This is a genomic window from Lentzea sp. NPDC092896 (genome assembly GCF_044754905.1).
Classification (GTDB): Bacteria; Actinomycetota; Actinomycetes; order Mycobacteriales; family Pseudonocardiaceae; genus Lentzea.
This window is the reverse complement of the sequence record NZ_JBIVPX010000013.1, coordinates 1-55,735: the sequence shown is the minus strand read 5'-3', so window position 1 is coordinate 55,735 and position 55,735 is coordinate 1. Positions and strand designations below refer to the sequence as shown.

Here is a 55,735-nt window from a genome sequence, read left to right as displayed (position 1 = left end):
TGGTGGCGACGTCGTCACTGGAGCTCGGCATCGACATGGGCGCGGTCGACCTGGTGGTGCAGGTGGAGGCGCCGCCGTCGGTCGCATCCGGGCTGCAGCGCGTCGGCCGGGCCGGGCACCAGGTCGGCGCGGTGTCGCGGGGCGTGATGTTCCCGAAGTTCCGCGGCGACCTGGTGTCGTGCGCGGTGGTGGCGGAACGGATGCGGGACGGTGCGATCGAGGCCGTGCGGTTCCCGCGCAACCCGCTCGACGTGCTGGCGCAGCACGTCGTCGCGATGGTGGCGATGGAGACGTGGGCGCTCGAGGAACTGACGGCGCTGGTGCGGCGGGCGGCACCGTTCGCAGGGCTGCCGGACTCGGCGCTGAACGCGGTGCTCGACATGCTGTCGGGCCGGTATCCGTCCGAGGAGTTCGGCGAATTGCGGCCCCGGATCACCTGGGACCGGGTGAACTCCGAGCTGCGAGGCCGGCCGGGCTCGCAACGGCTGGCGGTCACGTCCGGCGGCACGATCCCCGACCGGGGGATGTACACGGTCATGACCCCTGCCTCGGAGAACGGCGCCGGCTCGCGCGTCGGTGAGCTCGACGAGGAGATGGTCTACGAGTCGCGGGTGGGCGACACGTTCCTGCTGGGCACGTCGTCGTGGCGGGTCCAGGACATCACGCACGACCGGGTGATCGTGGTGCCCGCGCCGGGGCAGCCCGCGCGCATGCCGTTCTGGAAGGGCGACGCTCCGGGCCGCCCGCTGGAACTCGGCCGTGCGATGGGCAGGTTCCTGCGCGAAGTGTCCACGATGGAGGATTCGGCGGCGCGGCAACGGGCCGGCTCCGCCGGTCTGGACGAGTGGGCGACGGACAACCTGCTCGCGTACCTGGGCGAGCAGCGGGAGGCCACGCGGCACGTCCCGAACGACAGGATCGTTCTGGTGGAACGGTTCCGCGACGAGCTGGGCGACTGGCGGCTCGTCGTGCACTCCCCGTTCGGCGCCCAGGTCAACGCGCCGTGGGCGCTCGCGATCGCGGCGCGCCTGCGGGAGAAGCGCGGGGTCGAGGTGCAGGCCGCGCACTCCGACGACGGCATCGTGCTGCGGCTGCCGGACGCCCTGGACTACGAGGGCGTGGAGGTGACGGCGGGCGCGGAGGACGTGCTGCTCGATCCCGACGAGGTCGAGCAGATCGTGGTCGCGGAGGTGGGCGGCTCGGCGTTGTTCGCGGCCCGGTTCCGCGAGTGCGCCGCCCGGTCACTGCTGCTGCCCCGCCGCGATCCACGCCGCCGCACCCCGTTGTGGCAGCAGCGGCAACGGTCGGCGCAGCTGCTGTCGGTCGCCGCGAAGTACGAGAGCTTCCCGGTGGTCTTGGAGGCCATGCGCGAGTGCCTGCAGGACGTCTACGACGTGCCCGGCCTGAAGGAGCTGATGTCGGACGTCCGCGCGCGCAAGGTGCGCGTGGTCGAGGTCGAGACCCAGTCGCCGTCGCCGTTCGCCCGCAGCCTGCTCTTCGGCTATGTCGGCATGTTCCTCTACGAGCTGGACGCTCCTCTCGCGGAACGGCGCGCGGCGGCGTTGTCGCTCGACTCGACGCTGCTCGCGGAACTGCTCGGCTCGGAGGCGATCCGCGAGCTGCTCGACCCGGAGGTCGTGGCCGAGGTCGAGCGCAGCCTGCAGCGCCTCTCCGAGGACCGCCGGCCGCGGCACGCCGAGGACACCGCGGACCTGTTGCGGTTCCTGGGAGATCTCTCCGACGCGGAGGCGCTCGAACGCGGCGTGTCCCGAGCGTGGCTCGACGAACTGGTGGCCGAGCGCCGGGTGATCCGGGTCCGGATCGCCGGCGAGGAACGCAGCATCTCGATCGAGGACGCGGGCAAGGTCCGTGACGCGCTCGGGGTCGCTCTCCCGGTCGGCGTGCCGGAGGCGTTCACCGAACCGGTGGCGGATCCGCTGGGCGACCTGCTGAGCCGCTACGCCCGCACCCACGGGCCGTTCCCCGCCTCCGAACCCGCTGCCCGCTTCGGTCTGGGCGTGGCCGTGGTGACGGGTGTGCTGGAACGCATGGCGGCCACGGGCCGGCTGGTGCGCGGTGAGCTGCGGCCCGGCGGCACGCACACCGAGTACTGCGACGCGGACGTGTTGCGTCGTCTGCGCCGTGCGTCGCTGGCCCTGCTGCGGTCCGAGGTGGAGCCGGTCGAACCCGCCGCGCTCGGCCGCTTTCTCCCGCAGTGGCACGGCCTGGGCCGCCGGTTGCGTGCGGCGCCGACGGTCGACGACGTGTTCTCGGTGGTGGAACAGCTCGCCGGGGCGCCACTTCCGGCGAGCGCCCTGGAGTCGCTGCTGTTCCCGTCCCGGTTGCCCGGCTACTACCCGGCGCTGCTGGACGAGCTGACGGCGTCCGGCGAGGTGACGTGGACGGGGTGTGGCGCACTGGCCGGTGGCGACGGCTGGATCGCGCTCGCGCCGACCGACGTGGCCGATCTGCTGCTGCCCGACCTGGTGCCGGAGTCCGTTCCGGAGTCGCCGCTGCACACGGCGGTGCTGGAGGCGTTGTCCGGCGGGGCGTTGTTCTTCCGTCAGGTGGTCGACCGGGCTTCGCTATCCACGGCGTGCACGGACGCGGAAGTCGTCGGCACGCTGTGGGATCTGGTGTGGGCTGGGCTGATCACCAACGACACGTTGTCGCCGCTGCGCGCGCTGGTGTCCGGTGGCGGGGCGGCGCACAAGCCTCGCCGCACTGCCCCGCGCGGCCGTTACGCACGGCTGCGCGCCGCACGTCCCGACATGCCCTCGCGCACGGGACCGCCGACCGCCGCCGGGCGCTGGTCCCTGGCGGTCACCCCCGCAGAGGATCCGACTCGCCGGGCGCACGCTCGTGCCGAGGCTTTCCTGGAACGCCACGGCGTGCTGACGCGGGGCGCTCTGGACACCGAGCGCGTGACGGGTGGGTTCAGCGGCGTCTACAAGGTGTTGCGGGCCATGGAGGAGTCGGGGCAGGTCATACGCGGTTATGTCGTCGAGGGGCTGGGTGCCGCCCAGTTCGCGGCGCGAGGCGCGGTGGACCGCCTGCGGGCCCTGTCCCGTCCTCCTGGTCAGCCGTCCCAGGCCGACCAGGCCGCGGTGGTGCTCGCCGCCGCCGATCCCGCCCAGCCCTACGGAGCCGCGCTGGCGTGGCCGGATCCGTTGGGAGAGGGCAAACACCGGCCGGCTCGCAAAGCCGGCGCGCTGGCGGTGCTGGTCGACGGCACCCCGGCGCTCTACGTGGAGAGAGGAGGTAAATCGCTGCTGTCGTTCACCGACGACGAGCCGACCCTGCGCACCGCCGCGAACGCCCTGAGCCGGGCTGTCCGCGACGGCTGGCTGGGCCAGCTGGCGGTCCAGCGAGCCGACGGCGAGGTCGCGCTGACCTCGCACCTGGCGACGGTCCTGCAGGAAGCCGGTTTCCGCGCCACCCCGAAGGGTCTGCGCCTGCGCGCGTGAGACCTATGCCGGGAACAGCGAGCTGTAGGCGTTGAGGGCCGGCTGCCCGCCGAGGTGGGCGTAGAGGACCGTGCTGTCGCGGCCGATCTCGCCCGACGACACGAGGTGGATGAGCCCTGCCAGGGACTTTCCCTCGTAGACAGGGTCGGTGATCATGCCTTCGAGGCTCGCGCCCAGCCGCATGGCGTCCACGGTGGACTCGTCGGCGATGCCGTAGGTGCCGGCGTGGAAGCGGTCGTCGAGCAGGACGTCCTCTTCGGACACCGTGACCTCGCGGAGCTTCGCGGTGTTGTGCGCGATGCGGGTGATCTGGGCGAGGGTCTCGGCCGGCTTGGCGGAGGCGTCGATGCCCAGCACGCGGCGGCCGGTGTCGTTCGCGAAACCGGCGACCATGCCCGCCTGGGTGCTGCCGGTCACCGAGCAGACGACGACGGTGTCGAAGAAGACGCCGAGCTGGGCTTCCTGCTGGCGGACCTCGTCCGCCCAGTTCGCGAAGCCCATGCCGCCCAGCGGGTGGTCGGAGGCGCCGGCGGGGATCGGGTAGGGCTTGCCGCCGCCCGCGCGGACCTCTTCGATCGCCTGTTCCCAGGCGGGTTTGACGCCGATGCCGAACTCGGCGCTCACCAGCCGGACGTCGGCTCCCATCATGCGGCTGAGCAGGATGTTGCCCACCCGGTCGCTGCCGACGTCGGCCCAGTCGACCCAGCTCTCCTGCACCAGCACGGCTTTCAGGCCGGCCCTGGCCGCGGCGGCCGCGACCTGGCGGGTGTGGTTGGACTGGATGCCGCCGATCGACACGAGGGTGTCGCAGCCGGTGGCCAGCGCGTCGGCGACGAGGTACTCGAGCTTGCGGGTCTTGTTGCCGCCGTAGGCGAGGCCGGAGTTGCAGTCCTCGCGCTTGGCCCAGACCGCGGCGCCGCCGAGGTGGGCGGTGAGGCGGTCCAGGCGGTGGACGGGCGAGGGGCCGAACAGGAGCGGGAATCTGTTCACAGTTCGTCCTCCAGGGTGCTCCAGTTCTCGTCGACCAGGGTGGCGGCCAGCGCGGGGTCGCCCTTCTCGCACGCCTCGATGATCTGCTGGTGCTGGGTGACGGAGTGGCGGGCGTCCGGCGAGGAGAACCGGTTGTGCTCGGCCCGGCGCACCAGCGGGGTGAAGCGGTCGATGGTCGCGGCGATCGCGAAGTTGTCGCAGCGGTGGACGGCCACGGCGTGGAACTCGTCGTCTGCGGCCAGCGCGGCGACGGCGTCGTTGGCGTCGAGCGCCTTCTTGAAGGACTTGTTCGCGGCCCGCATGGCGGCGATGTCCTCGGCCTGCATCTTCGGCACCGCGATGCCGACGGCGAGGGCGTGCATGGACTGGACGACGACGAGGGCGTCGCGCACCGGCTCCGCTTCCAGCGCGGTGACACGGGTGTACGCGTGCGGCTTGGTCTCGACCAGGCCCTCGTCGGTCAGCGTGGCGAGGGCCTCGCGCACCGGGGTGCGGGACAGGCCGAGCTTCTCCGCCAGTTCGACGTCCTTGATGGGCGTGCCCGGCTCCAGGTCGCCGCGCACGATCGCCGCCCGGATCTCGGCCGCCGCCCGCTCCTTCAGTGACCCATATCCAATATATTGCATATCAGTGAGCGTAGGGCGCGGGCCGGGTGATCGCAACAACAAGCCCCCGAGCCGCGGTGCGACTCGGGGGCTTGGCTGGTTCCGGGCTAGCTGACGGGAAGGACGCGGCCAAGGACCGCGAACGGCCGCGGGTCGCCGGTGAACTGGTAGTGCCGCAACACGTCCACGAAGCCGACGCGGCGGTAGAGCTTCCACGCCTTGCTCGGGCCTTCAGGCGTGGACAGCAGCACGCGGGAGGACGGCACGCCCTCCAGCAGGCGGCGCAACAGGTCCTCGCCGAGACCGCGCCCCTGGGCGCGCGGCAACACGTGCAGTTCGGTCAGCTCGAAGTAGTCGGTGAGCCAGTCCTCGACGACGGTGGGCGGCGAGACCTGCATCAGTCCGCGCCGCACCTGCTCGTGCCACCACTGGCCGGCCGCGCCGCGGTAGCCGTACCCGATGCCGACGAGTTCGTCCTGCTCCCCCAGCGCGACGACGCAGCGCCAGTCCTCGCGCATCATGTGCGCGAGCCACATCGGGGCGCGCTGCTCGACGGTGCCGGGCGGGTAGTTCATGGCCGTCACGTACAGCGCGAGGGCTTCGCCCAGCCGCACGTTCAGCTCCGAGGCGGTCATCTCGACGATGCGCTCCAGGCGCGGCGAGGCCGTCATGCCGTCACCACCGCCACACGTCCGCCCGTCAGCGCCACCAGGTCCGTGAAGGTCGTGGGGTAGACGGCGTGCGGATGGCCCGCGGCCGCCCAGATCTCCTCGTAGCCGGACAACGCCCTGTCCACGATGGTCTCGATCGGCGCCGGGTGCCCGACCGGCGACACCCCGCCGATCACCTGGCCCGTGTGCTCGCGGACGAACTCCGGGTCGGCGCGCTTGACCGCCTCCGCTCCCACCAGTTCGGCCACCATCGACGTGTCCGCGCGGTGCGCGCCCGAGGTGAGGACGAGCAGCGGGGCCGCGACGCCGTCGCGCACCGCGGCGAACAGCAGGCTGTTCGCGATCGCGCCGACCTGGACGCCCACCGCTTCCGCGGCGGCCGCGGCGGTCCGCACGGCGTCCGGCAGCACGACGATGCGTCCGGCGGTGGCGGGTGGCAGGGCTTCCGCGACCTTGCGGATTCCGGGGTGTTCGAGCGCACTCACATCTCCATCAGACCACGACTCGCGCCCACGTGGTGGGGCGGGTTGAGGAATCCATCGGCTGGGAGCTACGCTGATGAGGACTCGAACAGGTGTTCGAGTCGCACTATGCCTCGGAGGTGGGGTGGGGGAAGCACCCCACCTCCGAGAGCCGCCGGCTTCCCCTCGGCGGTGACGTCGTCCACCGACGCCACGAGGAGGCCGAGATGACAGCCGATCTTTCGAATCCGGCAGCCTTCCCCATCCCGTTGCCACCCGCGTCCGCGCTCGCCCTGCTGCGGCAGGCCCACGACTCGCTCGCCGAGTCGGAGCGCACGCCCGAGCCCCCGCAGCGGTTCGCGACCGCTTATCTCGCCGCACTGCGCGCTGCCGCCGCGGTGCTCGCCTTACGTGGACGACCCCATCGCGGGCGGTCGAGGCCGACCAGCGCGTGGGTGCTGCTCGGCGCGCTCGCGCCGGAGATGAGTGAGTGGGCCGCTTTCTTCGCGTCGTGGTCGTCCACGCGGGCTGCCGTTCTCGCGGGGATCACACGGCACGTCGACGCGCGCACGGCCGACGACCTGGTGCGCCAGACCCATCAGTTCGTGCTGCTCGTCGACCGCGTGATGAGCGAGGCGAAGCGGTGAACTCTCTCGACATCCTGCGTCGTGAGGCGGAACTGCTCGCCATGTCCGCGATCGGCCAGCCACCGCACAAGGGCGTGCCGGCCTGTCCCGGGCTGAACCTCGGGGAGACCGTGCGGCACGTCGGCGGCGGCTATCGCTGTGTGCTGGCGTGGATCAGGCTCGGCCGTGAGCCCCGCGCCGGGGAGTGGCAGGACCACCCAGCGCCCGGCGAGGACACGCTCGACTTCATGAGATCGGGCGCGGAGGCCGTGATCGCGGAACTCGAAGCTCACGACGAGGACGAGCCGTGCGCGACGTGGTGGCCCGACCGGCAGAACTACGGGTTCTGGCGGCGACGGCTCGCGCACGAGACGACGGTGCACCGCATGGACGTCCAGGGCGCCTCCGGCGTGGAACCCGGTGCCGTCGCCGACGAGGTCGCGATCGACGGCGTCGACGAGGTGCTCACGTTGTGGCTGGGGCACAAGCTGGACGTGCTCGGGGTGCGGGGGTCGCGGGAGAGCCTCGTGGCCATCCAGGTCGAGGACCACCTGTGGCTCACGCGCTGCGGTCCGCACGGCTCGTCGGCGTGGCGTGTGGTCGACCCGGAGGACGCGCACGCCGCCGACGCGCAGGTGTCGGCGGGCCCGATGACGATGTACCGCTGGCTGTGGGGCCGGTTGCCCGACCGCCTGGTCACGACGATCGGCGACGACGACGCCATCGCGCAGCTGTGGGCGCTACTGCGACTCGCGACCAAGTAGGACGGACGCGGTCTCCTCGCCCGTTGCCGACAACAGCCGGTAGCGGGCGCGGCGGCCGTCGAAGTCCAGCAGTGCCACGGAGTTCCCGAAGTGCGGGCCGCTGGTCTTGCGCCAGTGCACCAGGTCCTCCGGCACGCCTGCCAGCGTCGCGAGGCGGCGGAACAGCCACGAGGCCGGGCGGGACCAGGAGAACCGGAACCCCGGCCGCAGGAACTTCGGCGCCTCGTTGTGGATGGGCGAGCACACGAGCTGCGCGACGAAGGCCTTGGTGGGCCTGGGGAACTCGGCCTCGGCGACGTAGCTGTGGTGCACGTCGCCGGACAGCACGCAGACCGTCGCTGCGCCGTTGCCCGCGGCCTTCTCGATCATCCGCGTGAGCCGGTCGAACGACTCGCGGAACGCCGGCCAGTGCTCCAGGTCCACCGCCTGCCGGATCCCCTCGGCGGCTTTGCCCTGCCAGCCCGGTTTGCGCGCGCCGATCTCGTTGAGGGACTGGAAGTGGCTGAGCGCGTGTGGCATCAGCCACGGCAGCGACGAGCCGATCAGCAGGTGGTCGATGTCCTCGCCGTCGGTGTTCTGCTCGATCCACTCGAACTCGGCGTCGCTGACCATCTGCCGCTTGCCCTCGTCGAGGATGCGGCCCGAGCGCGTGTCGACCATGAGCAGCCGGATGCGGCCGAACTCGCGGCGGAAGCTCCACCACGTCGACTTGCGGCCCTCCACCTCCTTGTCCGCCTCCTCGGCGAACTCCTCCAGCAACGGCAGCACGTCCGTGTCCTGGGCCTTCACCTTGGCGTACAAGGGATCCCGCGCGAGCTCGTTCGGGCCGAGGTTGCCCAGGTGCTGGTAGACCCAGTACGAGGAGAGGGCGCCGCGGATCCTGTCGCGCCACCACGGCTTCTCGGCCATCTCCGCGCGCCACGTCGCGGAGGTGTTCCAGTCGTCGCGCACGTCGTGGTCGTCGAAGATCATCGCGGTCGGCACGACCGACAGCAGCCAGCGGATCTCCGGGTCGCCCCAGGTCTCGTGGTAGAGGCGGGCGTACTCGCCGAAGTGGACGACCTCGCCGTCCGGTTCCTCCGTGCCCTGCCTGCGATCGCGCAGCCACTGCTTGGTGGCCTCGGTGGGTTCGTCGGCGTAGACCTGGTCTCCCAGCAGGACGAGCGCCTGCGGCCACTCCTCCTCCGGCACCTCCATGAGCCGCTGCGCGAACGCGTCGAGGGCGTCGGGACCGAGCGGCTGGGTCGGCGCGGCACGGCACGACCCGAAGGCGATCCGGCGGACCTCACCGGTGCGGATGACCGGTTTCGGGAACCCGCTGCCGGATTCCGGCCACACCAGCTCGTCGTCGAGCCTGACGTCGTACTCCGTGCGCGGCCCCAGGTTCTCCAGCCTGACGAGCGCGAAGTGCTGTCTTCCCGCCTGAAACGTGCGCGCCGTGTGCCCGGCGATCACGACTTCGCAGGAAGCATCGGTCTCGACCCACACCGTCGCGGATGTGTCGTCGACATGCCTGAGGAGGGGTCCGAGCACCAGCTTCGCCACGCGCGAGACAGTACCCTCGTACGCGTGGAAATCACGTTCGAGGCGGCGGATCCCCCGGCCCTGGCCGCGTTCTGGTCCGAGTTCGCCGGTGACGAGATCGAGCTGACGTTCGTGTGGAGCGACGCCCCGAAGATCGAGAAGAACCGGGTGCACGTCGACCTGGCCTCGTCGTCGCCCGAACATCAGGCGGACATCGTGGCGCGCGCTCTGAAGCTCGGCGCCGAACTCGCCGACGTCGGTCAGACCGACGTGCCGTGGGTGGTGCTGCGCGATCCGCAGGGCAACGAGTTCTGCGTACTCGAACCCCGCCCCGAATATCCCGGCGTGATCGCGGCCGTCGTCGTCGACTCGCGTGATCCGCTGGCGTCGGCCCGGGCGACCGGGCATCCGGTGGTGCGCAGCGGGGACGGCTTCGCCTCGGTCCGGCCGGAGCCGGGCCCGTGGCTCGAGTTCGTGCGGACCGACGACCCGGAGCCGATCACGAACCGGGTGCGCGTCCGGTGGGCCGATCCGGCGTAGCGACCGCTCGCGTCGCACTGATATCCGATATATGGGATATCAGCTGCTCTCCCCTGTCCACGAGAAACGCCTCCAGCAGATCGAGCATCCTGTCGGTGAGCGCGTTTCCCAGTTCTACGGGCAGCTGACCGATGCCGCCGCCCTCGCCGAGGATGTCCGGCACCACCACTTCGGCGATCAGGTACGACCACACGACCGGCGACCCGGTCTGGCCGGTCCTCCCCGCCACGTACTCCTGGAAGCCCGCCAGCGGTGCTCCGCCGAGCGCCGAGTTGTAGCCCTCCACGAAGGCGACCGCCGTGCCGTACCTGTCGTCCGGCAGGTACATCCGGCGCCGATGCCGGAGGTGGAAACACAGCTCAGGCAAGTTCATCGTTCAACCATCTCCACCCCCTTATGCAAAGAACGTTTGCGGACGTCCGCAAACGTTCTTTGCATAAGGGGTCATAAGCGCTGTTCAGCGCCTTGCGATGAGAGGTGGGGCTAGAGTGCGGCCAACCGTTCACGGAGGGTGTCGAGGCCCATCGCGCCCATCTCCAGCGCCTCCTTGTGGAAGAGCTTGAGGTCGAAGTCGGCGCCCTTGCGGGTCCGCGCGTCCTCGCGGGCGGCGAGCCACAGGCGCTCGCCGATCTTGTAGGCCGGAGCCTGGCCCGGCCAGCCGAGGTAGCGGTCGATCTCGTCGCGGATGTGGGCGGGCTCCGAGAGCGTGCGGGTCATCATGAACTCGAGGCCGAGTTCGGGCGTCCAGCGCTCGCCGGGGTGGAAGCCGGTGCCGGCCGGGATCTCCAGCTCCAGGTGCATGCCGATGTCGATGATCACGCGGGCCGCGCGGAACAGGTGCGCGTCGAGCATGCCGAGCAGGTCGCCGTCGTCGTCGAGGTAGCCCAGTTCGCGCATGAGGCGTTCCGCGTAGAGCGCCCAGCCCTCGCCGTGGCCCGACACCCAGCACATCAGGCGCTGGAAGTCGTTCAGCGTCTCCGACTGGTACACGGCCGTCGCGCACTGGAGGTGATGGCCCGGCACGCCCTCGTGGTAGACCGTCGAGGTCTCGCGCCACGTCGGGAACACCGACTTGCCCTCGGCGATCGACCACCACATGCGGCCGGGGCGGGAGAAGTCGGCGGTCGGCGGCGTGTAGTAGGCGCCGACCGCACCGCCGGGCGGGGCGATCTTGCATTCGAGGTTCATCAGCGCGTCGGGCAGGTCGAAATGCACGTCGCGCAGGTCGAGCAGGGCCTTGTCGGACAGTTCCTGCATCCACGTCTGCAGGCCGTCCTGGCCGTGCACCTGGTAGCGCGGGTGCTCGTCGAGGAACGCCGCGGTCTCCGCCAGGGAAGCGCCCGGCTTGAGCCGCGCCGCGACCTTCTTCATCTCGGCCTCGATGCCGAGGAACTCCTCCCAGCCCCACGCGTAGGCCTCGGCCAGGTCGAGCCGGGACCCGGTGAAGTAGCGCGAACCGAGGCGGTAGCGCTCCTCGCCGACCGCGTCCTTGGCGGGCGCCTGAGGTGCCAGCGTCGTGCGCAGGAACGAGGCGAAGTCCGCGTAGGCGGCGGCAGCGGCGGTGGCGCCGGCGTCGAGAGAGGAACGCACCGAGCCGTCCACGTTGGCCGAAGCGGCGAACGGGCCGAAGAAGGTCGTCGCGAAGGTGTCGCACTGCTTGGCGACCTGGGTGACCTGACGGATCGCGGAGACGTGTCCGCGGGAAGCGGCGTGCGAGAGAGAGGCGCGCAGACCGTCGAGAGCGGCGGGCACGGCGGAGAGACGACGGCCGATCGTGGCCCATTGCTCCGGCGTGTCGGTCGGCATCTGGTCGAAGATGTCGCGCACGGACTGGATCGGGCTCGCGATGACGTTCAGCGAGGACTCGGTCTCCCCGGCCTCGTACAGCTCGTGCTCCAGGCCCGTCCGTTCGAGGAAGACGGCGCGTGCCGCCTCCTCCGAGGCATCCGCGGGCTGTGCGGCGGTGATGGCGGAGAGAGCGCGGACGGCGAGTTCGTCGCGCGCCGCGTGCCCTTCCGGGGAGAGGTCCGTCAGCTGGTCATCGGCTCCCGCGAAGCCCAGACTGGTGGCCGTGATGGGGTCCAGCGCCACGTAGTCGCTGACGAATTTGTTGCTGATCTCGTGCACGGATGCCATGTTTCGAGACGCTACCTCGCGCCCCTCCACACCAAAAGGTAGTTAGTCAAGCTCACGACCTTCGGAGGGGACCTGCGTCGTTTGGGCCGTGCTGGCAGGATGTCCGCGTGCGTCGTTCCCGGGCACTTCTGCTGCCGGTCTTCTTGCTGCTCACCCTGTTTTCGTTGAGCGGCTGCGTTCGCGTGTACGCCGCCATGGCCGTGTCGGACGACGACCGCATCTCCGGCGAGATCGTCGCGGCCACGCCTCCGACGCAGGACAACGACCCCGGGCCCCAGCTCAAGGTGCCGCCGGAGCTCGCGAGCCGCGTCACCACCAAGCCGTACCGGGTGGAGTCGTACGCGGGCACGCAGCTGTTCTTCAACGGCCTGTCGTTCGACGAGATGCGGACGCTGTCGACGTCCACCAGCTCGTCGAACAGCCGCTACAGCCTCAGCTTCCGCCGGTCGGGTGATCTTGTCACGCTGTCGGGGTCGGTCGACCTGACCCAGGTCCCGGTGGAACGCGCGGACATCCAGGTGAAGGTCAGCTTCCCCGGCAAGATCGTGAACACCAACGGCCGCGAGGAGGAGAACAACACGATCGCGTGGTCTCCGAAACCCGGTCAGGCGTCGATGCTGCAGGCCACCGTGCAGTACGCGGGCGAGAACTCCAGCTCGTTCTTCGGCTGGGCGCTGCTGGTCGCCGGGCTCACCGGCGGTGCCGCGCTGATCGTCGTCGTGCTCGCCCTCATCGCGCACAAGCGCAACGTCACGCTCTAGGCGCGGGTCACCAGACCCAGGCGCCCCAGCACTTCCTTCGTCGCCTTGGACCTGTTCATCGTGTAGAAGTGCAGCGCGGGAACGCCCTCGTCGAGCAACCGCTGGCACATCTCGGTCGCGATGTCGATGCCGGTCGCCCGGAACCCCGCGACATCGTCCGCGTACGGCTCCAACCGGCGCGAGACGTCGAGCGGCAGGTCGGCGCCGGACAGCTCCACGATCTTGGCCAGGCCGCGCGGCGAGAGCATCGGCATGATTCCCGGCAGGATCGCCGCGGAGCAGCCCGCCTCCGCCACCCGGTCACGCATCCGCAGGAACGGCTCCGGCGCGTGGAACAGCTGCGCCACCGCGTAGTCCGCGCCCGCGTCGAGCTTGCGCAGCAGGAACTTCAGGTCGGTGTCGAGGTCGCCGGAGCGCGGGTGCCCGTACGGGAACGCCGCCACGCCCACGCAGAAGTCGCCGAGCTCGCGGACCAGCCGCACCAGCTCGTCGGCGTAGTTCAGGCCCTCGGGGTGCGCGACCCACTCGCCCATCGGGTCGCCGGGAGGGTCGCCGCGCAGCGCCAGGATGTTGCGCACGCCGATCGCCGCGTACCAGCCGATCACGTTGCGCAGCTCGGCCACCGAGTGCTCGACGGCGGTGAGGTGCGCGACGGGCAGCAGCGTCGTCTCCTGCGCGATGCGGCCGGTGGCGCGGATCGTGCGGTCCCGGCGCGACCCGCCGGCGCCGTAGGTGATCGACACGAACGCCGGGTCGAGGCCTTCCAGCTCGCGGACGGCCTTCCAGAGGACCTTCTCGTCCTCCGCGTCCCGAGGCGGCAGGAACTCCACCGAGAACTTGGGTGACTCTCCCCGGAGCCGCTCCACCACCGACGTCATGGGACCAACCCTAGTGGGTCTTCCGCTAGGTGAGACTCCAGCTCATCATGTGGTACGCGGGCCCCGCCATGCGGGTGGTCTCGGACACAGCGGACCATGGACGTGTGTCCCACCACCCCATCGACGTCGCTCTGCCCCAGCACGTCGAAGCAGCACTGACCACCTATCTGGCCTCCCGGCGCGCGTCCGGTGAGGCGATGGACCCGAGCTTCGCGAGCGCGGTGGACGCGCTCTCCGATTTCGTGCTGGGCGGTGGCAAGCGCATCCGCCCGACCTACGCGTGGTGGGGCTGGCGAGCGGCCGGCGGCGATCCCGACGGCGAACTCGCGGACGAGGTGCTCACGGCGGTCAGCTCGCTGGAGCTGATCCAGGCGTGCGCGCTGATCCACGACGACCTGATGGACGCCTCCTCGGTGCGCCGGGGCAAGCCGACCGTGCACATCGCGTTCGGCGCGCGGCACCGCGAGCAGGGCTGGCTCGGTTCGTCGGAGCGCTTCGGCATGTCGGCGGCCGTGCTGATCGGTGACGTCGCGCTGGCGTGGGCGGACGACATGCTCTTCGCCGCCGGGCTGCCGTCGGAGGTGCTGCGCCGGATGAGCGAGCCGTGGCGGGACATGCGCACCGAGATGCTCGCGGGCCAGTACCTGGACGTGCTGACGCAGGCGCGGGGCGACTCGTCCGCGGACGCCGCGCTGCGCATCGACCGGCTCAAGACCGCCGCCTACACGGTCGAACGGCCGCTGCACATGGGTGCGGCGATGGCGGGCGGCTCGCCGGAGCTGATCGACGGGCTGCGCGCGTTCGGCGCCGACATCGGCGTCGCGTTCCAGCTGCGCGACGACCTGCTCGGAGTGTTCGGCGACCCCGAGGTCACCGGCAAGCCCGCGGGGGACGACCTCGCCGAGGGCAAGCGCACGCTGCTCGTCGCGCTCGGCATGCAGTTCGGCGCCGATATATTGGATATCGCACTGGGCAAGCCCGACCTCGACCTGGACACCGTCGAGGAGGTCAGGCGCACGCTCGTGAAGGTCGGCGCCGTCGACGCCGTCGAGGAACGCATCGAGGAGCTGACGAAGAGCGCGCTGGCCGCTCTCGACGCCGCTCCCGTGGCCGAACCGGCCGCCGCCAAGCTCGCCGGCCTCGCGATCAGCTCCACCAAGCGCGCGTTCTGAAGTTGATCACGTTTCCCGGGCGGACGGCTTGATTAAGTCCACGTGACCAGTGTGGCCCGTTGCTTGCCGACGCTTCAGCGCCTTGTGCAACGATGTTCGGGCGATGGCAGCAACTCCGTCCCTCCCCCGCACGAGCTCCGAGACACTTCCACAGGAGCTTGATCCAGTCGTGCGCACGAACACCTACGCCATCCCCATCCGCACGACCATGCTCGGCCTGCTGGGCGTGGCTCTGATCGCGCTCGGGGGCATGGGTGCCGGCGCGATCCTCGAGCGCGACCCGCTGCTCGCCCAGGTCGGGCTGAGCTGGCTGCGCTACGGCCACGGCCGCGACCTCGCGAGCATGGTCCTGTACCTCGGGCTCGGCCTCGTCATCTGGGCGTGGATCCGGCTCGGCCGCCTCGTGCGGTGGGGTGAGATCGGCGACTTCGCGGTGCTGGTCGCGGTGACGGTCTGGACGTTGCCGCTGCTGTTCGCTCCGCCGCTGTTCAGCAAGGACATCTACAGCTACCTGGCACAGGGCCAGCTCGCGCTGAGCGGCTACGACCCGTACACGGTCGGGCCCGCCGTCCTGCAGAGCACGCTGTCCGAGAACGTCAGCTGGGTGTGGCAGCACACGCCGGCGCCGTACGGGCCGTTGTTCATCCTGGTCGCCAAGGCGATCGTGTGGATCACGGACGCGAGCGTCATCCTCGGCGTCGTCGCCATGCGCCTGTCCCTCGCGGGCGGGCTGGTGCTGCTGTGCTGGGCGCTGCCGGGCCTGAGCAGGCACCTGGGCGGCAAGTCGGCGATCGCGCTGTGGCTGGTCGCGGCGAACCCGCTGGTGCTGGTCCACCTGATCGGCGGCGCCCACAACGACCTGCTGATGATCGGGCTGATGGCGGCCGGTGTGCTGCTGGTGCTCGACCGCAGGCACGTGCTCGGCTTCGTGCTGCTGTCCCTCGCGTTCTCGGTGAAGGCGACGGCGGTCGTGATCGTGCCGTTCCTCGTCTGGATCTGGGCGGCGCGCCTGGAGGGCGACAAGCGCGCCCAGTTCCGCAAGGCGCTGCTGCCGGGCCTGGCCGCGTTCCTCGGGACGTTCCTCGTGTGCACGCTGGTCGCCGGGGTGAGCCTCGGCTGGATCCCGGCGCTGCGCAGCTCGTCGATGATCATCAACTGGTTGTCGCTGCCGAGCGCGGTGGGCGACTTCGTGCGCATGGTCGTGAACTGGTTCGTCTACGTGGACGGCGGCATCTTCATCGGCGTGGCGCGGGCGCTGGGCTCCGTGGTGCTGATCTGGATCGCGTACACGCAGTGGTGGGCGTCGCGCGACGGCGAGGTGCGTGACGCCGTCCGGCGTGGCGCGCTGACGTTGCTGGCCGTGGCGCTGCTGTCCCCCGCGACGCTGCCCTGGTACTTCACCTGGGCGCTGGCGCTGGCCGCCGGGTTCGCGTGGAGCACGGGCGCGCTGGTCACGGTGACGACGGCGTCGCTGTTCCTGCTGCTGGTGACGTTCCCGAACGGCGACACGGCGCTGTACTCGTGGGCCTACCTGTTCTTCGCGCTGGTGGTGTCGGGGCTCGCGGCGCGCTCACTGGTGAAGCCGGACCCGTTCGGCCTGTCCTCTCGTTACGAATGAGCCCCAGGACAGTGGACCTGGGCTCCGCCTATGCCGCCTGCCGCCGCGTGAACGCGCGGTACGGCAAGACGTTCTTCCTGGCCACGACGCTGCTGCGGCCTGACCAGCGGCCCGCGGTGCACGCGCTGTACGCGTTCGCCCGGTGGGCCGACGAGATCGTCGACGCGGCCGGGGTGACCGACCGCGCGGGTGAGCTCGACCGGCTGGAGCGGCTCCTGGAGAAGGCGCCGTCGAACCCGGTCCTGCACGCGCTGGCCGACACGATGCGCCGCTACGACATCGACAGGTCGCTGTTCACCGACTTCCTCGCGTCGATGCGGATGGACCTCGACGTGACGGAGTACGCGGACCTCGACGCGCTCGGTGTCTACGTGCACGGCTCGGCGGAGGTCATCGGGCTGCAGATGCTGCCGGTGCTCGGCACCGTCGTGCCCCGTGAGGAGGCCGAACCGTACGCGGCCCGGCTCGGGGTGGCGTTCCAGCTCACGAACTTCCTGCGCGACGTCGGCGAGGACCTCGACCGCGGCCGGGTGTACCTGCCGCAGGACGTCCTCGGAGCGCACGGCGTCGACCGCGACCTTTTGCAATGGTGTCGTCGTCATCGGCGCGCAAACGACCGGGTGCAACGGGCTCTCGACGATCTCGTCGCACACTCGTATGCGATATATCAGTCTGCGGAGCCCGGCATCGGGATGCTGTCCGCGACGTCGCGGCCCTGTGTGCGGACCGCGTACACGCTGTATCGCGACATCCTCGGGCTCGTCGGCTGCGAGGTGTTGTGGCGGCGTGTGGCCGTGCCGAACTCACGGCGGCTCGCCGTGGCGGCGCCCGGCGTCGGCCGAGCACTCCTCGCCCGTGTGACGACCCACGGGATTCCGGGGTGAGCCCCGCTCTTTTAGCCTCGCGCAGGGGTTCCAGACGTCTCTCACCTGCGGAGACGTCTGGAACCGCTGTGATCGGCGACTTAGAAGCCCATGGCTTGCGCGCGGCGCTTTACCTCACGCCCACGGTCTCCGCGCAATGCTTCGATCGGAGTGCCAGGGAGGCTTTCGTCCTCCGTGAAGAGCCAGCGCAGAATCTCGTCCGTGGAGTAGTTCTGGTCGCGCAGCACCGTGATGGTGCCGGGCAGACCCTTCACCACCACTCCGGCAGCGAGAAACGCCTCGGGGACGACGAGAACGCCGTCCCGCCGCTCGGCGAGCAGTTGCCCGTCGCGCAACATTTGGTGGACCCGGGTGACCGGAAGTCCCATTCGGTCGGCCACCTCGGGGAGAGGAAGAACCTCCAGGTCGGCAGCCAATACATCCGCAGCGGCAGGAATCGCACTCACGGGGGTCACGATGCCATAACCGAACTGGGAACGCCCTTCCGCCAACCGGGTCATCCTGAGCTTTACCATCTCGCACTGTGGAGAGGTCGGTTTCGAACGTGATGGGTGGACTGCTGGAGCAGCGCTACCGGGTGGACTCCGTGCTCGCGCGCGGTGGCATGTCCACCGTCTATCGAGGTCGCGACACTCGCCTCGATCGCGATGTGGCCATCAAGGTGATGGATCCGCACCTGACGGCGGACCCGGCGTTCGTCGCGCGCTTCGAGCGCGAGGCACGCGCGGCGGCCCAGTTGCATCACCCGGCAGTGGTGTCCGTGCACGACCAGGGCGTCGACGGTGACCAGGTGTACCTGGTGATGGAGCTGATCGACGGCGGCAACCTCCGTGACCTGCTCAATCAGCGCGGCAAGCTCGCTCCCGCCGTGGCGCTGAGCATCCTCGGGCCGGTGCTGTCGGCGTTGGGCGCCGCACACCGCGCCGGGCTCGTGCACCGGGACGTGAAGCCGGAGAACGTGCTGATCGGGCCTGGCGGCCAGGTGAAGGTGGCGGACTTCGGGCTGGCCCGAGCGATCGCCGAGAACGGCGTCACGAGCGACAGCGAGATCCTGGGCACAGTCGCCTATCTTTCACCTGAACAGGTGGAATCGGGCGCCGCGGACGCGCGCAGTGACGTCTACGCGGCCGGGATCGTGCTCTACGAGATGCTGGCGGGTCAGGCGCCCTATCGCGGTGAGACGGCCATCTCGGTGGCCTATCAGCACGTGAACTCGGACGTCCCGTCGGTTCCGGAGATCCCGCTGGCGCTCGACACGCTGGTGCGCAAGGCGACGCGGCGCGACCCGGTGCTGCGGCCCGCGAACGCCGACGCGTTCCTGGCCGAACTGGAGCGCGTGGGCACGGACCTGGGCCTCACGCCGCAGCCGGTGCCCGTGCCCGGTTCGGCGCCCGAGAACGACAGGACGGTCATCATGCGGCCGGTTCCGGTCGCGGTCGGCGCCACTCCTCCCTCGGCGGCCGAGCTGACCAGGCCGGTGGTGCCGAAGCCGTCCCTGAGCTCGGCGGCGATGACGACGGTCAACACCGGGCCGCCGACGCCGCCTCCCGGCGCTTCCGCCACGCGCACGATGCAGCGGCCGGAGCCGCCGCGCCGTCGTCCTCCGCAGAAGAGGAAGCCGAAGGTCGACCCGGTCGAGGAGGAGCGCAAGCGGCGCAAGAAGCTCTTCACGATCTGGGGGTCCGTGGTCGTCGTGGTGGCGATCATCGTCGGCCTGTTCTCCTGGTACGTCGGCGCCGGTCGCTACACGGAGATGCCGTCGGTGGCCGGGCAGTCCGAGCAGAACGCGATGCTGCTGCTCTCGAAGGCCGACCTCACCGGGCTGGTCGAGAAGGTGCCGTCCAACGACGTGCCCAACGGCACGGTCATCAGCTCCGATCCCGGTCCCGGCGCCGAGCTGCGCAAGAACCAGCAGGTGAAGCTCGTCGTGTCACGCGGCAAGCCCGTGGTGCCGTTCATCAACACCGGCGCCGAGGTGGACGCCGCGACCAAGGACATCGAGGCGGCGGGCCTGAAGGCGGCCAAGGACCCGACGAAGGACGCGTTCCACGACACCGTGCCGATCGGCAAGGTCGTCGGTGTCGATCCGCGCCCCGGTACGGCGCTCGCGCTCGACGCCCCGGTGACCCTCATCCTGAGCAAGGGACCGCCGCCGCGCCTGCCCGTGCCGAACGTGACGGGCAAGACGAAGGACGAGGCGGTCGCCGAACTGCAGCGCGCCGGCCTGGAAGCGGTCGACGCGGGTGGCGACGACGCGCCGGAGAACAACGGGTCGCGCGTGGTGCGGACGGATCCGCCCGCGGGCACGGTGCTGGACCCGACGCAGAACAAGCGGGTCACGCTCTTCTACCAGAACAACCGGGAGATCGAGGTTCCCGACGTCACCCGGCAGAAGGTGCGGGAGGCCAAGGAGCAGCTCGAACGGGCCGGTCTGAAGGTGAAGGTCGAGTTCAACAAGAGCAACAACGCGACCGTGGTGAACCAGTCGATCCCGCCGCGGACGCGGGTGAAGCGAGGAACCGAGATCACGATCGTCGGCCTCTGATCACGGCAAAGGCGAAGGGCCCCGCGTTCTCGACGCGGGGCCCTTCGTTCTTCAGCTCGTCTTCAGGAAACCTGTCAGGACCGCAGCATCTCGGCGACGAGGAACGCGAGCTCGAGCGACTGCTGCGTGTTCAGGCGCGGGTCGCACGCCGTCTCGTAGCGGCCGGCGAGGTCGTCGTCGGAGATCTCCTGGGCGCCGCCGAGGCACTCGGTGACGTCCTCACCCGTGAGCTCGATGTGGATGCCACCGGGGTGCGTGCCGAGGCGGCGGTGCACCTCGAAGAAGCCCTGGACCTCGTCGACGATGCGGTCGAAGTGCCGGGTCTTGTAGCCGGTCGACGACTCGTGCGTGTTGCCGTGCATCGGGTCGCACTGCCAGATGACCTTGTGGCCGCTGGCCTCGACCTTCTCGATGATGGCGGGGAGCACGTCGCGCACCTTCTGGTTGCCCATGCGCGAGATGAGCGTCAGGCGACCAGGCTCGTTGCGCGGGTCAAGGCGCTCGACGTACTCGACGGCCATCTCCGGCGTCGTCGTCGGGCCGATCTTGAGGCCGATCGGGTTCGACAGCATCTCGGCGAACGCGATGTGCGCGCCGTCGAGCTGCCGGGTGCGCTCGCCGATCCACACGAAGTGCGACGACAGGTCGTAGAGCCTGGGCTCGTCGCGCGTCGTGTCGAGGCGGAGCAGCGCGCGCTCGTAGTCGAGGAGCAGCGCCTCGTGCGAGGCGAAGATCTCGGTGCCGTGCAGCGACTGGTCGTTCACGCCGCACGCCGACATGAACTTGAGGCCGCGGTCGATCTCGCCGGCCAGGGCCTCGTAGCGCTCGCCCGCGGGCGAGGTGCGCACGAAGTCGCGGTTCCAGTCGTGCACGCGGTGCAGGTCGGCGAGACCCGCGCCGGTGAGCGCCCGCAGCAGGTTCATGGCCGCGCCGGCGTTCGCGTAGGCGCGGATCATGCGGCCGGGGTCGGCGACGCGGGCTTCGGGCGTCGCGACCAGGGAGTTGATGATGTCGCCGCGGTAGGACGGCAGGCCGAGAGCGTCGATGCCCGACGAACGCGGCTTGGCGTACTGGCCGGCGATGCGGCCGACCTTCACCACCGGAAGACTCGCGCCGTAGGTCAGCACCACGGCCATCTGCAGCAGGGTCCGGATGTTCGCGCGGATGTGCGGCTCGGTGTTGTCAGCGAACGTCTCCGCGCAGTCACCGCCCTGCAGGAGAAATGCCTCACCGTTCGCGACCTGCGCCAGTTGCGTGTGCAGCCGGTCGATCTCGGCGGGCACGGTGATCGGCGGCACGCTCTCGAGCACGGTCCGCACGCGACGCACCTGTTCGGCGTCGGGCCAGTCGGGCTGCTGGGCGGCCGGGCGCGACAGTGCGTCGTCCAGGCGCTTGCGCATCTCGGGAGGCAGCGGCGGAAGCTCGGGAAGCGTGTCGATGGGCACGTCCACGGTCCAGTTCACGCTGCTCATCCTAGTTGTCCCACACTGAGAGACCCTGCCGGGCCTGTCAGCTGTTCAGCACGTGTTTTCCACGTCACCCGGCCGGTGTGCCGATCCCGCCGGCCGGGTGAGGTCTGTTACTTGTCAACTATCTACCCCTGCCCTATTGAGATGTCGCACTGCATGATGTGGGCCATGAACGCCACCCGATTGGATGACAGCACCGCGACACGGCTGCTGGGCATCGCGATCGAAAACATCCAGCGCGACCACCCGGTGCACTGGTCGCACGTGATCGACGGAGACGACCGGCTGGTGCCCCAGCGGGTGCTGCATCCGGTGTTCGCCGGGTCGTTCGACTGGCACTCGTGCGTGCACCAGACGTGGCTGGCCGTGCGCCTGCTGCGACTGCGCCCCTCTCTCGCGGGAGCGGACACGGCCCGCAACGCCCTGGACAAACTCATCACGCCCGAGAACTGCGCCGTCGAAGCCTCGTTCTTCGCTTCCCCGGCCGGCCGGCACTGGGAGCGCCCGTACGGGTGGGCGTGGCTGCTGCTGCTCGACGCCGAACTGCGCACCTCCGGCCTGCCGTGGTCGGTGGCGCCGATCGCGAACGTGCTGCGCGACCGATGGCTGGAGTGGATCTCGGTGGCACGCCTGCCGATCCGCACCGGCACGCACAGCAACACCGCGTTCGCGACCGGCCTCGTCCACGACGCCGCCCAGGTGAACGGCGACTCCGAACTGGTCACCGCCTGTGTCGACGCGGCGCTGCGGTGGCACCGGGACGAGACCGCGTACGGCGGCTTCGAACCGGACGCCGCCGACTTCCTGTCCCCCGCGCTGACGACGGCCGACCTGATGCGCCGCGCCCTGGACACCGCCGAGTTCGCCGGCTGGCTCGACGCCTACCTGCCGGACCTCGAGTCGGAACGGTGGCGGGTGCTGCGCGAGCCCTACCCGGTCGACGACCCCAGCGACCCCTACGGCTCGCACCTGGCCGGGCTCGCGTTGTCGCGCGCATGGAACTGGGAGGCGATCGCGGAGGCACTGCCGGCCGACCACCGCTACACCTCGCTGGCCCGAACGGCCTCCGCCGCGCATCGCGAGGCCGGGTGGACCTACGTGTTCGGCGGGCACGGCTACATGGCCGACCACTGGCTCGGCACGTTCGGCGCCTACCTCGACGCAAAGGCCTTCTGACCTGCGCTTACCCACCCATTGCAAAAGACGTTTGCGGACGTCCGCAAACGTCTTTTGCATAAGGTCGGACAAAACGGGCACCGATATATTGGATTTCAGGTGCCGGACGACAGCGTCGCGCGCCGGATCAGGGTCAGGGCGATGCCCGTCGCCGCCGCGTGCACCGAGGCCGCGTGCACCCGAGGATCGAACCGGATGGTCGGGCCGGCGACGCTGACCGCCGCCACCACGGCGCCGTCGTGGCCGAGCACCGGCGACGCCACGCACGCCAGGCCGACCCTGGACTCCTCGAACTCGTAGGCCACGCCGGTCTGCCGGATCGTGGTGAGCTGGCGGCGGAGCATGCCGGGCGTGACGACGGTGCGGGGCGTCCGGCGGGCCAGCGGCGAACCGAGCACCTCGGTGCGCAACGACGGCGACGCGTGGGCGAGAAGGGCCTTGCCGATCGCCGTCGCGTGCAGGGGCATGCGGCCGCCCAGACGCGACGGCGAGGACGCCTGGCGGTGGCCGCCGATCTTGGCGGCGTAGACGACCTCGTGGCCCTCGAGGAGTCCGAGGTGGACGGTCTCGTGGGTGCGTTCGTAGAGGTCTTCCAGATAGGGCGTGGACACCTCGACCAGGCGGCGTTCGACCGACGCGCGGATGCCCAGCTGGAACAGGTGGCCGCCCAGGCGGTAGCCGCGCGTGCCCTGGTCGAGCAGGCGGACCTCGGCCAGGTCGCCCAGCAGGCGGTGCAACGTCGCCTTCGACAGGCCGGTGCGTCGGCCCAGTTCCGCGAAGCCGAGCTCGTCGTCGTCGGCGCCGAAGGCGTTCAGCACCGACATCACCTTGCCGAGCAGGGTGTTCGGTACCTCGGTCATCACCTGATCGTGCCACTGAGTTCCGGTCAGCGGAACTCAGAAGTCCCCACAGGACGAAGAACACCGCCACGATGAGCGGCATGAACGAAGTCCTCATTGCAGCGGAGCGCCTGGCCACGGCGGCGCGCGAGAAGGTTCCGTGTGCGCCCGTGCGGGACCTCATCGGTGACGCCGAGGCTTACGCGGTGCAGCAGCACAACATCGCCGCACGGATCGCGGACGGCGCCACGGCGGTCGGCCGCAAGATCGGTCTGACCTCTCCGGCGGTCCAGCAGCAGCTCGGCGTGGACCAACCGGACTTCGGGGTGCTGCTCGACGACATGGCCTACGAGGACGGTGACGAGCTGCCGGTGTCCGGGCTGCTGCAGCCGAAGGTCGAGGCGGAGCTGGCGTTCGTGCTGAAAGCGGACCTCACCGAAGGGCCGTTCGACGAGCAGCGAGCCGCGAGCGCCGTAGGGCACGTCAAAGCCTCGCTGGAGATCGTGGACAGCCGGATCAGCGGCTGGGACATCACCTTCGCCGACACGGTCGCGGACAACGCCTCGTCGGGGCTGTTCGTCCTGGGTGCCGAGCAGGCGGACCTGGGCGAGGTCGTGCCGAAGAACGTGGAGATGGTGCTCAGCGTCAACGGCGTGGAGCGCTCGGCGGGGGCCGGTACCGCGTGCCTGGGCGACCCGCTGACCGCGCTCGCGTGGCTCGCCACGACCGCCGCGAACCTCGGCGCCCCGTTGAAGGCGGGCGACGTCGTGCTCAGCGGCGCGCTCGGCCCGATGGTCGCGGTCGAACCGGGCGACCAGGTCGAGGCGACGATCACCGGGCTCGGCACCGTGCGGGCCACTTTCGCGAAGCAGGAGGCGTGATGCGCACGAAGGTCGCGATCATCGGGTCGGGCAACATCGGCACCGACCTCGTCATCAAGGTGCTCAAGCGGTCCACCACCCTCGAGGTGGCGGCACTGGTCGGCATCGACCCCGCGTCGGACGGCCTCGCCAAGGCGGGAAAGCTCGGCGTTCCGACCACTTCGGACGGCATCCAGGGCCTGGTCGCGATGCCGGGGTTCGAGGACATCGAGATCGTGTTCGACGCCACCTCCGCGGGCGCCCACGCGAAACACGCCGAAATCCTCGCCGCGCACGGCAAGCGGGTCATCGACCTCACCCCGGCGGCGATCGGGCCGATGGTGGTGCCGACGGTCAACCTAGACGAACACCTGAGCGCCCCGAACGTCAACATGGTCACCTGCGGCGGTCAGGCCACGATCCCGATCGTCGCCGCGATCAACACGGTCACTCCGGTGCCGTACGCGGAGATCGTCGCCTCGATCTCGTCACGAAGCGCGGGACCAGGCACGCGCGCGAACATCGACGAGTTCACCGAGACGACCGCGCAGGCCATCGCGGACGTGGGCGGCGCACAACGGGGCAAGGCCGTCATCGTGCTCAACCCGGCGGACCCGCCGATCACCATGCGGGACACCGTTCTCGCGCTCGTGAACGCACCGGATCCCCAGACGCAGCACCGGATCCGCGCCTCCGTCGAGTACATGATCACCCAGGTGGCCGCGTACGTCCCCGGCTACCGCCTCAAGCAGCCCGTGCAGATCGACCCGGTCGAGCAGCCGCACACGCTCACCGAGGAACCGGTGACGCACCAGGTCACCGTGCTGCTGGAGGTCGAGGGAGCGGCTGACTACCTGCCTGCCTACGCGGGCAACCTGGACATCATGACCAGCGCGGCCCTGCGAGTCGCGGAGACCATGGCGAAGGCGGTCGTGCGCGCATGAAGATCTACCTCCAGGACGTGACGCTCAGGGACGGCATGCACGCCCTGCGGCACCGCATCGATCCCCGGAAGGTCACCGAGATCGCCAGGGCACTGGACCAGGCCGGAGTCGACGCCGTCGAGGTCTCGCACGGCGACGGCCTCAGCGGCGGCTCGCTCGTCTACGGCCCCGGCAGCCACACCGACTGGGAGTGGATCGAGGCGGCCGCGGAAGCGTTGACCCAGGCCAAACTCACGACGCTGCTGCTGCCCGGCATCGGCACGCTCCACGACCTCAAACGCGCCCACAGCCTTGGCGTGCAGTCGGTTCGCATCGCCACGCACTGCACCGAAGCCGACATCTCCGCCCAGCACATCGCCGGCGCGCGCGACCTCGGCATGGACGTGTCCGGGTTCCTGATGATGAGCCACCTCGCCGAACCGCAGGAGCTCGCACGCCAGGCGAAGCTGATGGAGTCCTACGGCGCGAACTGCGTCTACGTAACGGATTCCGGCGGCCGGCTGCTCCCTCACGACGTCCGCGCCCGGATCCGCGCCTACAAGGACGTCCTCGACGCCGAGACGGAAATCGGCATCCACGCGCACGAGAACCTGTCGCTGGCCGTCGCGAACTCCATCACCGCCGTCGAAGAAGGCGCCACGCGGGTCGACGCCTCCTTGGCCGGACTCGGTGCCGGAGCGGGGAACTGCCCCATCGAACCGTTCGTCGCCGTCGCGAACCTCCAGCAGTGGCAGCACAACGCCGACCTGTTCGCGCTCGAGGACGCCGCCGACGACCTCGTGCGGCCGATCATGGACCGCCCGGTGCGCGTCGACCGCGAGAGCCTCACCCTGGGCTACGCGGGCGTCTACGGCTCATTCCTGCGCCACGCCGACACGGCCGCCCAACGCACCGGCGCCGACGTCCGGACTCTCCTGCTGGAGGCCGGACGCCGGCGCCTGGTGGGCGGTCAGGAGGACATGCTCACCGACATCGCGTTGGATCTCACGCAGTAGCCGTCAAACGACAGGAAATGTAGTTCCGATGCCCATGCCGGTGATCCACTCCGGCACGGGCTCGTAACTCGTCCACGCCAGCGGCAGGCCTACGGCGACCTGCCCGATGAGCCAGCAGCGGATCTCGTGCCCGCCGCTGCCGGCGTGGTCCTCCAGCGCCTCGTGCCCGAGGGAGGCGATCTCACCGGCCGACCCCGCCGACAGCCGGTCGAGGAACCACCCGTCCCACACCGCGTTCACCTTCGCGTCGGGGTTGCCGCCCATGGCCTTCACCCGCGGCTCGCGCGCCGCCGCGAACTCCTTCGCGTACGCCCGTCCCCGGATCAACGACTCGCGCCGCTCCCCCACCACGGACGGATCGCGCGGGTCGTTGGACGGCAACCAGTGCGACAGGCCGCCGGAAGCGACCACCAGCACTCGTCCCGGAAACACCGACGACCGCAGCGCGGCCCCCAAGGCACGTCCCAGTTCCACACACCGGTCCAGCGACGGCAACGGAGGCGCGGCCGTGTTGACCACCAACGGCACCAACGGCAGCGTCGTGCCACCGGTGATCATCTCGTAGCTCTGCACGATGCCGTGGTCGACGGTCAGCGAGTACGACAGCGACACGTCGAACCCCGCGTCCGCGAGACCGCTGTGCGCCGACCAGGCCAGCGTCTGGGCCACCGGCAACGGCCCCGAGCTGCTGCCGAAGTCGCCGAACCCCACCGCTTCCTCGACCCCGAGCACGAACGGCGGCATCACGTCGTAGAAGTTGGCGTGGAAGTGGTCCGGCCCGATGACCACGATCGCGTCCGGCGCCAGCTTCTCCACCGCGAGCCGCACGCGGTCCGCGTCGCGCAGGAACACCGACCCCGGCCCGTCGGAACCGTCCGGTGGCAGCAGCGTCGCGAACGGGCTGTGCGACATCCCCGCGAATCCGATGATCTCCGCCATCAGGACGGGTCCTTTCCGTGCAACAGCCAGGTGCGGTGCGTGTCGAGGAACTCGGAGACCTTCTCCCACTGCGGCCAGTGCCCGGCGTCGTCGATGACGTGCAACCGCGCGTCCGGCAACCACCCCAGGAGCATGTCGGCCTCGTCCAGCCCGCCCGTCGGGTCGTGGCTGGTCCACAGCAACAACGTCGGCGCCGCGACCTTCCCCACCCACGCCGGGTCCCACGCGAAGTCCATGCGCACCACTGGGTCCTGCAACACCAGCGTGTTCGTGATCGCCTGCACGAAGCCCGGCCGCGAGTACACCTGACGACGCAGGTTCACCAGCTCGTCGGTGACCATCTCCTTGTGGTGGAACAGGAACTCCACCCGGCGCCGCACGGTCTCCTCGCTGGGGTCGAGCACGGCGGCCATCGTGCTGTCCCGCATGCGTTGCATGACCTCGGGCTTGTTCGCGATGTTGCCCGGCGTGTTCAGCACGAGCCGGTCGACGCGGTCCGGGAAGTGCGCGGCGACCCACGCGACCACCCAGCCGCCCAACGACTCACCGGACAGGTGCGCCTTCTCGACGCCCAACGCGTCCAGCAGCCCCACGAGGTGCTCGGACAGCACGTCGATCGTGTACGGCAGATCCGGCAGGTCGGACCAGCCGTGGCCGATCATGTCGTAGGCGGTGACGTGGAAGTCCTCCGCCAGCCCCGCGACGTCCCGCGCGTAGGCCTCCAGGTGGCCGCCCGTGCCGTGCAACAGCACGAGTTCCGGGCCGGAGCCTGCCTGCAGGATCCTGGTCCGCACGGTATGGCCGCGCACCGGGACGTCGACGTGCCGCACGGTGTGGTCCACATGCGACAGTTCGCCCCAGATGCTGACGTGTTCGGGAATCACTTGTCCTCCCCTGATGTGTCGAAACGGGCGCGGGCCTCGTCGAACGTCGCGAGGCCCGCGCTCTGCCTGCGGGCGAGCCCGAACAGCGCGAGCAGCCGGGAGTTCTCGATCGTGAGGAACTCGACCGGCTCCGAGGTGGAGTCGTTGTAGTGGCGGTGCCAGGTCCACGGCGGTGTGTAGACGAACGAGCCGGAAGTCCAGGTCACCGTCTCGAACTTGTCGGGTTCGGCGTCCTGGATATCGCTGTGCCCGTCGCCGGAGATCACGAAGTGCACGGTCTCGTGGTAGTGCCGCTGCATGTCCGAGCTCTCGCCCGCCGGGATCACCTGGCGGAACAGCTCGAACGTCGACGTCGGCAGCTTGCCCGCGATCCGCAGCGTGGTCGGGTTCGGCACCGCGCCGGCGGGAATCGTCTCCAGCTCGTCGTCGTGCACGACCAGCGGACGCCCGCCGTCGGGCCGCACCGCGTGCGTGAGCGCCCCGAGGAAGTCGGTCATGGCGAAGTCGGGTCCTGAGGTGGCCAACGCGCTTTCCCTTTCAGCCTGAGAACTCGGTGCGACCGCCGTCGACGGTCAGCACGATGCCGTTGACGTAGGAGGCTTGTGGCGAAGCCAGAAACGCCACGGCGGCGGCGATCTCGCTCGGATCCGCGGCACGCAGAGCCGGAATGTCCGCGAGGTCGTGTGCGGCGGCGGTGTCGAGGTCCACGCCCGCCGCCTCGGCCCTGCGGCGCAACACCTCCAGCCGTCGAGGCGTCAAGGTCGCGCCGGGAGCGACGCAGTTGACCGTGACGCCGTCCGCCGCGAACTGCCGTGACGCGAGCTTCATCGCCGACGTCACGGCAGCGCGCAGCACCGTCGACGACGCCAAGCCGGGTTGCGGCTGCCGCACGGCGGTCGACGTGATCGTGACGGCCCGGCCGAACCCGCGCCGGGCCATGAGGGGCAACGCCTCGCGCAGCAACGCGAGCGGCCCGAGCAGCAACAGGTCGAGGTCGCGGTGCCACTGGGCGTCCGGCACCTCGAAGATCCCGCCCGGTGACGGCCCGCCCGCGTTCACGACCAGCACGTCGAGCGAGCCGAACCGGCCGGCGACGTTGCCGACGACGGTGGTGGCCTCACCGGGATCGGCGAGGTCGCAGACGAGGTGGTCAGCGCCGAGGGGCGCGGCCGTCTCCTTCAGCGTGGATTCGGTGCGTCCGGCCAGCACGACGCGGTATCCGCTCTCGACGAGCGCCGCGGCCGTCGCCGCACCGATTCCGCCGGCGCCGCCCCCGACGAGCGCGACCCGCGTGGTGTTTGCGTCCATGAGCTCCTACAGTCGCCGTGTGCGAATGGTCGACCAAGGATGAGTCCCAGTGACCGGGACTCGCAGTCAACCGAGCCGAGCGGTTCACTCGAACGCGCGGCGGCGATCCTGGACGCCTTCGACGTCGGGCACCGCGAGCTGGGCCTCGCCGAACTCGTGCGCAGATCCGGGCTTCCGCGCTCGACGGTGCACCGCACGGCGGGCCGCATGATCGAGCTGGGCTGGCTCGACAAGCCGGGCGACCGCTACCGGATCAGCACCGGCCTGTTCAAGCTCTCCAGCCTGGTGCCCGTGCGGCACGAGCTGCGCGAAGCCGTGCTGCCGTTCCTGCAGGACCTCTACGCGGCCGCCCGCGTCACGGTCCAGCTGGGCGTGCTCGACGGCACCCGCGTGCTGGTCGTCGACAAGATCACCGGACACCGGCCGATGCCGATGCTCGACCAGGTCGGCGGCGTGATCCCGGCCCACTGCTCGGGTCTGGGCCGCGCGATGCTCGCCTACTCCGACACGTCCACTGTGGACGCGGTGATCGCCGCGGGGCTGGAACGCCGCACTCCCCGCACGATCACCAGCCCGACCACGTTGCGCCGTGAGCTCGCCGCGATCCCCGACCGGGGCTGGGCCTACGACCGGGAGGAGGGGATCGTCGGCATCAGCTGCATCGCGGCACCGATCTTCAACGCGGGTGGCGAGGTCGCCGCGGCGTTGTCGGTGACGGGCCCCAGCGCGGCGGTGCGCCCGGAACGGATCGGCCCCGCCGTGCGGATGGCGGCAGCGGCGGCGACGCGTGCCTATTCGACCCGTCGCTGGGAGTCCCACTAGCCGGGACTTCTGGTTGGCCGCCGACACGGCAGCGCTCCACAGTGTGGTCCGTCACGTCCTCACCGAGGAGGCCCCAGGATGCGAGTCGCGATCATCGGCGCCGGAGTCGCCGGCCTCACCACCGCGAAGGTGTTGCTGCAGGCAGGGCACGAGGTCGAGGTGTTCGACCGGACACCGGACGTCGGCGGCGTGTGGAGCCGCACCCGGCGCTACCCCGGCCTCACCACGCAGAGCCCGAAGGCCCAGTACTCGTTCTCGGACTTCCCGATGCCGAAGGACCTGCCGGAGTGGCCGACCGGCGAGCAGGTGCAGGCGTACCTGGAGGCCTACACGTGGCACTTCGGCGTCGACGCGTGCCTGCGCCTGGAGACGACGGTGACGTCCGTCGTGCCCGTTGGCGACGCGTGGGATCTGACCACGCACACCGGCACGACGTATCGCTACGACAGCGTGATCGTGGCCAACGGCGTGTTCTGCGAACCGTCCGTGCCCGCGTTCCCGGGCCGTGAGGAGTTCGAGGCGGCCGGCGGGCGAGTGCTCGCGGGCACCGAGTTCCTCGACGTCGAGGAGGCGCGGGACAAGCACGCGCTTGTCGTCGGCTACGGCAAGTCGGCGTGCGACGTGACGGTGCCGATCAGCGGTGTCGCCGCGAGCACCGACATCATCGCGCGGCAGCTGCTGTGGAAGGTCCCGCGCAAGATCGGCGGCGTCGTCAACTTCAAGATGCTGCTGCTGACCCGCATGGGTGAGGCGCTGTTCCGCTACCGGTGGCTGCGCGGGTTCGAGAAGTTCCTGCACGGCCCCGCGAACGGGATGCGGCGCTCGATGCTCAACTCGCTCGGATCGGTGTCGGTCCGGCAGTTCGGGCTCGCGAAGCACGACCTGGTGCCGTCCGGGCAGATGGAGGACATCGTCAAGGGCGCCATCGGCCTCGCGACCGAGGGGTTCTTCGAGGGCGTCGAGTCGGGCGAGATCCGCGTGCACCGCGACCGGACGATCGCGCGGCTCAAGGCCGGTGGCGCTGAGCTCTCCGACGGCACGGTGCTGCCCGCCGACCTGATCGTCTGCGCCACCGGGTTCACGCAGGGCGTGCCGTTCCTGCCGGACTCCGTGCAGGAACGGCTGTTCGACGAGCGCGGCAACTTCGCGCTGTACCGGCAGATCCAGCCGATCGGCGTGCCCGGGCTCTACTTCAACGGCTACAACTCGTCGTTCTTCAGCCCGCTCAACGCGGAGATGGCGGCGTTGTGGATCGCGGCCGATCTCGCGGGAGCGCTCTCGCTGCCGGACGCCGCCGCGCGCCGGGCGGATGTGGCGGCACAGCTCGCGTTCATGGACGAGGCGACGAACACGCACCACTGCCGCGGCACCAAGATCATCCCGTTCTCGCTGAAGAACGCCGACGAGGTGCTCGCGGACCTCGGCCTGCAGATCAGCAGGACGACCCGCGCGTCGCACTGGCTCAACCCGGTCGCGCCGTCGGCGTACCGCAAGGTCACGCCCCAGTTGCTCGCCCGGATCAGTCGAAACGAGGTTGGAGACCATGGAAACCCCCGTGAAGCATCACGTCTACCGCAGCGGTGAGGGCACGAACGTCGGCGCGATCGGCCTGGGCATCTACACGCGGCTGACCGGCGCGGACACCAAGGGCGCCTACTCGCTGTTCGAGTACGTCGTGCCGCCGAACCTGGGCGGGCCGCCCACGCACATCCACAGCCGCGAGGACGAGCTGTTCACGTGCGTGCAGGGACGGGTCGTCGTCGAGCTGGACGGCGAGGAACACGTGCTGGAGCCAGGGGATTCGCTCCTCATGCCGCGCGGGGTTCCGCACATGTTCCACAACCCGTTCGACGAGGAGACGCGCGTGGTGGCCGTCGTGTCGCCGCCGGGGCTGGAGAACTACTACCAGGCGTTGTCGGAGCTGCCGCCGGGGCCGCGGGACATGAAGCTGGTCGCGGAGATCATGGTGCAGCACGGGCTTTCGCTGCAGAAGAAGCCATGAGCCGGGCCGAGATGGTGCGGCAGATGTGTGCCGCTGTGGACTCCGGTGACGCCGAGGCGTTCGGTGCGTGGTTCGCCTCCGATGCCACCTATGTCTTCGGCAACAACGAGCCGTTGATCGGGCGTGCCGCGGTCGTTGCGGCGACTGCCGGCGCCGCCGGTGCGTTGCCGTGGGTCCGGCACGTGGTCGACCAGGTCGCGGAGGTCGGGGACCAGCTGTTCTGCCGGTTCACCATCGAGACCGAGGCGCCGGACGGGAAGCCGCTCGCGTTGCCCTGTGTGACGGTGATCTGGATGTCGGGCGACGAGGTCGTCGACTATCGCGTGCACATGGACATATCGCCGGCGATGGCGTGAGAAGAGGGGCCCGGTTCGCCGGGCCCCTTCTCGTTATGCAGCTTGGGTTTGCTGTGCGGCCGGGCGGTGCACCGTGGTGAGGAACCGTCGGCACGCCTCGAAGTCGAGTTCGTCGCAGCGCCACGCGACGTGGCCGTCCGGGCGGATGACGTAGAGGGCCTGCGATTCCGGTTCGGTGAGGCCGTAGTGCTCGAACACCTGCGCCGAGTCGGCTCGGTGCACCCGGCCGTCCGGCCTGGCTTCCACACGCGCGACGAGATGGCTGGTGACGCCGAGTTCGTTCAGCGCGGTCATGTGCTCGGTGATCTCGTTGCCGGTGAGGTGCTTGCGGGACAACGCGATCACGTGCAGCTGGTAGCCCTGCAGGAGATCGAAGACCTGCTCGCGGTCGTTGATCCGGGCATCGGGAACGCGGTGTCCCGCCAGTGGGCCCTTGAGCGAGTAGAGCAGCTCGTTCACGTTGATCTCGCTGGGCCGGTAGCCGAGGCTCAGTTGCGAGAGGCGGTGGAACGACTTGCGGTGCGGGATCGGTGCCGCCGACATCCGTCCGATCAGGAACGGCCCCGCGGTGTCGCGCAGCCACGCCTGCCAGCCGTGCAGGCCCGCCGCGACCCGGTAGAGGCGGTCGGTGAACTTCAGCAACCTGATGCCCGCCGGATGACGTTCGGCGGAATAGGTGTCGAGCAGGTCCACGTCGTCGTTGATCGCCGCCGCGAGCTTCCAGGCGAGGTTGGCGGCGTCGTGCAGGCCGGTGTTCATGCCCTGGCCGCCCGCCGGGGAGTGGATGTGGGCGGCGTCGCCGACGAGGAACCCCCTGCCGCGGCGGTAGTCGTCGACGCCGCGCAGGTGGACCTGGTAGCGGCTGGTCCAGATCGGGGCGCTGAGGGTGACGGGCAGGTTCATCGCCCTGCGCAGCTCGTCCTGCAGGATCGCCAGGTCGAAGTCCGCTCCGGGGTCGCCGAAGTCGGTGACCATCACGCGTGAGGTCTCGGCGCCTTTCAGGGGCAGGAACAGGCCGATGCGGTCGCGGTTCATGAACACCCGGAAGTGCGCGTGGTCGAGCGGCCACTCGACCTTGCAGTCGGCCAGGAGATAGCGCTGGCCGTACTTGTCGCCGTCGAAGGTGAGCCCGAGCCGCTGGCGGACGGTGCTGCGGGCGCCGTCCGCGCCGACGACGTACTGGGCGGTGATGGTCCGCTCTCCGACGACCGCGGTGACGGCGTCCTCGGTCTGGTTCAGTTCGGTGAGCCTGGTGCCGCGCCGGACTGTGACGCCGTGCCGCGCGAGGTCCTTGAGCAGCACCTCCTCCACTTCGGACTGCGGCGCCATCAGGATGAACTGGTACGGCGTGGTCGCCGCCTTCGCGCGGTCGAAGTCCAGGCCACCGGCCTGCTTGCCCCTGATGTGGAAGCGGATGCCGGTCGTGACCACGCCGCGTTCGAGCAGGTCGCCGGCCAGTCCGATGCTGCGGAACAGCTCGATGGTGCGAGCTTGGACGGCGAACGCCCTCGACTCCGTGGCGGGACCGGCGCCGGCGTCGACCACGCACACCCTGACGCCCTGGCGGACCAGCAGCGCCGCCGTCATCAGGCCGCTCGGACCGGCGCCGACGACGAGGACGTCGCAGTCGTAGCGGGACAACCGGGACATCACCGCCCCGGGTTTCGGCGGCGGGTTGACCGGGCGGGTCCGGGACTTGCCCAGACGGGTCAGCAACCCGCTGCCCGGACGGGCGGTGACCTGTGGCAGCGGGTTGCCGGTGAACCTGCCCCACAGGCGGCGGGCGAGGAGGAAGAGCAGCGTGACGATGGCGATGATCAGCAGGCCCACGGTCTACCACCCGGCCGGCAGGTCGCTGGACATGCGCAGGAACTGCTGGCGCAGCGGGCCCTCGACCAGAGGCTGGATCGCGCGCCGGAACTCCTGGACGTAGGGCTCGGTGAGGTGCTTCTCCAGGTCCTGCTTCGACCGGAACATCTCGTAGATCACGAACTGCGACCGGTCAGCGCGGTCCCGATGGACGTGGAACTCGATCGAGCCCGCCTCGGCGCGCAACGGCTCCACGAGGCCGAGGATCAGTGCCTCCACCTGGTCCTCGTGGCCCTGCTTGGCCTGGGCGAACCCCAGGTGGGCGTAGGGCCCGGTCTCGTCGGCGTCCGGCTCGGGCAGGACGACTCGCGCGTCGCTCATCAGGTCTCCCTTGACTGCTCAACGGATGATGAATTCACCATCGCAGCGAGCGAGCGCGCGATCACAGCAGGAGTCCCAGCGAGCGGGACCGCCCTCTTATGCAAAAGACGTTTGCGGACGACCGCAAACGTCTTTTGCACAAGCGATATATTGATATTGCCCCGAGGGTCAGGCCCCGAAGAAGACCTCGGCCTCTTCGTAACGCTCGGTCGGGACCGTCTTGAGCTCGGCCGTCGCCTCCGACAGCTTCACGCGGACGATGTCGGTGCCGCGCAGCGCGACCATGGTGCCGAAGTCACCGGCGGCGACGGCGTCGACGGCGTGCAGGCCGAAGCGGGTCGCGAGGACGCGGTCGTAGGCGGTCGGCGTGCCACCGCGCTGGATGTGGCCGAGGATGGCCGCGCGGGACTCCTTGCCGGTGCGGTCCGCGATCTCCTCCGCGAGCCACTGGCCGACGCCACCGAGGCGGACGTGGCCGAAGGCGTCGCGCTCACCGGAGTGCAGCACCTCGGCGCCGCCCTCGGGGATCGCGCCCTCGGCGACGACGATGATCGGCGCGAACTCGCTCTCGAAGCGGCGCTCGACCCATCCGACGACCTTGTCGACGTTGAACGGGCGCTCGGGCACGAGGATGACGTTCGCGCCACCGGCGAGACCGGAGTGCAGCGCGATCCAGCCGGCGTGCCGGCCCATGACCTCGACGACGAGCGCACGGTGGTGCGACTCGGCCGTGGTGCGCAGGCGGTCGATGGCCTCGGTCGCGATGTGCACGGCCGTGTCGAAGCCGAACGTGTAGTCCGTGGCGCCGAGGTCGTTGTCGATCGTCTTCGGCACACCGACGACGCCGATGCCGTCGTCGGTCAGGCGCTTCGCGACACCGAGGGTGTCCTCGCCGCCGATCGCGATGATGGCGTCGATGTTGTTCGCCGCGATGGTCTCGCGGATGCGGTCGACACCGCCCTCGACCTTGTAGGGGTTCGTGCGCGACGAGCCCAGGATGGTGCCACCGCGGGTGAGGATCTCCTCGACGTCCGCGAGGCCGATCTCCTTGGTGAGGTTCTCGATCGGGCCCTGCCACCCGTTGCGGAACCCGACGATCTCCCAGCCGTGTGCCTTGATGCCCTTGCGGACCACGGCCCGGATCACGGCGTTCAGACCGGGGCAGTCACCACCGCCAGTGAGCACACCGATGCGCATCTGCTTCCCCATCTCTCGTGTTCTGTGTCACGCAGACTTTCACGAGCTGTATCGGTGCAGCAACGCGGGTCTCACTTACCGGACGGGAAAGCCGATTTTCCGCCGCTGCTCCTCGATCACCTTCCACCGCGCGAGGTTGTGCCGCGCGTCGGCGAGGGCGTCGTGCGCGTCCGCCGGAGGAGCCGGCAGCTTGGGGCGGCCGACGTCGTCCCAGCGTTGCCGCAGGTCGCGTGTGAAGCGGGGCAGCGCGCGCGGCAACGCCGGCATCGCACCCCACAGCTGCGCGAGCGCCACGTGGTCGTAGGCGGCGAACCAAGCCCACAACTCGACCTCGTCGCGCGCCGCGTTGCGGGCGTTGAGGAAGTCGAGCAGGTCCTCGCGGATGCGCTCGCGGCCGCGCCACGCCTTGTCCGCGGGCGAGGGCAGCTGGTTGAGAACGTTCTGCCGCACCCACGGTCCCGCGCGATCGGGATCGAACTCGGTGGACACGGCGTAGAACTCGCGGCCTTCCTCGTCGACCACACCGATCGACACGAGGTCGATCGTCAGCCCGTCCTCGATGAACTCACAGTCGTAGAAAAACCGCACCGCGACACCCTAGGGGTGCGCTCAGCTCGCCTTCTTCTCGGGCACCCGGTCGCCCTTCTTGCCCTGTTCCGGCACGTCGGCGGTCTGCTCCTTGGCCTTCGCCGCGTAGACGTCGACGTACTCCTGACCGGAGAGCTCCATCAACGCGTACATGATCTCGTCGGTGATCGAGCGCAGCACGAACCTGTCGCCGGACAGCCCCTCGTAGCGGGAGAAGTCGAGCGGCTTACCGATCTTGATGCGGATCGGGTACGGCTTCCACATCTTGGAGCCGATGGGGTTCGCCTTGTCCGTGCCGAACATCGCGACGGGAATGACCGGCGCCCCGGACTCCAGCGCGATCCACGCGACGCCGACCTTGCCCTTGTAGAGGCGGGCGTCCGGCGAACGCGTGCCCTCGGGGTAGATGCCGAGCAGCTTGCCCTCGCGCACGATCCGCACGCCGGTGTCGAGCGCTCCCTGCGCGGCGGACGCGCTGGACCGGTCGATCGGCACCTGGCCGACGCCGGTGAAGAACCACTTCTGCAGCTTGCCCTTGATCCCCGTGCCGGTGAAGTACTCGATCTTGGCGGGGAAGGTCATGCGCCGCGACAGCAACAGCGGCAGGAAGAAGGAGTCCGACACGGCGAGGTGGTTGCTCGCCAGGATCGCTCCGCCTTCCTTGGGGATGTTCTCGGCACCCTCGATGATCTTCGGCTGGAAGAACAGCCGCAGAATCGGTCCCAGGAGGACGTGCTTCATCAACCAGTACAGCACCTTGGGAAGCGCCTCCCTTAAGACCCCGCGAAACCTTGATCCCGACAATCAGCCTACGGAGCCGACCGCACCTCACACAACGAGTCCCGAGTTAGTGCGTCACGGCCATCTCGAAGTGCGCGCCGGGAAGCCCGCCGTCGAGTGCGACGGTGAACGTGACTGGGCCGACTGCCGTAACCCGCAACACATCCCGCCCGTGCAACGATGTGGGGTCAGAGGGTGGCGGCACGTGGGAGAGGCTCTGGATGAACGCCCGGCGCGACTCGACCGACGGACCGGAGAACGTCGACGAGCTCTTTGCCGAGATCGTCGCGGGTCTCGAACGGGACGGGGTCGGCAAGGACTGGCTCGACCTCGACGAGGCGGGCCCGCAAGAACCGGAACCACGCACCGTCGTGGCAGACGAACCGGCACCGGACCCCGTTGACGAGCCCGAAGGCCGCGATCCGGCCGACGAGGACCACTACGTCCCGCCGGAGCCGCCGCCGTTCCCGGTGCTGCGCGCCTCCACGTTCGCGGCCCTCGGCCTGTTCGTGCTGGGCATCCTCCTGCTGGTGGCGCCCGGCATCTTCGGACTGCAGGCGCGCATCGGCACGCCGCTGTCCCTGGTGGCGCTGTGCGCGGGGGTCGGCTGGCTGATCCTGCGCATGCGCAACACCCCGCCGCCCGACTCGGGCTGGGACGACGGCGCCCAGGTGTGACACGTCACGTCTTGCTTGGTAACGACGTGATAACAGCCACTCAAACCTTCAGATAACGATTCGGTCGTGCTTACCGTGTCGCCCATGGACCAGATGCAGCACCTGATGATGGCCCGCGCCATGGCGACCCTGAGCAAGAAGGACGCGGAGCGCGCCAAGCGCCGCCGCCCGCGCATCCTGCGCCTGCTCGGCCGCTAGATCCTGGGTCCGGCCGCTTCGGCCGGTCGTCCGAGCTGGGTGTTCGCGGCGGGTGAACAACCCCGACACGCTCGCCGCGAACCCTCACTCCCTCTTCCGCAGCGCGTCCGGCTTGTGCACCGCGTCCTTGCCGCTCGTGGCGCTGCGCACCCGGTACTGCGGCTCCTCCTCCGAAGCCGCCACCTTGCGCCCGGCGGCCCGCGTCTCGCCGGTGATCTCCTCCACGACCTCGCCGTGGGTCCGCGAGCCGTGGCTCGACCACTCGACCTGGTCCCCCGGCTCGTACGGATGCTTCGTCATCGGAGCCTCCTGACGTCCGCTTCGCCGACCCCGGCCAGGTACCCGAGCACGCGACACCGAACACCTCCCCGCACCCTTTGCAATGGGTCATTTGCGGACGAAGTCCAAAGAGTCATTGCTAAGCGGCAGGTCAGCGCCATCGCAAGAACTGATATATCGGCGTGATGGCGATACATCAGAGCGGAGAGGGAGGGCGTGCCGGGCGCGGGTCAGGAGCGGCGCGAGTGGTTCTTCCCTGCCCGTGAGGGCGTCTGGGAGGTCATCTGGGCGGCCATCTCGCGGGCCAGGGTCGCCGCGCCCACGATGCCGGCGTCGTCGCCGAGCTGGGCGGTGCGGATCCGGGCCAGCGGCCGGTGGCCCGCTCCGGTCACCACGGCGGAGTAGCGCTCGCGGGCGTCGTCGAGGAACAGCGGCGCCGACGTCGACACGCCTCCCCCGATGACGATCACCTCGGGGTCGTAGACGTCGGCGACGAGTGCCAGGCCCTCTCCGAGCCAGCGGGCCAGGTCGGCCATCGCGCGTTTGGCCAGCGGGTCGCCGTCGCGGGCCGCGCCTGCCACCCGGCGGCCGGTCACCGCGCGGGAGTCGCCGGCGGCCTCGCGGGCCAGGACGGTGGAGACGCCGGGGTGTTTGGCTAGCAGTTCCACCGCCGTGGCGCTCAGGGCCGTGCCGCTGCAGTAGCGCTCCCAGCAGCCGTTCTTGCCGCACGGGCAGGGGCGGCCGTCCGGGACGACGCGCAGGTGGCCCAGTTCGGGGGCGACGCCGTACGCGCCGCGGAAGACCTCGCCGTTGAGCAGCAGCGCAGCGCCGATGCCCGTGCCGATGGCGACGAGTACGGCGGTCTTGGCGCCTCGGGCGGCTCCGAAGCGGTGTTCGGCGAGGGCGGCGGCGTTCGCGTCGTGTTCCAGGACGACCGGCATGCCCAGGCGGTCGCTCATGCGGTCGGCCACGTCGGCCTGCCGCCACGCCAGGTGGGGCGCGAAACGGACCGTGCGGCGGTCTGAGGCGATGAAGCCCGCCACGGCCAGTCCGACGGCGCTCACCGCGTGACGGTCCGCCACCTCCTCCACGGCGGCGACGATCGCGTCTTCGAGAGCGCGTTCGCCCGCCGGGGTGGGTGCGCGGGAGGTGTCCAGCACCGAGCCGCGCGGGTCCACGACGCCCGCGCGCACGCTGGTGCCACCGATGTCCACTCCGACCGTGAGCACTAGTCGGTCTTCCTGACGACCTTGATGTGCTGCACTCGCTGTCCGGCCTCCGGCGCGGGCTCCTCGGAGTGCTCCGCGGGAGCCGGGGTGCCGGGCTCGCGCAGGGCGGCCCGCAGCACCGCCACCAGGCCCGCCGCGTGTTCGGCTGCCTTCGCGGCCAGTTCGGAACGGTCGCCGCGCAGCAGTGCGACGCCGTTGCACAACGGACACCAGCCGCACGTCTCGGGCGTGTGCGAGCCGTCGCCGGCTTCGGAGACGCGCTGCAGCCACGGCTGCATGCGCTCGGCGGCCGTGTCGATGAGCAGCCGCAGCTCCTCGGCGAGCTTGCCGGTGTTGTCCTGAGTCATCTACAAGCTCCTGATCAGCGCCAGAGGGAAGGGTCCGGGCGGAACCCCACCGTCACGCCACCCGAGTCCATCTCCGCACCGGTGACGATGCAGCGCCTCAGCAACGACGGCAGCGCCACGAGCCGACGCCGGCCATCGACGGTCAGCGCCAGGTCGTCGCTCACGCGCGCGAGGTCCAGCTCCGTGTCGTCGGCCAGCGGCAAAGCGATCCGCAACGAATAGCGGGCGTCGAGCCCGCGACCGCTGCCCGACACCTCCAGCAACGACCCTGGAACACCGGAAGCGGGGACGTCCGGCAACGGGTCCGAGTCGCCGTAGAGCTGCTCGGCGACCTCCAGCAGTGCCGGCACGCCCACGGGCTCCGACGCGCGGTGGTCGACCGTGCGGATCTCACCGATCCCGGTCAGTTCGGTCAGCACCGCGTCCTGCTCGTGGCGACGCGTGCGCAGCCACGAGGCGGCGGCACCGCGCGCGGCACCCGGCGAGGGCACCAGCCGGTTCGCGATCACGCTGTCGACCCGGATTCCCTGCAACGCCAACGCGGTCAGCGTGCGGCGGGTCTCGGCGGCGACGACGCGTTCCGGCGTCAGCACCAGCCGCACCGAGCACGACGACGAGTCCGTGAGCATCGAGCGCAACGCGTCCAGCCGCTCGGCGAGCCTGCTCAGCGCGTCGGCCGTCGCGTCCCACTTCTCGACGGTCCCGGTGCCGGCGACGCCCGCGAGCAGCCCGCGCACCACGCGCCGGTGCGTCGGGAAGAGCCGTTCGAGATAGCCGGCGAACGCCTCGGGCAGCGACAGCAGCCGCAACGTCTCCGCGGTCGGCCCGCAGTCGACGACCACGACCTCCCACGGCCCGGACGACGCGAGCCGCCGCACCTCCGCCAGCGCGAGGAGTTCCTCGACACCGGGAAGCACGGTCAGTTCCTCGGCGTCGAGCTCGTCGACACCGGCGCCCGCCAGCACGGTCCGCAGGTGCCCGCGCAGATCACCCCAGGCCTCGTCGACGAGGCCGCGAGGATCGATCTGGCAGGCGAACAAGCCATCCGATCCGTCCACTTCGGACGGTTCGGCACCGAGACGCACGTCGAGCGCGTCCCCCAGCGAGTGCGCGGGATCGGTGGAGACCACGAGCGCCTTGCGGCCGTGCGCGGCCAGCGAGGCGGCCGTCGCGGCCGACAGCGTCGTCTTGCCGACCCCGCCCTTGCCGGTGAAGAGCAGGACCCGGCTCAAGCCGCCTTCTCCGCGCGCTTCTTGAGTTCCTTGAGCGCGGTGTCGAGGATCAGCTTCTCGGCCTTGCGGCGGAACAGCCCGATCATCGGGATCACCAGCTGCACCGACAGCGTGTAGGTGACCTTGGTCCCGGTACCGGACGGCGCCAGCACGTAGCTGCCCTGCTGCGCCTTCTGCATGGTGCCCTTGACGAGCTGCCACTTCACCGACAGACCGTCGGCGGCCCAGTCGTACTTCAGGGTGTACTCGTCCTTCACGGGACCCTGGTCGATCGCGAACCGCACCTGCTCGGCACGGCCGTCGTCGCGGGAGTCGAGGACCTCGACTTCCTTCATCCCGTTCGCCCAGTCCGGGTACGACGGGAAGTCCGCGATGATCGCCATGATCTTCTCAGGCGGAGCGTCGATGACGATGGACTGAGTGGACTCGTCGGCCATGTGTGAGGAGGTTACTCGCGTCTTTACCAGTTGAGGACGTGAGGCTTGCCGCTGCGCTGGAAGTGCCCGACGTTGACGCACTCGGTGTAGCCGACGCGCACGCGCCTGGCCAACGGCTGGTGCACGTGCCCGAACACCGACCAGCGCGGACGCTCGCGCACGATCTTGTCCAGCGCGGCCCTCGATCCCCATTCGGGACGGCGCGCGACGACGTCGTAGGTCAGCTCCGGCACGAGCGGCGGGATGTGCGTGCACAGCACGTCGACCTGGCCGATCCGCTCCAGCGCGGCCGCCATGTCCTCCTCCGTGCGCAGGTACGGGAACCACGGCGCGTTGGGGTTGCGGACCAGTCCGGGCACCATCAGGCCGCCGCCCGCGAAGCCGAACCTCAGCCCGCCGATCTCCGCGGCCTCGCCGTCGAGCACGTGCACGCCGTCACGGGCGAACTGCGGCCACAGGTGCGGACTGTCCACATTGCCCGGTGTCGCGTACGTCGGCGCGGACATGGCGCTGAACAACGCGTGGTACTGCTCCAGCACCGCTTCTTCCACGACGGAACGGGCGTCGGCGAGACCGTCCCAGAGCGATCGGATGTAGCTCGCCGTGTCCGCGCGCCTGGTGCCGCGTCTCAGTTCGGCGAAGATCCCGACCTTCTCCGCGCCGAAGACGCGGCCGAGGATCCCCTTGGAGTGGTCGTAGTAGTCGACGAAGTCGATCAGGTCGCCGAGCACGACGAGAGCGTCAGCCCCGTCGCCGGCACGCGCCAGCGCCTCAGCGTTGCCGTGCACATCCGAGACCACGTGAACCCGCACGGTTCCAACTTAGTTGACGCCGCATGGGGGTGTTCTGCGAGACGCACGTCAAGCAAGATCACCCTGCCGGCGGGCAGCCGGCCGGACGACCGTCCTCCAGAGTCAGCTTGAGCCCCAGTGCGACGGATTTCGCGTCGAGCTGACGGCGTTGCACTTCGCGACGGGCGTTGCGCGGTGTGAGTGAACCGGCGGGAGAATCAGCGCGGAGGAAGTAGTGCAACACGGTGCCGTCGAGCATAGGTTCGAGCCAGACCTCCATCGTGCCGACGAGTGCGCCGCCCACGGTCCAGCGCAGCCCCTCTTCGCCACGGTCGGCGTAGACGTCCAGTTCGAGATCAGGCCAGAAAGCCCGCCACGACGAGGCGGTGGCGAAGGCTGCGGCGACCACGCTGGGTGGTACCGCGAGGAATGTCTCGTCGACGACGTCCACGCTGGCCATAAGGACAAAAGGTAACGGAAGGGCGTACCAACCTTTGTATCGCCGGAATCACACGCTAAGTTTCCCCACCAGTAACATTTCACCGTACGGAGGTTGACGTGCGCGAGTTCAGCGTCCCCGCCACCGCCGCTGTGGCTCCGGAGGAAAACCTCACCGACATGGTGTGGGCCAACGCGGAGCGCTTCGGCAACGCCGTCAGCTTCCGCAGGCAGGTCGACGGCACCTGGGTCGACATCACCGCGCGTGACTTCGCCGCGCAGGTCATGGCCGTCGCGAAGGGCCTGGTAGCAGCCGGTCTCGAGCTCGGCGACCGGGTCGGTTTGGTCTCCAAGACGCGCTACGAGTGGTCGTTGCTCGACTTCGCCATCTGGGCGGCGGGCGGCGTCGTGGTGCCGATCTACGAGACGTCGTCGGCGGACCAGATCGAGTGGATCCTGTCCGACTCCGGCGCGAAGGCGGTGTTCGTCGAGGCTCCCTCGCACCGCGCGATGGTCGACGACGTCGTCGGCACGCTGCCCGAGCTGCGCCACGTGTGGCAGATCGACGGTGCGGCGGCCGCGGTCGACGAGCTGACCGCGCTGGGTGCCGAGATCACCGACGAGCAGGTGCACGAGCGTCGCGGGCAGGTGCAGGCGGACCAGACGGCGACGCTGGTCTACACCTCCGGCACCACCGGCCGCCCCAAGGGCTGCACGCTGACGCACCGCAACCTGCTGTCCGAGGTGCGGTCGGCGCTGTCGCGGTTCCCGGAGATCCTCACCGCCGGCAACTCGCTGCTGCTGTTCCTGCCGCTCGCGCACATCCTGGCGCGTGCCCTGGCGCTGGCGTGCGTGTACTCGCGGGCGACCGTGGGCCACACGGCGGACGTGAAGAACCTCGTCGAGGACCTCGGCCAGTTCCGCCCGACGTTCGTCGTCGCGGTGCCGCGCGTGTTCGAGAAGGTCTACAACGGCGCGAAGCAGAAGGCGCACGCCGGCGGCAAGGGCAAGATCTTCGACGCCGCCGAGGCGACGTCGGTCGCGTATTCGAGCGCTTTGGACAACGGCGGGCCCGGCCTGGGTCTGCGGATCAAGCACGCGGTGTTCGACAAGCTGGTGTTCGCGAAGCTGCGCGGCGCCCTGGGTGGTCGCGCGATCGCGGCGGTCTCCGGTGGCGCGCCGCTGGGTGACCGGCTGTCGCACTTCTTCCGCGGCGCGGGCATCCCGGTCTACGAGGGCTACGGCCTGACCGAGACGTCGGCGGCGGCGTGCGTGACGTTCCGCGGCCAGGAGAAGGTCGGCACGGTCGGCCTGCCGGTGCCCGGCACGTCGGTGAAGATCGCCGAGGACGGCGAGATCCTCATCAAGGGCGACATCGTGTTCACCGGCTACTGGAACAACGAGGCCGCCACCAAGGAGGCCCTGGAGGACGGCTGGTTCCACACCGGTGACATCGGCGAGCTCGACGACGACGGGTTCCTGAAGATCACGGGCCGCAAGAAGGAGATCATCGTCACCGCCGGTGGCAAGAACGTCTCCCCCGCGCAGCTCGAGGACCGGATCCGGGCGCACCCGCTGATCTCGCAGTGCATGGTCGTCGGCGACAAGCAGCCGTTCATCGGCGCGCTGATCACGATCGACCCGGAGTTCTTCCCGTCGTGGAAGGAGTCGCACGGCAAGCCGGCGTCGGCCGAGGTTCCCGACCTGATCGAGGACGCGGACCTGCTGGCCGAGATCCAGGCCGTGGTGGACGAGGCGAACAAGTCGGTGTCCAAGGCCGAGGCGATCCGCAAGTTCCGGGTGCTGCCGGTGGACTTCACCGAGGCGGGCGGCGAGATGACGCCGTCGCTGAAGCTGAAGCGCTCTGTCGTGGCGACGACCTACTCGTCCGACATCGACGCCATCTACGCGAAGTAACCGCAGGTCAAATGCGCGAAAGGCCCAGGAGCTGAGAGAGTGCTCCTGGGCCTTTCGACCCCCAGCGATCGTGATCCGCGAACTTTCCGCGGAACCCGAGAAGTGTGTTGCCCCGGCCCCCCGACCGGGACATGAAGAAGATTGCCGTACGGCGCTGACGTATCGCTGACGCGCCGATGTCACTTGGCGACAGCGCGCTAATAGGCTGTGAGTCAGACGGGGATCATCTGGCGCGCACGAGGGGTTGGCAATGGCTTCGGGTCCGCAGTTCCGGCTGCTCGGCCCGATGGAAGTACGCCTGGCCGGCTCCGCTGTCGTGTTGCGCGCGGGCAAGCACAGGGCGTTGCTGGCGGCGTTGCTGCTGCGGCCGAACCGCGTGGTTCCCGTGACGGAACTCGTCGAGCACGTGTGGGGGGACGCACCGCCCGCGCGCACGCGTGGGACGTTGCAGACGTACGTGATGCGGCTGCGAGCGGCGTTGGGCGATCCGTCGTTGATCCAGACGGCCCCCGACGGCTATCGGATGCTGGTGGACCCGCTGGCCGTGGACGCGCATCGGTTCGCGGACGCGGCGGCTCGCGGACGGACGGCTGTCTCGTCGGAGGACCTGGTCACGGCACGGAAAGCGTTTGCCGAGGCGTTGGAACTGTGGCGCGGGCCGGTGCTGTCGGACGTGCCTTCGGAGACGTTGTACGCGGAGCACGCGCCGCGGCTGACCGAGCTGCTGATGACGGTGCACGAGCAGCGGATCGACGTGGAGCTCGCGCTGGGCAACCACGCGGACCTGGTGCCGGAGCTGTTCGCGCTGACGCGGGACCACCCGTTGCGGGAACGGTTCTGGGCGCAGCTGATGCTCGCGCTGTACCGCTGCAGCAGGCAGGCGGAGGCGCTGGAGGCGTTCCGGCAGCTCGACCGGACTTTGGACGACCAGCTGGGCATCGACCCGTCGGCGGAGCTGCGGGCGTTGCACCAGGCGATCCTGATGGGAGCGCGGGAGCTGGCGGCGCCGGTGGTGGCGCGGGAACCGGAACGCGCGCCGGCGTCACCCATGCGGCTGCCGGACGACATCGCGGACTTCACCGGGCGGTCCCGGCACGTGGAGCGGATCTCCGGGCTGATCGCGGGCGGGTCGGTGCCGATCGTGACGCTGGCGGGGCCGCCGGGGGTGGGCAAGACGACGCTGGCGGTGCGCGTGGCGCATCTGCTGCGGGACCGGTTCCCGGACGGGCAGCTCTACGTCGACCTGCGCGGGTATGCGCTGGGGGCGCCGGCGGACGGGATGGACGTGCTGTCGCGGTTCCTGCGGGCGCTGGGCGTGCCGCCGGACGAGATCCCGCCGGACGCGGACGAGCAGAGCACGATGCTGCGGTCGTTGCTGTCGGGCCGGCGGATGTTGCTGCTGCTGGACAACGCCTCCGCGCCCGACCAGGTGCGGCCGCTGCTGCCGGGGACGGCGTCGTGCCGGGTGATCGTGACGTCGCGGGACGACCTGCGCGGGCTGATCGCGATGAACGGCGCGCGGACCGTGCCGGTGGAGGTGTTCGAGGCCGCGGAGTCCGCGTCGTTGCTGACGAAGCTGCTCGGGCCGGGTGACCACGCGGAGCTGGCGTCCCGCTGCGGGCACCTGCCGCTGGCGCTGCGGGTGGCGGCGGCGTACCTGGCCGGGCGGGACGACGTGACGATCTCCGGTTCACCGATCGAGCTCGCCTACGCCGCGCTACCGCCCGCGCCGCAGCGGTTGTTCCGGCTGCTGTCGCTGGTGCCGGGACCGGACTTCACGGCGGAGGCCGCGTCCGCGCTGGCCGACGTGGACGCCGAGGGCCTGCTGACGGTGCTGGCGATCGCGCGCCTGGTCGTGCGAGTGGCGCCCGGTCGCTACCGGTTCCACGACGAGCTGGTCCGCTACGCGGCCTCGTTGCGCGAGGAGTCGGACAGCCCGTCGGAGCAGCGGGCGTCGTGGGCGGCGCTGCTCAACCACTACCTGCGTGGCGTCGAACGCTGTGCCGAACTGCTCTACCCCGGAATCGTGCGGCTGCCGTCGTCGGCCTCGGGACCGGCGCCGCGGATCTCCACCTCCGCAGAGGCGCTGACGTGGCTCGACGCGGAACGGCCGAACCTGATCGCCGCCATCCGGCACGCGGCCGAGCACGGCCCCGCGGAGATGGCCTGGCAGCTCGCCGACGCGCTGCGCGGCTACCTGTGGATCGGTCAGCACGTCGGTGAATGGCTCGCGACGGCGCACCACGGCCTGCAGGCCGCGCGGAAGTCCGGGCACCGCCCGGCCGAGGCCGCGATGCACGCGAACCTCGGCACCCTCTACCTGCGGCTGGGCGAGTACGCGCGCTCCGTGGAGCACCACGACCACGCCATCGAGCTGTACCGGGCGCTGGGCGACAAGGACGCCGAGGCGAGCGTGCTGAACAACCTCAGCCTCGTGCACCGGCGTTCCGGCGACCTGGCCGCCGCGAAGGACGCCTTGCTCCGCTGCCTGGAGATGCTTCGCTCGGCGCCGGCGGACAGCGTCAGCACCGGCCTGTACAACCTCGGCCAGCTCGCCGTGGAACTCGGCGAGATCGACGGCGCCGTCGAACACTTCTCGCAGGCACTGGCCCTGGCGCCGAACGCCGACAGCCACACCTACCTGGGCATGGCTTTGCGCCTGCAGGGACGCCTCGACGAGGCCCGCGCCCACCTCGACCGCGCCCTGGAGATCGGCAACGTCCCCGCCGGCGAGGCCGAGACCCTGGAGAACCTCGCCGCCCTGGAACTCGCCTCGGGCAACGCCGAGGCGGCCCTGTCCCTGGCCTCGCGCGCCCTGTCCCTGGTCGCGGACGGCGGTGACCAGCAGGTGGCGACCACTACCCGGATCACGCTCGGCGAGATCCGCCGCGCCCTGGCCGACCTCGACGCCGCCGCCGGTCTGTTCGAACAGGCCCTCGTGACGGCCCGGCGGATCGGCTACGCGTCCGGCGAGGTCCGCGCGCTGATCGACCTCGCCGTGGTGCTGCGCGACCTCGACCGCGACGCCGATTCCCGGTCGGCCGCCGAACTGGCCGCGCGACGCGGCGCCGAACTCGGACTGCGTGCCCTGGAGAACAGGGCCCGCGAACTCGCCTGACCCGCGCCGACGTCCACTACTCCAGCTCGCGATATCCCATATATCGCGGCTATCGGTGTGCGCGCAGTGCGGCGGCGAGCCAGGTGAACGCGGGCACGCTGCGCGGTCCTGGCGGACGATCGCCGATCAGGCCCAGCAGTTCCCAGTAGCGTTCGACGCGAGGCTCGGCCACCAGGTCCAGCCATTCGAGCAGTGCCTGTGACTCCGTGCCGGCCAGGTCGGTGGGAACGACGCGGTCGAGGATCGCGCGCCCGGCGCCGGACTCCGGTGCGATCTCCTTCTCGGCGGCCGGGCCCGCGTGCTCGAGAACCAGGGGCCGGACGTTGAGGCCGAAGTCGATGCGGTCGCCGGCTCCGCCGTGCAGCACCATCTGCCGCATGGCGCGCTGGAAGTCGGCGTCGGAGACGAGTTCGGCCAACTCCACCCAGGCGTCGACCTGCGCCGAGGTCGGGTCGTCTGGCAGTTGTGGGGGCATCTCCCGCATGAAGCCCGCGATGACCAGCACGTCCGCGTCCTCGACGCCGGCGAAGATCTTGTCGACGAAGCCGTCGATGAGGTCCTGCCGTTCCTGAGCCGGCAGCCGGGCGAGTTCGTGCATCAGGGACAGTCCTTCGGTCTTGTTGTCACGGCAGACGGCGTGGTGAAGGACGGCGCGGTTCAGCCGCAACACCCGGATCTGGGCGTCCAGGGCCTCGACGTGGGCCGCGGCGACCTCGGCCAGCGTGGACCGCCGGTCGACCACCTTCCGCACTGCCTCCAGGCCGAGACCGAGCTCGCGAAGCGTCCGGACCAGGCGCAGGCGGCCGACCGCGTCGGCACCGTAGACGCGGTAGCCACCGGAGTTCCGTTCCAAAGGCGGTACCACTCCGCTGTCGGACCAGAACCGGATCGTGCGCGCCGGCAGCCCGGTGCGGCGAGCCAGCTCTCCGATCGTGTAGCGGCCCATCTCTTCGTCCATGCCGCCAAGCTGCACCTTCCACCCGCTGGAAGGTCAACCCGATTACCGGTGTGCCGCGATATATCGGATATCAGGTCAGCCGATGAGGTTTTCGAGGCGGTGGGCGAGCTGGTCCCAGCGCCAGTGGTCGCTGACCCATTCCCGGCCCGTGCGCCCCATCTTGGCCGCCGTCTCGGGATCGGCGAGCAGCGACGCGATCCGCTCGGCGACGTTCTCGACGTCGCGGCCGTCGACGACGTTGCCGGTGATGCCGTCGCGCACGGTCTCCGGAGCACCACCAGACCGTCCGGCCACCACGGGCAGCCCGGTGGCCGACGCCTCCAGGTAGACGATGCCGAGGCCTTCGACGTCGAGCCCGCGGCCGCGCGTGCGGCACGGCATCGCGAAGACGTCGCCGGCGTTGTAGTGCGCGGGCAGTTCCTCCCACGGCACCGAGCCGGTCAGCACGATGTCCCGCGAACCGGCGGCCAGCTTCTCGAGCGTCGCCCGGTACGGCCCGCCGCCGACGATCAGCAGTGCGGCGTCCGGCACCGACCGCTGGATCAACGGCAGCGCGCGGATCAGCACGTCCTGCCCCTTGCGCGGCACCAGGCGCGACACGCAGACGATCACCGGCCGGTCGCCCAGCCCGTACCGGCGGCGGATCTCGGCGCGCGCCGCGGGATCCGGCCGGTACAGCTCGGTGTCCACACCGGAGGGAAGGTGTTCGAGCGCCGCCATCGGACCGAACGCCGCCGCGAACCGCGAACGGGTGTAGCGGCTGACGTAGGTCACGACGTCCACTCCGGACCCGATGGCCCGCAACGCCTGCCGCGCCACCGGCAGCATCGACCAGCCGACCTCGTGCCCGTGCGTGCACGCCACCGCGCGGCTGAGTCCGAGCGACGGCGCCAGCAACGCGAGCGGTGCCGCCGCCCCGAACCACGCGGCCTCGCAGGACTCGGCGCGGGCGATGTCACGGGCGCGGGCGAGGACGTCCGGCGTCGGCAGCATCAACGACGTCGGGTGCCGCACCACCGGGAACGGCTGCTCGGCGTCGAACTCCTCCGCGCCCTTCCACTTCGGCGCGTACACGACGAGCGAGTCCGCGGGCATCCGTGTCGCCAAAGCGTGCAGGTAGGACTGGATGCCACCGGGGCGGGGCGGGAAGTCGTTGGTCACCAGCAAGGTTCGGCGCACGAACTCAACGCTATCCGATGCTCGTTTTCAGGAACTCACGCCAACCCGCCACGTCGACGACGCTCGGGTCCACAGAAGACATCGACGCGTGCCGCAGGAAGAAGTCCACGACACCTCGCTCCCCCAGCCTCGACTCCAGATAAACCATGATCGAGTACGCCTGCTGATAGGCCAGATCACGCCCGGTGCCGCCGAAGTCGACCGGCAACGCCGAGACGTCCGACTTGAGCAAAGGCGCGGCCTGGCGAAGCGACAACCCCATGCCGTGGAACGCCACCCAGTCCGCGAATCCCTCGACCAGCCACAGCGGCGCGGAGTCCGAGGTCAGGTCCCGCGTCGCGACATGCGTGATCTCGTGGCGCAGCAGCACGCGCAACTCGACGTCCGACAACGCCGATGCCCGCACCCGGTTGATGACGACCCGCTGCCCGGAACCGTCGCTGTCCCGAATGGCGATTCCGGCCATGTCCGCGAACGCAGGCCCGACGAGCGACACCAGCTCGCTGTCCGTAGCCGGAACGACGACGTCGACCCGCCGCGCCCAGCTGACATCCAATATATCGGCGACCTCGCGCACCGAGGAGTCCAACGACCCCGACACCCGTGACGCCAACGCACCATCACAAGAACTGCTGGTCACAGTGCCTGACGCAGCCGTCAGCACGGCCTCATTGCAATGGGGTGTTGCGGTCGGCTGCAACTCAACGGGCCGCAGTGCAACGCTGACGCCCAGCAGGAACGTCATGGCGACGGTGACCGCCAGCAACGTCCGGAGGTGCTTCACCGGCGCAACGCTAGCCCTCGATGCGCCGAATCACCGCGATGGGCCCGATGGCGTCGATCGGCGCGATCTTCACCGGCTGGCCCTCCGTCGAGGCGTGCACCGCCCGCCCGTTGTCGACGGCCATGGCGACGTGCGACCGGCTCGAGTAGTAGATGATCAGATCGCCCGCACGGACCTCGCCGCGCGACACGGCGCGTCCGACCCCGGCCTGGCCACCGGACGTGCGCGGGATCGTGAACCCGGCCGCCGCGTACGCCTTCATCGTGAGCCCGGCGCAGTCCCAGCGGTCAGGCCCGGTCGCGCCGTACTGGTAGTCGTCCCCTCGCTGGCCCAGTGCGAAGTTCAGCGCGAGGCCCGCCGCTCCGGAAGGAACGCTGACCTGCGAGCGGTCTCCTGGATCACGCAACTGGGTCACGACAGGCGCCGGCAGCCGCGTCAGCGCCGAGCGCACCTCGGTGATCTGCGCCTGCAGGGCCTGGTTGCGCCCGTCCAGGTCACTCTTCAGCTTCTCGGCCGCCGCGGTGGTCTCCGCGGCACGAGCGCGCGCGTTCTCCGCCACCTGGTGCGCCTGCCGGGCCTTCTCCACCGCGCCGGACAGCCGCGCGAGCGACTCCGCCTTGTCGGCGGCCAGCACCCGCATCATCTCGAGGCGGATCAGGAAGTCCTGCTGCGAGTCCGCCACGAGCAGCGCCGACAGCTGGTTGAAACGCGCACCCTCGAACGACGCCTGGGCGATGAGGTCGACCTGCCCCTGGAAGTCGTCCTCGTCGCGTTTGGCCTGCCGTTCGACCTGCTGCGCCGCCGACACCGTCGCGGTCGCGCGGTCGAGTTCGGCCTTGCGCTGGACGAGATCCTCCTGCGCGCGCAGGACTTCCTCGTTGAGCTTCGTCGCCTGCGCCGTCAGATCCGCGTACGCGCGCGCGGGATCAGCCGGCTGCGCGGCTGAAGACACGGCCGGAGTCGCCGAGAGCAGCAGCAGGAGAACTACAAAACCACGGGTGAAGTTGCGCGACATGAGGTCGCCGATCCCCCTCGCCAGAACAAGCCCGTCAAGATCGACGGCGTCAGGCTACCGGGTGATCAAACGCGCCCGAGACGGGCCAGCAACACAGCGGACGGCACCGGGTGCGCACCGCGGCGACGCACCGAATCCGCGACCGCGCGATCCGACGTCACCACCACCACGGGACGCCCCTCGGGCTCTGCGGTGACCAGCGCACGGATCACGTCGTCGGCCAGAACACCGGGATCGCTGAAGAGCACGCGCACGCCACGAGGAGCCGCGGCAGGCACCGCCACCACCCCAGCGCCGTCGAACACCAACGTCACCTCGGCACCCGTGCGCGCGGCGAGCACCGCCAGCTGGTGCACGAGCCGGTCGCGTTGATCCGACAACGACAGCTCCGGATATCCGGTCTTGGTGACGTTGTAGCCGTCCACCACGAGGTGCACGGCGGGCAACGCCAGCAGCCGGTCCAGCGCCGCCGGGTCCTCGACCCGTCCGACGGCCCCCTGCGACGCGCTGGCGCCGCGCACGAGGTCGGCGGGACGCGGCCCGGTGCCTTCCCCCAGGGCGAGTTCACGGCGCAGGCCCGTGACGGCGCCGTCGAGGGTGTCCACGAGCAGCGCGAGCCGCACCTCGTCGGCCTGCCTGGCCTCTCGCGCGGACTGCCGCGCCACCTCGGCGTCGGCGATCGCCCGCTGCGCCTTGCCGCGCTCGGTCTCGGCGCGTTCCCGTTCCCGGTCGCGCTCGGCGGACAGGCGCTTGACCTCGTCCGCGGTGCGTTCCTGGATCTTGCCGACCTCGGTGGCCGCCGCCGCGGCCGCGTCCTTGGCCTCACGCAGCTTCACACCCTGCTCGCGCAACCGCTTGCGCAGGCGTTCCAGCTCGATCTCGGCGTCCGCGCGGACGCGTTCGGTGGCACCGTCGAGCTGGGTGCGCTCGGCCCGGAGCCGTTCCAGCTCTACTTCCATCCGTTCCGCCCGCACGACTGCCGCGTCCCGTTCGGCTCGCAGCGTCGCGTCGCCGACCCGTCGCGAGACCAGCTCCACGTAGTGCGGCGCGACGTCGTCCCCGGTCAGCACCGCCGCAGCGGCCGCCGTCACCGGATCCGGCGAGGTCACCTCCAGCGTCGACGGCCTGTTCTTGCGCAGCCACTCGATCACGGCGGTGCGGAAGTTCGCCGAGTCCCGCAGGCCGGCGACGACCTGCGTGCCGCCCAGACGAGCGCGTTTGGTCGGGGCGAACTTCGCCACCGGGCGCAGGTGCTGGGGCACGTCGACCTTCGCCATCTCGCCCAACGCGTCGGCACCGAGTTCCGCGAGCCTCACCCGCAACGGCTCCGGCAGGGCCGACCAGTCCACAGTGGATTCCTCTGGGGATTCCTCTGCGGACTCACCTGCCTCGTCGGCAGGCTGGTCGAACTCAGGCGCGGGCATCGGGTCGGGCACCCCAACAGGCTAGAGCCCTCGCGCTTGAGCAGCGCACGGACGTGTCCGCCCTTCGGAACAACGATCTGGAAAAGATCACCCGAAGATCACTCCAACGGAGCAACCGCAGGTCAGGGCACCGCGATGGACCACCGCCGAAAATTGTCAGACCCCGTCGCTAACGTCGGCCACGTGACCGGACAACTGTCCTTCGACGAGCTCGGGACGCCCCTGCGCGACACGACGTTCGTCGTCTTCGACCTGGAGACGACGGGCGGCAGCGCCGAGGAGGACGCCGTCACCGAGATCGGCGCGGTGAAGGTCCGCGGCGGCCAGGTCATCGGCGAGTTCGCCACGCTCGTCGACCCCGAACGCGGCATCCCGCCGATGGTCGCGCAGCTGACCGGGATCACCCAGCTGATGGTGACGGGCGCGCCGACCATGAAGACGGTGCTGCCCGCGTTCCTCGAGTTCGCGGCCGGTGCGGTGCTGGTGGCGCACAACTCGGGCTTCGACGTCGGGTTCATGAAGGCCGCCTGCGAACGGCACGGCTACCGCTGGCCGAAGCCGTCGGTCGTGTGCACGGTGAAGCTCGCACGGCGGGTGCTGAGCCGCGACGAGGCGCCGTCGTGCCGGCTGTCCGCGCTCTCGGACCTGTTCCACACGGAGACCAAGCCGACGCACCGGGCGCTGGCTGACGCCCGCACGACCGTCGAGGTGCTGCACGCGCTGCTGGAACGCGTCGGCAACGTCGGCGTGCACTCCCTGGAGGAGCTGCTGGCGTACCTGCCGGAGGTGACGCCGGAACAACGCCGCAAACGCTCCCTGGCCGCCCACCTGCCGTCCACGCCGGGCGTGTACCTGTTCCGCGGCCCGAAGGAGGAGGTGCTCTACGTCGGCACGGCGTCCGACCTGCGCCGCCGGGTCCGCCAGTACTTCACGGCCAGCGAGGGCCGCCGCAGGTTGCGCGAGATGGTCGCGCTCGCGGTGCGCGTCGACGCCGTGGAGTGCGCCCACCCGCTGGAGGCCGAGGTGCGCGAGCTACGGCTGCTGCGCGCACATCGCCCCGCGTACAACCGACGCTCGAAGAACCCCCACCACGCCTGGTGGCTGACCCTGACCGACGAGCCGTTCCCGCGGATCTCGCTCGTCAAGATCCCGCGAGACGGCGCTCTGGGCCCGTTCCGCACCCGGAAGGCCGCCGAGTCGGTCGCGGACGCGCTGCTCGACGCCGTCCCGCTGCGCTCCTGCACCATCAAGATCCCCGCGGCGAACCAACGAGCCTCCCCGTGCGCGCTGGCCGAACTCGACCGCTGCAAGGCGCCGTGCGCGGGCCGGCAGACCGTCGACGAGTACTCCCCCGCCGTCGTGGCCGTGCAGGACCTGGTCATCGGCCGCAGCGCGGACCCGTTGCGCACTCTCGTCACCCAGCTCGACGGCCTCGCGTCGGCCGAACGCTTCGAGGAGGCCGCCCGCCGCCGCGACCGCCTGGCGGGCCTGGTCCGGTCCCTGGACCGAGCCCAGCGACTGGCCGCCCTGGCTTCCCTGCCCCAACTGGTGGCCGCTCGACCGGACCGAGAAGGCGGCTGGGAGTTCTCCGTCGTGCGCTACGGCCGCCTGGCGTCCGCCGGAGTCGCCCGCCGAGGTACCCGCCCGATGCCGGTCGTCGACGCACTCGTCGCCTCGGCCGAAACGGTCATCCCGACCCCCGGTCCACTGCGCGGCGCGCCGCCGGAAGAAGCCGGGGTCGTTCTGCGCTGGCTCGACCAACCGGGCACCCGCCTCGTCTACGCGGACGAGCCCTGGTCCTCCCCCGCCGGCGCCGCCGCGGCATGGGTCCCGTGGGCCGAACAAGCCGCGAGCGCCCGCCCCATTCACGAGCGCTGGAACTGACCCTGCACACCCTCGTTGCAAGGGCCTTATGCAAAAGACGTTTGCGGACGTCCGCAAACGTCTTTTGCATAAGGGTGGATAAGGGCAGGTCAGCAGTGGTGGCGGCAACCGATATATCAGTTGGGATGTCGACAAAGCGACACCCGAGAGGTGAACGGGGCTCGCGTGCCATGACCGCTGACGTCCTCACGCCGGTGATCAGGCGGTAGGGCAGACTACGGGTGCTTGAGAGACCGGAGCCCAGACCCGAGGAGGACGCCGTGGTCACCGCCATCGTGCTGATCCAGGCCGCCGCCGAACGCATTCCCGAGGCCGCGCAGGAGATCGCCGACATCGACGGAGTCACCGAGGTGTACTCCTGTGCCGGTGACGTGGACCTGATCGCGCTGGTGCGGGTCAGCAAGCACGAGGACCTGGCCGCCCTGGTACCCGGCAAGATCAGCAAGGTCGCCGGTGTGCTGAACACCGACACGCACATCGCGTTCCGCAGCTACTCGAAGCGCGACGACGAGGCCGCGTTCTCCATCGGCCTGGACGACGCCCAGTAGCTCGACCCACCCAGGACAGCGAAAAGCCCCCGTGACGACTCACGGGGGCTTTTCAGCGCTTCAAGCCTGCAGATCAGGCCTTCGGGTCGGACGGCTTGCCCGCGAGCTCGCCGGCCTTGTCCTCAGAACCGGTGTCGAGCAGGTTCGTGTGCTTCGCGTTCTCCAGAGCCACGGTCTCCTCGACCGGGTCCGGTGACCAGGTGCTGCCGGCGACCGGGTGACCGGCCGAGCCGAGCTTGTTCATCTTCTTCGGCACCGACGCGCCCTGGTAAGCGAGCGGGATCGGGTG

55 protein-coding genes and 1 pseudogene (1 of these 56 cut by a window edge) are annotated in these 55,735 nt (G+C 70.2%); 23 read left to right on the top strand and 33 right to left on the bottom strand.

Annotation, left to right across the window (positions count from 1 at the left end; all coding sequences use genetic code 11):
- Positions 1-3,467: the 3' portion of an ATP-dependent helicase gene (locus ACIQF0_RS42510; RefSeq protein ID WP_401040038.1), read on the top strand. 1,078 nt of this gene lie to the left of the window's left edge; only the last 3,467 of its 4,545 coding nucleotides appear in the window; the start codon falls outside the window, past its left edge; it ends in the stop codon at positions 3,465-3,467.
- A gap of 3 nt (positions 3,468-3,470) precedes the next feature.
- On the opposite strand, the gene ACIQF0_RS42505 is transcribed toward ACIQF0_RS42510, so the two are convergent.
- The 4 genes from ACIQF0_RS42505 to ACIQF0_RS42490 all read right to left on the bottom strand — a co-directional run bounded on the left by ACIQF0_RS42505 (position 3,471) and on the right by ACIQF0_RS42490 (position 6,218).
- Positions 3,471-4,457 (bottom strand): 1-aminocyclopropane-1-carboxylate deaminase, encoded by a 987-nt coding sequence (locus ACIQF0_RS42505; RefSeq protein WP_401039779.1) that lies wholly within the window; start codon positions 4,455-4,457, stop codon positions 3,471-3,473.
- The gene (locus ACIQF0_RS42500) at positions 4,454-5,083 is read right to left on the bottom strand and encodes a GntR family transcriptional regulator (RefSeq protein ID WP_360043184.1); all 630 of its coding nucleotides are present in this window, start codon (positions 5,081-5,083) and stop codon (positions 4,454-4,456) included. The genes ACIQF0_RS42505 and ACIQF0_RS42500 overlap by 4 nt, the downstream gene beginning before the upstream one ends.
- A gap of 86 nt (positions 5,084-5,169) precedes the next feature.
- Entirely contained in the window at positions 5,170-5,733 is a 564-nt protein-coding gene (locus tag ACIQF0_RS42495; protein ID WP_401039776.1) for a GNAT family N-acetyltransferase, read from the bottom strand.
- Complete coding sequence (locus ACIQF0_RS42490; protein WP_360043178.1) at positions 5,730-6,218, bottom strand: YbaK/EbsC family protein; 489 nt, start codon at positions 6,216-6,218, stop codon at positions 5,730-5,732. The genes ACIQF0_RS42495 and ACIQF0_RS42490 overlap by 4 nt, the downstream gene beginning before the upstream one ends.
- 203 nt (positions 6,219-6,421) lie before the next feature.
- On the opposite strand from ACIQF0_RS42490, the gene ACIQF0_RS42485 reads away from it, so the two are divergent.
- Both ACIQF0_RS42485 and ACIQF0_RS42480 read left to right on the top strand, forming a co-directional pair.
- Positions 6,422-6,841, top strand: coding sequence for an SAV_6107 family HEPN domain-containing protein (locus ACIQF0_RS42485; protein ID WP_330270009.1), 420 nt, complete (start codon positions 6,422-6,424; stop codon positions 6,839-6,841).
- Complete coding sequence (locus ACIQF0_RS42480; RefSeq protein ID WP_360043175.1) at positions 6,838-7,584, top strand: maleylpyruvate isomerase N-terminal domain-containing protein; 747 nt, start codon at positions 6,838-6,840, stop codon at positions 7,582-7,584. The genes ACIQF0_RS42485 and ACIQF0_RS42480 overlap by 4 nt, the downstream gene beginning before the upstream one ends.
- On the opposite strand, the gene ACIQF0_RS42475 is transcribed toward ACIQF0_RS42480, so the two are convergent.
- Positions 7,561-9,129 (bottom strand): alkaline phosphatase D family protein, encoded by a 1,569-nt coding sequence (locus ACIQF0_RS42475; protein ID WP_401039770.1) that lies wholly within the window; start codon positions 9,127-9,129, stop codon positions 7,561-7,563. The two genes, ACIQF0_RS42480 and ACIQF0_RS42475, sit on opposite strands and share 24 nt — an antisense overlap.
- A 24-nt stretch (positions 9,130-9,153) precedes the next feature.
- Here ACIQF0_RS42475 and ACIQF0_RS42470 point away from each other — a divergent pair, with 24 nt between their 5' ends.
- A complete protein-coding gene (locus ACIQF0_RS42470) occupies positions 9,154-9,648 on the top strand; it encodes a VOC family protein (protein WP_401039767.1) in 495 nt (164 codons plus the stop codon).
- On the opposite strand, the gene ACIQF0_RS42465 is transcribed toward ACIQF0_RS42470, so the two are convergent.
- Both ACIQF0_RS42465 and ACIQF0_RS42460 read right to left on the bottom strand, forming a co-directional pair.
- Complete coding sequence (locus tag ACIQF0_RS42465; protein ID WP_401039764.1) at positions 9,608-10,021, bottom strand: hypothetical protein; 414 nt, start codon at positions 10,019-10,021, stop codon at positions 9,608-9,610. The genes ACIQF0_RS42470 and ACIQF0_RS42465 overlap by 41 nt on opposite strands.
- A gap of 110 nt (positions 10,022-10,131) precedes the next feature.
- Complete coding sequence (locus ACIQF0_RS42460; protein WP_401039761.1) at positions 10,132-11,784, bottom strand: DUF885 domain-containing protein; 1,653 nt, start codon at positions 11,782-11,784, stop codon at positions 10,132-10,134.
- Positions 11,785-11,891: 107 nt separating this feature from the next.
- On the opposite strand from ACIQF0_RS42460, the gene ACIQF0_RS42455 reads away from it, so the two are divergent.
- Entirely contained in the window at positions 11,892-12,545 is a 654-nt protein-coding gene (locus tag ACIQF0_RS42455; RefSeq protein WP_093599826.1) for a DUF3153 domain-containing protein, read from the top strand.
- On the opposite strand, the gene metF is transcribed toward ACIQF0_RS42455, so the two are convergent.
- The gene (gene metF / locus ACIQF0_RS42450) at positions 12,542-13,423 is read right to left on the bottom strand and encodes a methylenetetrahydrofolate reductase [NAD(P)H] (RefSeq protein ID WP_401039757.1); all 882 of its coding nucleotides are present in this window, start codon (positions 13,421-13,423) and stop codon (positions 12,542-12,544) included. The two genes, ACIQF0_RS42455 and metF, sit on opposite strands and share 4 nt — an antisense overlap.
- 68 nt (positions 13,424-13,491) lie before the next feature.
- On the opposite strand from metF, the gene ACIQF0_RS42445 reads away from it, so the two are divergent.
- From ACIQF0_RS42445 to ACIQF0_RS42435, 3 genes are all read left to right on the top strand, one after another.
- On the top strand, positions 13,492-14,595 hold the full coding sequence (locus ACIQF0_RS42445) for a polyprenyl synthetase family protein (RefSeq protein WP_396425379.1): 1,104 nt from the start codon (positions 13,492-13,494) through the stop codon (positions 14,593-14,595).
- A 169-nt stretch (positions 14,596-14,764) separates the two neighbouring features.
- Entirely contained in the window at positions 14,765-16,213 is a 1,449-nt protein-coding gene (gene mptB, locus ACIQF0_RS42440) for a polyprenol phosphomannose-dependent alpha 1,6 mannosyltransferase MptB (RefSeq protein WP_401039754.1), read from the top strand.
- A complete protein-coding gene (locus ACIQF0_RS42435) occupies positions 16,210-17,097 on the top strand; it encodes a phytoene/squalene synthase family protein (RefSeq protein WP_401039751.1) in 888 nt (295 codons plus the stop codon). The genes mptB and ACIQF0_RS42435 overlap by 4 nt, the downstream gene beginning before the upstream one ends.
- An 80-nt stretch (positions 17,098-17,177) precedes the next feature.
- Here ACIQF0_RS42435 and ACIQF0_RS42430 read toward each other — a convergent pair whose 3' ends face one another.
- Positions 17,178-17,543: an Rv2175c family DNA-binding protein gene (locus ACIQF0_RS42430; RefSeq protein ID WP_401039748.1), complete on the bottom strand. Its 366-nt coding sequence runs from the start codon at positions 17,541-17,543 to the stop codon at positions 17,178-17,180.
- A 77-nt stretch (positions 17,544-17,620) separates the two neighbouring features.
- Here ACIQF0_RS42430 and pknB point away from each other — a divergent pair, with 77 nt between their 5' ends.
- Complete coding sequence (gene pknB, locus ACIQF0_RS42425) at positions 17,621-19,642, top strand: Stk1 family PASTA domain-containing Ser/Thr kinase (protein WP_360043151.1); 2,022 nt, start codon at positions 17,621-17,623, stop codon at positions 19,640-19,642.
- 74 nt (positions 19,643-19,716) lie between these two features.
- Here pknB and ACIQF0_RS42420 read toward each other — a convergent pair whose 3' ends face one another.
- On the bottom strand, positions 19,717-21,105 hold the full coding sequence (locus ACIQF0_RS42420) for a class II 3-deoxy-7-phosphoheptulonate synthase (protein WP_319978357.1): 1,389 nt from the start codon (positions 21,103-21,105) through the stop codon (positions 19,717-19,719).
- A gap of 174 nt (positions 21,106-21,279) precedes the next feature.
- Between ACIQF0_RS42420 and ACIQF0_RS42415 the strand changes: the two genes are divergently transcribed.
- Positions 21,280-22,287: a DUF2891 domain-containing protein gene (locus ACIQF0_RS42415; protein ID WP_401039744.1), complete on the top strand. Its 1,008-nt coding sequence runs from the start codon at positions 21,280-21,282 to the stop codon at positions 22,285-22,287.
- 95 nt (positions 22,288-22,382) lie between these two features.
- Here the strand turns inward: ACIQF0_RS42415 and ACIQF0_RS42410 are convergent, their stop codons facing one another.
- A complete protein-coding gene (locus ACIQF0_RS42410; protein WP_401039741.1) occupies positions 22,383-23,147 on the bottom strand; it encodes an IclR family transcriptional regulator in 765 nt (254 codons plus the stop codon).
- Positions 23,148-23,227: 80 nt separating this feature from the next.
- Between ACIQF0_RS42410 and ACIQF0_RS42405 the strand changes: the two genes are divergently transcribed.
- Genes ACIQF0_RS42405 through dmpG form a run of 3 tightly spaced genes read left to right on the top strand, consistent with a single transcriptional unit; the run spans position 23,228 to position 25,925 of the window.
- Entirely contained in the window at positions 23,228-24,007 is a 780-nt protein-coding gene (locus tag ACIQF0_RS42405; protein ID WP_401039738.1) for a 2-keto-4-pentenoate hydratase, read from the top strand.
- Positions 24,007-24,930 (top strand): acetaldehyde dehydrogenase (acetylating), encoded by a 924-nt coding sequence (locus ACIQF0_RS42400; RefSeq protein WP_401039735.1) that lies wholly within the window; start codon positions 24,007-24,009, stop codon positions 24,928-24,930. The genes ACIQF0_RS42405 and ACIQF0_RS42400 overlap by 1 nt, the downstream gene beginning before the upstream one ends.
- Positions 24,927-25,925 carry a 4-hydroxy-2-oxovalerate aldolase gene (gene dmpG / locus ACIQF0_RS42395; RefSeq protein ID WP_401039732.1) on the top strand — a complete coding sequence of 333 codons (999 nt, stop codon included), beginning with the start codon at positions 24,927-24,929 and terminating at the stop codon, positions 25,923-25,925. Before ACIQF0_RS42400 ends, dmpG begins: the two co-directional genes overlap by 4 nt.
- 3 nt (positions 25,926-25,928) lie before the next feature.
- Here the strand turns inward: dmpG and ACIQF0_RS42390 are convergent, their stop codons facing one another.
- From ACIQF0_RS42390 to ACIQF0_RS42375, 4 genes are read right to left on the bottom strand one after another with little or no spacing between them, the layout of a single operon-like run.
- Entirely contained in the window at positions 25,929-26,864 is a 936-nt protein-coding gene (locus tag ACIQF0_RS42390; RefSeq protein WP_401039729.1) for a 2,3-dihydroxyphenylpropionate 1,2-dioxygenase, read from the bottom strand.
- A complete protein-coding gene (locus ACIQF0_RS42385) occupies positions 26,864-27,748 on the bottom strand; it encodes an alpha/beta fold hydrolase (RefSeq protein ID WP_401039727.1) in 885 nt (294 codons plus the stop codon). Before ACIQF0_RS42385 ends, ACIQF0_RS42390 begins: the two co-directional genes overlap by 1 nt.
- Positions 27,745-28,272 carry a cupin domain-containing protein gene (locus ACIQF0_RS42380; RefSeq protein WP_401039725.1) on the bottom strand — a complete coding sequence of 176 codons (528 nt, stop codon included), beginning with the start codon at positions 28,270-28,272 and terminating at the stop codon, positions 27,745-27,747. Before ACIQF0_RS42380 ends, ACIQF0_RS42385 begins: the two co-directional genes overlap by 4 nt.
- Positions 28,273-28,285: 13 nt before the next feature.
- Complete coding sequence (locus ACIQF0_RS42375) at positions 28,286-29,056, bottom strand: SDR family oxidoreductase (RefSeq protein ID WP_401039722.1); 771 nt, start codon at positions 29,054-29,056, stop codon at positions 28,286-28,288.
- Between the two features lie 39 nt (positions 29,057-29,095).
- Here ACIQF0_RS42375 and ACIQF0_RS42370 point away from each other — a divergent pair, with 39 nt between their 5' ends.
- The 4 genes from ACIQF0_RS42370 (at position 29,096) to ACIQF0_RS42355 (ending at position 32,236) form a co-directional block, all read left to right on the top strand.
- The gene (locus tag ACIQF0_RS42370; protein WP_360043123.1) at positions 29,096-29,878 is read left to right on the top strand and encodes an IclR family transcriptional regulator; all 783 of its coding nucleotides are present in this window, start codon (positions 29,096-29,098) and stop codon (positions 29,876-29,878) included.
- A gap of 78 nt (positions 29,879-29,956) precedes the next feature.
- Positions 29,957-31,462: an NAD(P)/FAD-dependent oxidoreductase gene (locus tag ACIQF0_RS42365; RefSeq protein WP_360043120.1), complete on the top strand. Its 1,506-nt coding sequence runs from the start codon at positions 29,957-29,959 to the stop codon at positions 31,460-31,462.
- Positions 31,422-31,880 (top strand): cupin domain-containing protein, encoded by a 459-nt coding sequence (locus ACIQF0_RS42360; protein ID WP_191303203.1) that lies wholly within the window; start codon positions 31,422-31,424, stop codon positions 31,878-31,880. Before ACIQF0_RS42365 ends, ACIQF0_RS42360 begins: the two co-directional genes overlap by 41 nt.
- Positions 31,877-32,236, top strand: coding sequence for a nuclear transport factor 2 family protein (locus ACIQF0_RS42355; protein ID WP_401039717.1), 360 nt, complete (start codon positions 31,877-31,879; stop codon positions 32,234-32,236). The genes ACIQF0_RS42360 and ACIQF0_RS42355 overlap by 4 nt, the downstream gene beginning before the upstream one ends.
- A 33-nt stretch (positions 32,237-32,269) precedes the next feature.
- Here ACIQF0_RS42355 and ACIQF0_RS42350 read toward each other — a convergent pair whose 3' ends face one another.
- From ACIQF0_RS42350 to ACIQF0_RS42330, 5 genes are all read right to left on the bottom strand, one after another.
- A complete protein-coding gene (locus ACIQF0_RS42350; protein ID WP_401039714.1) occupies positions 32,270-34,066 on the bottom strand; it encodes an FAD-dependent monooxygenase in 1,797 nt (598 codons plus the stop codon).
- Between the two features lie 3 nt (positions 34,067-34,069).
- Positions 34,070-34,426, bottom strand: a complete 357-nt coding sequence (locus ACIQF0_RS42345) for a putative quinol monooxygenase (protein WP_401039711.1) — start codon at positions 34,424-34,426, stop codon at positions 34,070-34,072.
- A 168-nt stretch (positions 34,427-34,594) separates the two neighbouring features.
- Positions 34,595-35,623 carry a 6-phosphofructokinase gene (locus ACIQF0_RS42340; protein WP_330278203.1) on the bottom strand — a complete coding sequence of 343 codons (1,029 nt, stop codon included), beginning with the start codon at positions 35,621-35,623 and terminating at the stop codon, positions 34,595-34,597.
- Positions 35,624-35,698: 75 nt separating this feature from the next.
- Complete coding sequence (locus tag ACIQF0_RS42335) at positions 35,699-36,211, bottom strand: polyadenylate-specific 3'-exoribonuclease AS (RefSeq protein ID WP_093599879.1); 513 nt, start codon at positions 36,209-36,211, stop codon at positions 35,699-35,701.
- 21 nt (positions 36,212-36,232) lie between these two features.
- Entirely contained in the window at positions 36,233-36,967 is a 735-nt protein-coding gene (locus ACIQF0_RS42330) for a lysophospholipid acyltransferase family protein (RefSeq protein WP_360043105.1), read from the bottom strand.
- Positions 36,968-37,212: 245 nt separating this feature from the next.
- On the opposite strand from ACIQF0_RS42330, the gene ACIQF0_RS42325 reads away from it, so the two are divergent.
- Together ACIQF0_RS42325 and ACIQF0_RS42320 are read left to right on the top strand one after the other, a co-directional pair.
- The gene (locus tag ACIQF0_RS42325) at positions 37,213-37,668 is read left to right on the top strand and encodes a hypothetical protein (protein ID WP_360043102.1); all 456 of its coding nucleotides are present in this window, start codon (positions 37,213-37,215) and stop codon (positions 37,666-37,668) included.
- 66 nt (positions 37,669-37,734) lie between these two features.
- Positions 37,735-37,866: a hypothetical protein gene (locus tag ACIQF0_RS42320; protein WP_360043099.1), complete on the top strand. Its 132-nt coding sequence runs from the start codon at positions 37,735-37,737 to the stop codon at positions 37,864-37,866.
- Positions 37,867-37,950: 84 nt separating this feature from the next.
- On the opposite strand, the gene ACIQF0_RS42315 is transcribed toward ACIQF0_RS42320, so the two are convergent.
- From ACIQF0_RS42315 to ACIQF0_RS42285, 7 genes are all read right to left on the bottom strand, one after another.
- Positions 37,951-38,166 (bottom strand): DUF2945 domain-containing protein, encoded by a 216-nt coding sequence (locus ACIQF0_RS42315; protein ID WP_401039705.1) that lies wholly within the window; start codon positions 38,164-38,166, stop codon positions 37,951-37,953.
- Positions 38,167-38,375: 209 nt separating this feature from the next.
- Positions 38,376-39,374: an ROK family glucokinase gene (locus ACIQF0_RS42310; RefSeq protein ID WP_360043093.1), complete on the bottom strand. Its 999-nt coding sequence runs from the start codon at positions 39,372-39,374 to the stop codon at positions 38,376-38,378.
- A complete protein-coding gene (locus ACIQF0_RS42305) occupies positions 39,374-39,721 on the bottom strand; it encodes a hypothetical protein (RefSeq protein ID WP_401039701.1) in 348 nt (115 codons plus the stop codon). Before ACIQF0_RS42305 ends, ACIQF0_RS42310 begins: the two co-directional genes overlap by 1 nt.
- A 14-nt stretch (positions 39,722-39,735) precedes the next feature.
- On the bottom strand, positions 39,736-40,953 hold the full coding sequence (locus ACIQF0_RS42300) for an ArsA family ATPase (RefSeq protein WP_401039698.1): 1,218 nt from the start codon (positions 40,951-40,953) through the stop codon (positions 39,736-39,738).
- Positions 40,950-41,390 carry an SRPBCC family protein gene (locus tag ACIQF0_RS42295; protein WP_093599897.1) on the bottom strand — a complete coding sequence of 147 codons (441 nt, stop codon included), beginning with the start codon at positions 41,388-41,390 and terminating at the stop codon, positions 40,950-40,952. Before ACIQF0_RS42295 ends, ACIQF0_RS42300 begins: the two co-directional genes overlap by 4 nt.
- Positions 41,391-41,413: 23 nt before the next feature.
- Positions 41,414-42,202, bottom strand: a complete 789-nt coding sequence (locus tag ACIQF0_RS42290) for a metallophosphoesterase (RefSeq protein ID WP_330270040.1) — start codon at positions 42,200-42,202, stop codon at positions 41,414-41,416.
- A gap of 58 nt (positions 42,203-42,260) precedes the next feature.
- On the bottom strand, positions 42,261-42,641 hold the full coding sequence (locus tag ACIQF0_RS42285; RefSeq protein ID WP_360043084.1) for a polyketide cyclase / dehydrase and lipid transport: 381 nt from the start codon (positions 42,639-42,641) through the stop codon (positions 42,261-42,263).
- Positions 42,642-42,739: 98 nt separating this feature from the next.
- Between ACIQF0_RS42285 and ACIQF0_RS42280 the strand changes: the two genes are divergently transcribed.
- Both ACIQF0_RS42280 and ACIQF0_RS42275 read left to right on the top strand, forming a co-directional pair.
- Positions 42,740-44,536 (top strand): AMP-dependent synthetase/ligase, encoded by a 1,797-nt coding sequence (locus ACIQF0_RS42280; RefSeq protein ID WP_401039695.1) that lies wholly within the window; start codon positions 42,740-42,742, stop codon positions 44,534-44,536.
- Positions 44,537-44,786: 250 nt separating this feature from the next.
- Positions 44,787-47,654 carry a BTAD domain-containing putative transcriptional regulator gene (locus ACIQF0_RS42275; protein ID WP_401039693.1) on the top strand — a complete coding sequence of 956 codons (2,868 nt, stop codon included), beginning with the start codon at positions 44,787-44,789 and terminating at the stop codon, positions 47,652-47,654.
- A 49-nt stretch (positions 47,655-47,703) separates the two neighbouring features.
- On the opposite strand, the gene ACIQF0_RS42270 is transcribed toward ACIQF0_RS42275, so the two are convergent.
- The 5 genes from ACIQF0_RS42270 to ACIQF0_RS42250 form a co-directional block, all read right to left on the bottom strand.
- Positions 47,704-48,612 carry a MerR family transcriptional regulator gene (locus ACIQF0_RS42270; protein WP_401039690.1) on the bottom strand — a complete coding sequence of 303 codons (909 nt, stop codon included), beginning with the start codon at positions 48,610-48,612 and terminating at the stop codon, positions 47,704-47,706.
- Positions 48,613-48,687: 75 nt separating this feature from the next.
- The gene (locus ACIQF0_RS42265; protein ID WP_401039688.1) at positions 48,688-49,791 is read right to left on the bottom strand and encodes a glycosyltransferase family 4 protein; all 1,104 of its coding nucleotides are present in this window, start codon (positions 49,789-49,791) and stop codon (positions 48,688-48,690) included.
- A 10-nt stretch (positions 49,792-49,801) separates the two neighbouring features.
- On the bottom strand, positions 49,802-50,575 hold the full coding sequence (locus ACIQF0_RS42260; protein ID WP_401039685.1) for a hypothetical protein: 774 nt from the start codon (positions 50,573-50,575) through the stop codon (positions 49,802-49,804).
- Positions 50,576-50,585: 10 nt separating this feature from the next.
- Positions 50,586-51,590: an NlpC/P60 family protein gene (locus ACIQF0_RS42255; RefSeq protein ID WP_401039682.1), complete on the bottom strand. Its 1,005-nt coding sequence runs from the start codon at positions 51,588-51,590 to the stop codon at positions 50,586-50,588.
- Between the two features lie 65 nt (positions 51,591-51,655).
- Complete coding sequence (locus ACIQF0_RS42250; RefSeq protein ID WP_401040035.1) at positions 51,656-53,014, bottom strand: NYN domain-containing protein; 1,359 nt, start codon at positions 53,012-53,014, stop codon at positions 51,656-51,658.
- Positions 53,015-53,149: 135 nt separating this feature from the next.
- Here ACIQF0_RS42250 and ACIQF0_RS42245 point away from each other — a divergent pair, with 135 nt between their 5' ends.
- Together ACIQF0_RS42245 and ACIQF0_RS42240 are read left to right on the top strand one after the other, a co-directional pair.
- Complete coding sequence (locus ACIQF0_RS42245; RefSeq protein WP_401039679.1) at positions 53,150-54,898, top strand: DEDD exonuclease domain-containing protein; 1,749 nt, start codon at positions 53,150-53,152, stop codon at positions 54,896-54,898.
- 260 nt (positions 54,899-55,158) lie between these two features.
- Entirely contained in the window at positions 55,159-55,446 is a 288-nt protein-coding gene (locus ACIQF0_RS42240; RefSeq protein ID WP_030465012.1) for an Lrp/AsnC family transcriptional regulator, read from the top strand.
- A gap of 73 nt (positions 55,447-55,519) precedes the next feature.
- Here the strand turns inward: ACIQF0_RS42240 and ACIQF0_RS42235 are convergent.
- A pseudogene (locus ACIQF0_RS42235) lies at positions 55,520-55,735 on the bottom strand (cytochrome b); the annotation flags it as partial.

Excerpts from the sequence above, each read along its gene's own strand:
- ACIQF0_RS42410 (WP_401039741.1), bottom strand. The coding sequence starts at position 23,147 with ATGACCGAGGTACCGAACACCCTGCTCGGCAAGGTGATGTCGGTGCTG.
- ACIQF0_RS42375 (WP_401039722.1), bottom strand. The coding sequence starts at position 29,056 with ATGGACGCAAACACCACGCGGGTCGCGCTCGTCGGGGGCGGCGCCGGC.
- ACIQF0_RS42355 (WP_401039717.1), top strand. The coding sequence starts at position 31,877 with ATGAGCCGGGCCGAGATGGTGCGGCAGATGTGTGCCGCTGTGGACTCC.
- ACIQF0_RS42500 (WP_360043184.1), bottom strand. The coding sequence starts at position 5,083 with ATGCAATATATTGGATATGGGTCACTGAAGGAGCGGGCGGCGGCCGAG.
- ACIQF0_RS42460 (WP_401039761.1), bottom strand. The coding sequence starts at position 11,784 with ATGGCATCCGTGCACGAGATCAGCAACAAATTCGTCAGCGACTACGTG.
- ACIQF0_RS42305 (WP_401039701.1), bottom strand. The coding sequence starts at position 39,721 with ATGACTCAGGACAACACCGGCAAGCTCGCCGAGGAGCTGCGGCTGCTC.
- ACIQF0_RS42390 (WP_401039729.1), bottom strand. The coding sequence starts at position 26,864 with ATGGCGGAGATCATCGGATTCGCGGGGATGTCGCACAGCCCGTTCGCG.
- ACIQF0_RS42245 (WP_401039679.1), top strand. The coding sequence starts at position 53,150 with ATGGACCACCGCCGAAAATTGTCAGACCCCGTCGCTAACGTCGGCCAC.
- ACIQF0_RS42370 (WP_360043123.1), top strand. The coding sequence starts at position 29,096 with ATGAGTCCCAGTGACCGGGACTCGCAGTCAACCGAGCCGAGCGGTTCA.
- ACIQF0_RS42435 (WP_401039751.1), top strand. The coding sequence starts at position 16,210 with ATGAGCCCCAGGACAGTGGACCTGGGCTCCGCCTATGCCGCCTGCCGC.
- ACIQF0_RS42360 (WP_191303203.1), top strand. The coding sequence starts at position 31,422 with ATGGAAACCCCCGTGAAGCATCACGTCTACCGCAGCGGTGAGGGCACG.
- ACIQF0_RS42285 (WP_360043084.1), bottom strand. The coding sequence starts at position 42,641 with ATGGCCAGCGTGGACGTCGTCGACGAGACATTCCTCGCGGTACCACCC.
- dmpG (WP_401039732.1), top strand. The coding sequence starts at position 24,927 with ATGAAGATCTACCTCCAGGACGTGACGCTCAGGGACGGCATGCACGCC.
- ACIQF0_RS42340 (WP_330278203.1), bottom strand. The coding sequence starts at position 35,623 with ATGCGCATCGGTGTGCTCACTGGCGGTGGTGACTGCCCCGGTCTGAAC.
- ACIQF0_RS42495 (WP_401039776.1), bottom strand. The coding sequence starts at position 5,733 with ATGACGGCCTCGCCGCGCCTGGAGCGCATCGTCGAGATGACCGCCTCG.
- ACIQF0_RS42365 (WP_360043120.1), top strand. The coding sequence starts at position 29,957 with ATGCGAGTCGCGATCATCGGCGCCGGAGTCGCCGGCCTCACCACCGCG.
- ACIQF0_RS42255 (WP_401039682.1), bottom strand. The coding sequence starts at position 51,590 with ATGTCGCGCAACTTCACCCGTGGTTTTGTAGTTCTCCTGCTGCTGCTC.
- ACIQF0_RS42315 (WP_401039705.1), bottom strand. The coding sequence starts at position 38,166 with ATGACGAAGCATCCGTACGAGCCGGGGGACCAGGTCGAGTGGTCGAGC.
- ACIQF0_RS42250 (WP_401040035.1), bottom strand. The coding sequence starts at position 53,014 with ATGCCCGCGCCTGAGTTCGACCAGCCTGCCGACGAGGCAGGTGAGTCC.
- metF (WP_401039757.1), bottom strand. The coding sequence starts at position 13,423 with ATGACGTCGGTGGTGGAGCGGCTCCGGGGAGAGTCACCCAAGTTCTCG.
- ACIQF0_RS42270 (WP_401039690.1), bottom strand. The coding sequence starts at position 48,612 with ATGGACGAAGAGATGGGCCGCTACACGATCGGAGAGCTGGCTCGCCGC.
- ACIQF0_RS42485 (WP_330270009.1), top strand. The coding sequence starts at position 6,422 with ATGACAGCCGATCTTTCGAATCCGGCAGCCTTCCCCATCCCGTTGCCA.
- ACIQF0_RS42295 (WP_093599897.1), bottom strand. The coding sequence starts at position 41,390 with ATGGCCGACGAGTCCACTCAGTCCATCGTCATCGACGCTCCGCCTGAG.
- ACIQF0_RS42275 (WP_401039693.1), top strand. The coding sequence starts at position 44,787 with ATGGCTTCGGGTCCGCAGTTCCGGCTGCTCGGCCCGATGGAAGTACGC.
- ACIQF0_RS42345 (WP_401039711.1), bottom strand. The coding sequence starts at position 34,426 with ATGAGCGACGCGCGAGTCGTCCTGCCCGAGCCGGACGCCGACGAGACC.
- ACIQF0_RS42465 (WP_401039764.1), bottom strand. The coding sequence starts at position 10,021 with ATGAACTTGCCTGAGCTGTGTTTCCACCTCCGGCATCGGCGCCGGATG.
- ACIQF0_RS42405 (WP_401039738.1), top strand. The coding sequence starts at position 23,228 with ATGAACGAAGTCCTCATTGCAGCGGAGCGCCTGGCCACGGCGGCGCGC.
- ACIQF0_RS42445 (WP_396425379.1), top strand. The coding sequence starts at position 13,492 with ATGCGGGTGGTCTCGGACACAGCGGACCATGGACGTGTGTCCCACCAC.
- ACIQF0_RS42400 (WP_401039735.1), top strand. The coding sequence starts at position 24,007 with ATGCGCACGAAGGTCGCGATCATCGGGTCGGGCAACATCGGCACCGAC.
- ACIQF0_RS42325 (WP_360043102.1), top strand. The coding sequence starts at position 37,213 with ATGAACGCCCGGCGCGACTCGACCGACGGACCGGAGAACGTCGACGAG.
- ACIQF0_RS42415 (WP_401039744.1), top strand. The coding sequence starts at position 21,280 with ATGAACGCCACCCGATTGGATGACAGCACCGCGACACGGCTGCTGGGC.